At 59.5% G+C, this 57,671-nt stretch carries 45 protein-coding genes and 6 pseudogenes (1 of these 51 running past the window's edge); 33 read left to right on the forward strand and 18 right to left on the reverse strand.

The window, feature by feature from the left end; translation table 11 throughout:
* Window positions 1-736, forward strand: a pseudogene (locus tag PUT78_RS12495) (IS5 family transposase); the annotation flags it as partial.
* Window positions 737-788: 52 nt separating this feature from the next.
* On the opposite strand, the pseudogene PUT78_RS12500 reads toward PUT78_RS12495, so the two are convergent.
* Window positions 789-1,419, reverse strand: a pseudogene (locus PUT78_RS12500) (IS630 family transposase); the annotation flags it as partial.
* A 224-nt stretch (window positions 1,420-1,643) separates the two neighbouring features.
* Between PUT78_RS12500 and PUT78_RS12505 the strand changes: the two are divergent.
* The 8 genes from PUT78_RS12505 (at window position 1,644) to gph (ending at window position 11,699) form a co-directional block, all read left to right on the forward strand.
* The gene (locus PUT78_RS12505) at window positions 1,644-2,822 is read left to right on the forward strand and encodes an ABC transporter substrate-binding protein (RefSeq protein WP_274352607.1); all 1,179 of its coding nucleotides are present in this window, start codon (window positions 1,644-1,646) and stop codon (window positions 2,820-2,822) included.
* Window positions 2,823-3,241: 419 nt separating this feature from the next.
* Window positions 3,242-4,855 (forward strand): sensor histidine kinase, encoded by a 1,614-nt coding sequence (locus PUT78_RS12510; RefSeq protein ID WP_274352608.1) that lies wholly within the window; start codon window positions 3,242-3,244, stop codon window positions 4,853-4,855.
* On the forward strand, window positions 4,818-6,116 hold the full coding sequence (locus tag PUT78_RS12515; protein ID WP_274352609.1) for a sigma-54-dependent transcriptional regulator: 1,299 nt from the start codon (window positions 4,818-4,820) through the stop codon (window positions 6,114-6,116). Before PUT78_RS12510 ends, PUT78_RS12515 begins: the two co-directional genes overlap by 38 nt.
* Before the next feature lie 152 nt (window positions 6,117-6,268).
* On the forward strand, window positions 6,269-7,588 hold the full coding sequence (locus PUT78_RS12520; protein WP_274352610.1) for an ABC transporter substrate-binding protein: 1,320 nt from the start codon (window positions 6,269-6,271) through the stop codon (window positions 7,586-7,588).
* A gap of 55 nt (window positions 7,589-7,643) precedes the next feature.
* Window positions 7,644-9,383, forward strand: a complete 1,740-nt coding sequence (locus tag PUT78_RS12525; RefSeq protein WP_274352611.1) for an ABC transporter permease — start codon at window positions 7,644-7,646, stop codon at window positions 9,381-9,383.
* Window positions 9,384-9,394: 11 nt separating this feature from the next.
* A complete protein-coding gene (locus tag PUT78_RS12530) occupies window positions 9,395-10,432 on the forward strand; it encodes an ABC transporter ATP-binding protein (RefSeq protein ID WP_274352612.1) in 1,038 nt (345 codons plus the stop codon).
* A gap of 2 nt (window positions 10,433-10,434) precedes the next feature.
* Window positions 10,435-10,998, forward strand: coding sequence for a histidine phosphatase family protein (locus tag PUT78_RS12535; RefSeq protein WP_274352613.1), 564 nt, complete (start codon window positions 10,435-10,437; stop codon window positions 10,996-10,998).
* Window positions 10,932-11,699: a phosphoglycolate phosphatase gene (gene gph / locus PUT78_RS12540; RefSeq protein ID WP_274352614.1), complete on the forward strand. Its 768-nt coding sequence runs from the start codon at window positions 10,932-10,934 to the stop codon at window positions 11,697-11,699. Before PUT78_RS12535 ends, gph begins: the two co-directional genes overlap by 67 nt.
* A gap of 250 nt (window positions 11,700-11,949) precedes the next feature.
* Here the strand turns inward: gph and PUT78_RS12545 are convergent, their stop codons facing one another.
* Complete coding sequence (locus tag PUT78_RS12545) at window positions 11,950-12,537, reverse strand: HAD family hydrolase (RefSeq protein ID WP_274352615.1); 588 nt, start codon at window positions 12,535-12,537, stop codon at window positions 11,950-11,952.
* Window positions 12,538-12,623: 86 nt separating this feature from the next.
* On the opposite strand from PUT78_RS12545, the pseudogene PUT78_RS12550 reads away from it, so the two are divergent.
* Both PUT78_RS12550 and PUT78_RS12555 read left to right on the forward strand, forming a co-directional pair.
* Window positions 12,624-13,335, forward strand: a pseudogene (locus PUT78_RS12550) (IS6 family transposase).
* 202 nt (window positions 13,336-13,537) lie between these two features.
* Window positions 13,538-13,948 (forward strand): DUF1036 domain-containing protein, encoded by a 411-nt coding sequence (locus tag PUT78_RS12555; protein WP_274352616.1) that lies wholly within the window; start codon window positions 13,538-13,540, stop codon window positions 13,946-13,948.
* Window positions 13,949-14,018: 70 nt separating this feature from the next.
* Here the strand turns inward: PUT78_RS12555 and PUT78_RS12560 are convergent, their stop codons facing one another.
* Window positions 14,019-14,600, reverse strand: a complete 582-nt coding sequence (locus tag PUT78_RS12560) for an invasion associated locus B family protein (protein WP_274352617.1) — start codon at window positions 14,598-14,600, stop codon at window positions 14,019-14,021.
* A gap of 324 nt (window positions 14,601-14,924) precedes the next feature.
* On the opposite strand from PUT78_RS12560, the gene tssK reads away from it, so the two are divergent.
* The 8 genes from tssK (at window position 14,925) to PUT78_RS12600 (ending at window position 28,421) form a co-directional block, all read left to right on the forward strand.
* Window positions 14,925-16,259 (forward strand): type VI secretion system baseplate subunit TssK, encoded by a 1,335-nt coding sequence (gene tssK, locus PUT78_RS12565; protein WP_274352618.1) that lies wholly within the window; start codon window positions 14,925-14,927, stop codon window positions 16,257-16,259.
* On the forward strand, window positions 16,256-18,028 hold the full coding sequence (tssL, locus tag PUT78_RS12570; protein WP_274352619.1) for a type VI secretion system protein TssL, long form: 1,773 nt from the start codon (window positions 16,256-16,258) through the stop codon (window positions 18,026-18,028). Before tssK ends, tssL begins: the two co-directional genes overlap by 4 nt.
* 15 nt (window positions 18,029-18,043) lie before the next feature.
* Window positions 18,044-21,682 (forward strand): type VI secretion system membrane subunit TssM, encoded by a 3,639-nt coding sequence (gene tssM, locus PUT78_RS12575; protein WP_274352620.1) that lies wholly within the window; start codon window positions 18,044-18,046, stop codon window positions 21,680-21,682.
* Window positions 21,683-22,855: a type VI secretion system-associated protein TagF gene (gene tagF / locus PUT78_RS12580; RefSeq protein ID WP_274352621.1), complete on the forward strand. Its 1,173-nt coding sequence runs from the start codon at window positions 21,683-21,685 to the stop codon at window positions 22,853-22,855.
* Between the two features lie 26 nt (window positions 22,856-22,881).
* The gene (locus PUT78_RS12585) at window positions 22,882-23,664 is read left to right on the forward strand and encodes a PP2C family protein-serine/threonine phosphatase (RefSeq protein WP_274352622.1); all 783 of its coding nucleotides are present in this window, start codon (window positions 22,882-22,884) and stop codon (window positions 23,662-23,664) included.
* A 1-nt stretch (window position 23,665) separates the two neighbouring features.
* Window positions 23,666-26,341: a serine/threonine-protein kinase gene (locus tag PUT78_RS12590; protein WP_274352623.1), complete on the forward strand. Its 2,676-nt coding sequence runs from the start codon at window positions 23,666-23,668 to the stop codon at window positions 26,339-26,341.
* A 377-nt stretch (window positions 26,342-26,718) separates the two neighbouring features.
* Window positions 26,719-27,918: a Tle-like phospholipase domain-containing protein gene (locus PUT78_RS12595; RefSeq protein WP_274352624.1), complete on the forward strand. Its 1,200-nt coding sequence runs from the start codon at window positions 26,719-26,721 to the stop codon at window positions 27,916-27,918.
* A gap of 89 nt (window positions 27,919-28,007) precedes the next feature.
* Window positions 28,008-28,421: an ankyrin repeat domain-containing protein gene (locus PUT78_RS12600; protein WP_274352625.1), complete on the forward strand. Its 414-nt coding sequence runs from the start codon at window positions 28,008-28,010 to the stop codon at window positions 28,419-28,421.
* A 497-nt stretch (window positions 28,422-28,918) separates the two neighbouring features.
* On the opposite strand, the gene PUT78_RS12605 is transcribed toward PUT78_RS12600, so the two are convergent.
* Entirely contained in the window at window positions 28,919-29,506 is a 588-nt protein-coding gene (locus PUT78_RS12605; RefSeq protein WP_274352626.1) for an STM3941 family protein, read from the reverse strand.
* A 457-nt stretch (window positions 29,507-29,963) separates the two neighbouring features.
* On the opposite strand from PUT78_RS12605, the gene PUT78_RS12610 reads away from it, so the two are divergent.
* Complete coding sequence (locus tag PUT78_RS12610) at window positions 29,964-30,548, forward strand: hypothetical protein (protein ID WP_274352627.1); 585 nt, start codon at window positions 29,964-29,966, stop codon at window positions 30,546-30,548.
* A 145-nt stretch (window positions 30,549-30,693) separates the two neighbouring features.
* Here the strand turns inward: PUT78_RS12610 and PUT78_RS12615 are convergent, their stop codons facing one another.
* The 5 genes from PUT78_RS12615 to PUT78_RS12635 all read right to left on the reverse strand — a co-directional run bounded on the left by PUT78_RS12615 (window position 30,694) and on the right by PUT78_RS12635 (window position 34,638).
* Window positions 30,694-32,241 (reverse strand): hypothetical protein, encoded by a 1,548-nt coding sequence (locus PUT78_RS12615; RefSeq protein ID WP_274352628.1) that lies wholly within the window; start codon window positions 32,239-32,241, stop codon window positions 30,694-30,696.
* Window positions 32,238-32,702: a hypothetical protein gene (locus tag PUT78_RS12620; protein WP_274352629.1), complete on the reverse strand. Its 465-nt coding sequence runs from the start codon at window positions 32,700-32,702 to the stop codon at window positions 32,238-32,240. Before PUT78_RS12620 ends, PUT78_RS12615 begins: the two co-directional genes overlap by 4 nt.
* Window positions 32,703-32,706: 4 nt before the next feature.
* Window positions 32,707-33,183, reverse strand: coding sequence for an ExbD/TolR family protein (locus PUT78_RS12625; RefSeq protein ID WP_274352630.1), 477 nt, complete (start codon window positions 33,181-33,183; stop codon window positions 32,707-32,709).
* Window positions 33,180-34,124: a MotA/TolQ/ExbB proton channel family protein gene (locus tag PUT78_RS12630; RefSeq protein WP_274352631.1), complete on the reverse strand. Its 945-nt coding sequence runs from the start codon at window positions 34,122-34,124 to the stop codon at window positions 33,180-33,182. The genes PUT78_RS12625 and PUT78_RS12630 overlap by 4 nt, the downstream gene beginning before the upstream one ends.
* A 76-nt stretch (window positions 34,125-34,200) precedes the next feature.
* The gene (locus PUT78_RS12635) at window positions 34,201-34,638 is read right to left on the reverse strand and encodes a hypothetical protein (RefSeq protein ID WP_274352632.1); all 438 of its coding nucleotides are present in this window, start codon (window positions 34,636-34,638) and stop codon (window positions 34,201-34,203) included.
* Window positions 34,639-35,322: 684 nt separating this feature from the next.
* Here PUT78_RS12635 and PUT78_RS12640 point away from each other — a divergent pair.
* A complete protein-coding gene (locus PUT78_RS12640; protein ID WP_274352633.1) occupies window positions 35,323-36,540 on the forward strand; it encodes a hypothetical protein in 1,218 nt (405 codons plus the stop codon).
* Here the strand turns inward: PUT78_RS12640 and PUT78_RS12645 are convergent.
* Window positions 36,534-37,007: pseudogene (locus PUT78_RS12645) on the reverse strand (IS5/IS1182 family transposase); the annotation flags it as partial. The gene PUT78_RS12640 and the pseudogene PUT78_RS12645 sit on opposite strands and share 7 nt — an antisense overlap.
* Here PUT78_RS12645 and PUT78_RS12650 point away from each other — a divergent pair.
* From PUT78_RS12650 to PUT78_RS23800, 3 genes and pseudogenes are all read left to right on the forward strand, one after another.
* Window positions 37,000-37,179 (forward strand): hypothetical protein, encoded by a 180-nt coding sequence (locus PUT78_RS12650; RefSeq protein ID WP_274352634.1) that lies wholly within the window; start codon window positions 37,000-37,002, stop codon window positions 37,177-37,179. The pseudogene PUT78_RS12645 and the gene PUT78_RS12650 overlap by 8 nt on opposite strands.
* A 44-nt stretch (window positions 37,180-37,223) precedes the next feature.
* Window positions 37,224-37,466, forward strand: a pseudogene (locus tag PUT78_RS12655) (transposase); the annotation flags it as partial.
* A 504-nt stretch (window positions 37,467-37,970) separates the two neighbouring features.
* Window positions 37,971-38,303, forward strand: a complete 333-nt coding sequence (locus PUT78_RS23800; protein WP_420793498.1) for a GSU2403 family nucleotidyltransferase fold protein — start codon at window positions 37,971-37,973, stop codon at window positions 38,301-38,303.
* A gap of 26 nt (window positions 38,304-38,329) precedes the next feature.
* On the opposite strand, the gene PUT78_RS12660 is transcribed toward PUT78_RS23800, so the two are convergent.
* The 3 genes from PUT78_RS12660 to PUT78_RS12670 form a co-directional block, all read right to left on the reverse strand.
* Complete coding sequence (locus PUT78_RS12660; RefSeq protein WP_274352635.1) at window positions 38,330-38,923, reverse strand: outer membrane beta-barrel protein; 594 nt, start codon at window positions 38,921-38,923, stop codon at window positions 38,330-38,332.
* Between the two features lie 779 nt (window positions 38,924-39,702).
* A complete protein-coding gene (locus tag PUT78_RS12665) occupies window positions 39,703-40,347 on the reverse strand; it encodes a response regulator (RefSeq protein ID WP_274352636.1) in 645 nt (214 codons plus the stop codon).
* On the reverse strand, window positions 40,344-42,542 hold the full coding sequence (locus PUT78_RS12670) for a sensor histidine kinase (RefSeq protein ID WP_274352637.1): 2,199 nt from the start codon (window positions 42,540-42,542) through the stop codon (window positions 40,344-40,346). The genes PUT78_RS12665 and PUT78_RS12670 overlap by 4 nt, the downstream gene beginning before the upstream one ends.
* 224 nt (window positions 42,543-42,766) lie before the next feature.
* Here PUT78_RS12670 and PUT78_RS12675 point away from each other — a divergent pair, with 224 nt between their 5' ends.
* Both PUT78_RS12675 and PUT78_RS12680 read left to right on the forward strand, forming a co-directional pair.
* Window positions 42,767-43,432, forward strand: a complete 666-nt coding sequence (locus PUT78_RS12675) for a hypothetical protein (protein WP_274352638.1) — start codon at window positions 42,767-42,769, stop codon at window positions 43,430-43,432.
* Window positions 43,433-43,590: 158 nt separating this feature from the next.
* Window positions 43,591-44,646, forward strand: coding sequence for a surface lipoprotein assembly modifier (locus PUT78_RS12680; RefSeq protein ID WP_274352639.1), 1,056 nt, complete (start codon window positions 43,591-43,593; stop codon window positions 44,644-44,646).
* Window positions 44,647-45,025: 379 nt separating this feature from the next.
* Here PUT78_RS12680 and PUT78_RS12685 read toward each other — a convergent pair whose 3' ends face one another.
* A complete protein-coding gene (locus PUT78_RS12685; protein ID WP_274352640.1) occupies window positions 45,026-46,186 on the reverse strand; it encodes a geranylgeranyl reductase family protein in 1,161 nt (386 codons plus the stop codon).
* Window positions 46,187-47,082: 896 nt separating this feature from the next.
* Here PUT78_RS12685 and PUT78_RS12690 point away from each other — a divergent pair.
* From PUT78_RS12690 to PUT78_RS12705, 4 genes and pseudogenes are all read left to right on the forward strand, one after another.
* Complete coding sequence (locus PUT78_RS12690; protein ID WP_274352641.1) at window positions 47,083-47,220, forward strand: hypothetical protein; 138 nt, start codon at window positions 47,083-47,085, stop codon at window positions 47,218-47,220.
* Between the two features lie 20 nt (window positions 47,221-47,240).
* Window positions 47,241-47,498 (forward strand): type II toxin-antitoxin system CcdA family antitoxin, encoded by a 258-nt coding sequence (locus tag PUT78_RS12695; protein ID WP_274352642.1) that lies wholly within the window; start codon window positions 47,241-47,243, stop codon window positions 47,496-47,498.
* Window positions 47,499-48,265: 767 nt separating this feature from the next.
* Window positions 48,266-48,844: a YqaA family protein gene (locus PUT78_RS12700; protein WP_274352643.1), complete on the forward strand. Its 579-nt coding sequence runs from the start codon at window positions 48,266-48,268 to the stop codon at window positions 48,842-48,844.
* Between the two features lie 1,395 nt (window positions 48,845-50,239).
* Window positions 50,240-51,188, forward strand: a pseudogene (locus PUT78_RS12705) (IS630 family transposase).
* Between the two features lie 4 nt (window positions 51,189-51,192).
* On the opposite strand, the gene PUT78_RS12710 reads toward PUT78_RS12705, so the two are convergent.
* Genes PUT78_RS12710 through PUT78_RS12725 form a run of 4 tightly spaced genes read right to left on the reverse strand, consistent with a single transcriptional unit; the run spans window position 51,193 to window position 54,591 of the window.
* Window positions 51,193-52,083 carry an EamA family transporter gene (locus PUT78_RS12710; protein ID WP_274352644.1) on the reverse strand — a complete coding sequence of 297 codons (891 nt, stop codon included), beginning with the start codon at window positions 52,081-52,083 and terminating at the stop codon, window positions 51,193-51,195.
* The gene (locus tag PUT78_RS12715; protein ID WP_274352645.1) at window positions 52,080-52,835 is read right to left on the reverse strand and encodes an aldo/keto reductase; all 756 of its coding nucleotides are present in this window, start codon (window positions 52,833-52,835) and stop codon (window positions 52,080-52,082) included. The genes PUT78_RS12710 and PUT78_RS12715 overlap by 4 nt, the downstream gene beginning before the upstream one ends.
* Window positions 52,832-53,449, reverse strand: a complete 618-nt coding sequence (locus PUT78_RS12720; RefSeq protein WP_274352646.1) for a hypothetical protein — start codon at window positions 53,447-53,449, stop codon at window positions 52,832-52,834. Before PUT78_RS12720 ends, PUT78_RS12715 begins: the two co-directional genes overlap by 4 nt.
* Window positions 53,446-54,591, reverse strand: coding sequence for an NAD(P)/FAD-dependent oxidoreductase (locus tag PUT78_RS12725; RefSeq protein WP_274352647.1), 1,146 nt, complete (start codon window positions 54,589-54,591; stop codon window positions 53,446-53,448). Before PUT78_RS12725 ends, PUT78_RS12720 begins: the two co-directional genes overlap by 4 nt.
* Before the next feature lie 680 nt (window positions 54,592-55,271).
* On the opposite strand from PUT78_RS12725, the gene rfbC reads away from it, so the two are divergent.
* The 3 genes in view from rfbC to rfbD are tightly spaced (at most 3 nt apart) and all read left to right on the forward strand, a layout consistent with a single transcriptional unit that may run on beyond the window.
* Window positions 55,272-55,826: a dTDP-4-dehydrorhamnose 3,5-epimerase gene (rfbC, locus tag PUT78_RS12730; protein WP_274352648.1), complete on the forward strand. Its 555-nt coding sequence runs from the start codon at window positions 55,272-55,274 to the stop codon at window positions 55,824-55,826.
* A 3-nt stretch (window positions 55,827-55,829) separates the two neighbouring features.
* The gene (gene rfbB / locus PUT78_RS12735; RefSeq protein WP_274352649.1) at window positions 55,830-56,873 is read left to right on the forward strand and encodes a dTDP-glucose 4,6-dehydratase; all 1,044 of its coding nucleotides are present in this window, start codon (window positions 55,830-55,832) and stop codon (window positions 56,871-56,873) included.
* A protein-coding gene (rfbD, locus tag PUT78_RS12740; RefSeq protein ID WP_274352650.1) for a dTDP-4-dehydrorhamnose reductase crosses the window boundary here: on the forward strand, window positions 56,870-57,671 show its 5' portion. Its footprint extends 47 nt past the window's final position; only the first 802 of its 849 coding nucleotides appear in the window; its start codon is at window positions 56,870-56,872; its stop codon lies beyond the right edge, outside the window. Before rfbB ends, rfbD begins: the two co-directional genes overlap by 4 nt.

Consider the following 57,671-nt stretch of genomic DNA (forward strand, 5'->3'; position numbering starts at 1 on the left):
GTGCTGTTCAAGCTTCCCTTGCGCCAGACCGCGGGGATGGTCGCGAGCCTGCTGAAGCTGGCGGGGCTGGACTGGCCGGTGCCGGACTTTTCCACCCTGTGCCGCCGGCAGAAGACCCTGGCCGTGCAGGTCCCGTATCGCCGTGCCGCTGAACCTGCTGGTGGATAGCACAGGCATCAAGTTCCTCGGCGATGGCGAATGGCAGGCGCGCAAGCACGGCGTTCAGGGTCGACGCCAATGGCGCAAGGTGCATCTGGCGATGGACCCGGCCACGTCCGACATCCGGGCCGTGGAATTCACGCCCAGCCGCGACGGCGACAGCCCCGTGCTCCCGGACCTGCTCGGGCAGATCCCGGCCGACGAACAGATCGGCACGGTGACCGCGGACGGCGCCTATGACACGCGCCGCTGCCACAGCGCCATCATCGCACGTGACGCGGTTCCGATCATCCCGATCCGCAGGAACGGGCGGCTATGGAAGGAGGATTGCCCGGTCGCAAAGGTCCGCAACGAAACCCTGCGCGCCACCCGACACTACGGCCGGGCGTTCTGGAAACGCTGGACAGGCTACCATGCCCGCAGCCGGATCGAGGCGAGGATGCGTTGCCTGAAAGCCTTCGGCGAGCGCATCATGGCACGAGACCCCGACCGCCAGACCGCCGAGATCCACATCCGCATCGCCCTCATGAACCGCTTCAACGCCCTCGGCACCGCCGAGATCGTCCGCGTGGCATGACGTCAGTAGGGAAAGGGGCAGTCACGCCTCAAGCGCGAGTTGCGCAACAACGCCCGTTTCGGGTGTAGGTGTGGGTCCTCCGCTCGGCTACGCCGGGGGCCATGGGCAACACCGGCTGTTCTCGATCCAGAGCCTGGATCTGGGATTTTTCGTCTACACACAAAACGATAGCCCGGTTCGGCGATCACATGTAGAGGCCGACCACGTCCTGCACCTTGTCCACGAACAGCGGGTCGGTGGACAGCTTGAAGGTTTCCGCGCGGTGCGGCTGCAGCGTAAGCGGCGTTCCAGATGCGGCGGATCGTAGTGTGTGACAAACCGATTTCTTCGGCCATCGTCCGGATCGACCAATGAGTTGCATCCCTTGGCGTCGTTTCCAGCGTTCGCTTGATCACATCGGCTACTTGTTCATCCGAAATCGTTCGAGGGCGGCCCGCACGATACTCGTCCGAGAGGCCTTCGATACGGTGCTCGGCAAATCGTCGCCGCCACTTACCGATCGTATGCTCGGAATGGTCAAGCTCAGTGGCGATCTCCTTGCTGGTCAGGCCGTCAGCGCATCTCGACACAATCCGGCATCTTTCGGAGAGCGACCGTCCCGCCTTGTGCTTCCGCAGTTGCGCTTCCAGAAAACCCCGCTCCTCATCGCTCAGTGAAATCGCGACCGATGACCGACCACGCATGACACCCCCCCAAAACTTGCCTCACGTCAATGATGGCAAATTTGGTTCCAGATGACCAGGATGCGCGTCCAAGGTTTCGTGCCGGGTGACGCGGTCGATTTCGCGAATTAATGGGTGTTTCGGATAGAGTCGATGGTGTTAGATGGCCAGACCGTACTCCTGCACCTGGTACGTTTGAAGCATGGCAATCGCTTCAACAAGAAGGTTTCAAATGGAACACTGAAATGATCCTCAAGATAGCAAGATTTTTTTCGCTCCTGACATTCGGTATATGCTCGTCGCTGCCGACTGTTCAGGCTGAGGAACTGCATATACTGACCTCCTATGAGGCTGACTTTGTATCCCCGTTTCTTGCGGAATTTTCGAACCGGCATCCGGAAATTTCCGTGTTCCACCTAAATAAGAACACCAATGCCGCCGTTGATGAATTGCTGAGAGGGAACGCGCGGCAGTTTGACATGTTCTGGGCGTCATCATCAGAAGCATTTGAACTTCTGGATGAATATTCGCGACTGGTGGATATCGGGTTTGGGTCACATGCTGATTTTGCTTTTTCTGCTGTCGGCTGGGCTTGGAAGAATGGCATGGATTTGCCACCTCCCCAAGACTGGAACGACCTTCTTGATCCAGCATATTCTGGTCGGATCACCATGTCTCATCCGATGCGTTCGGGCACAACCCACAGCCTGATAGAAACGATTCTGCAGGATCGTGGCTGGGAAGCCGGCTGGGCCTACTTATTGCAACTGGCCGGGCAACTAAAAAGCATATCAGCTAGGTCTTTTGGTGTGTTGGAGGGGTTGGGAAATCGACACGACATTGGCTTGACGATCGATTTTCTAGCTCTGCAACGCGCTGATCAGAACGTTTTGTTCAGATATGGCCGTCCAATCATCATCAGTCCCGCACGTATCGCGGCGTTGCAGGGCGGAAAAAGCCCTGACGCTGCCAGATCGTTTATCGACTTTCTTTTGTCGGTTGATGGGCAACGACTTCTTCTACGCCCGAATATTCGACGCATACCCATCCACAACGAAGTTCGTGCAGAACTTGCCGAAAGTCTGATTCCGGAAATGCGCGCGGCCCTGACCTTCAGCTGGTCGCGCTATGACCCTGAACTGGCTCGAAAACGCTACTGGCAAGTGAACGAAATATACAATATTTTTATTGCCCGCGATTTTTTACGCCGACGTGACCTATGGCGCAGATTGAATGATCTGGACCCTGGGGCAGTACAGGATAGATCCATGATCGCGCAGATTCTGACCCATTTACCCGTCTCCGAAGCAAGCCTGCGGCTGGCTGTCCCGGGCCGCAACACTCTTTTGTCCTGGCAGGCGGAGTCGAAACGCCTGCTGGATGCAGCAGAGGCGCGTTTGCACAACGCTGAATTAAGACGATGAGGCGCTCCATTTCTATCTGGACACGGCTGTTGTTGGGGATAGGTGCGATAATGATTATCGCAGCAGTCATCCTTGGGGCTGGGATGGTGCTGGTACTGCGCGCGGAACGCGATTTCGCCAGCTTGGCAGAAGATCGGATACCACGCGTTGCGGTTGCAGGCGAACTGGCGGAGTTTACCGGCGAGTTGGCCGCGCTGTCGACCGCGATCATGGCAGAGGGGCAGAAACCTGATGGGCAGTTGCAGCCCTTCGTTCATCGTATAGAGAGTACTGCCGCCGGATTGGCCAGCCTTCTGCGCAGTCCAGTGCTGAATGACACCCCAGAGGCTGATACCATGGCCACTGCAGAAGCGGAGTTGCGCGACAGCTTGTCGAGGGTCATCCTGGCATCGATTGAAAGCGCGCATCTGTCATCTGTCTTGCAAGAGGCTGATGAACAGTTGCGTTGGAATCAGGTTGATGTGCAGGATCAGGCCAGCGCGTTGTTGGACGACATGTCATTCAATATGGATGCCAGCTTGCGCATTTTGATGACTGCTACTGAAGATGTGCGATTGGGTACGGTCGAACGCGAACTTGGTATCGAACGGCGCCAGCGCGACAGGCTCCAACGCCTTGCGACAGAGGCCGCGACTCTGGCAGCACTTCTCTTACAGGCCCGTGCTTCCAGCAGTATTGTTGCCCTCGAACAGGTTGAAACATTGGGGCAGGACACGCTTGATATGATCGCTCTTGCGCGGAGCGATTTGCCCGATCGCATTGAAATAATGTTCCTGCTTCAATCGCTTGACGAACTGGTAGAGCTTGCCCAAGGCCCGAACGGAATCTTTGTGTTGATGCGTGAACAAATAATGCTGCGCGAACAGATACTTGACGCGCTTGCACTTGCGCAAGACAGCCTTGGAACATTGCAAACGCAATTGACGCAGTTTGGCCAGACGGAACGACTGGCAGCCCAGACGCGCGCAGATGACGCAGCACAGGGCATGTTGCGCGGTGCTATGGGGCTGGGCGTGCTTATATTTGCCGGTGCGGTTTCTGGTGCTGCTATCCTTTTTTTCTTCGTACGGCGCCGCATTGTCCAGCGCGTCCGGGAGTTGACGGATGATCTGATGCACATTGCATCGGTCGAATTGTCGTCGCTTCCGAACGCAGGGCAGGGTGCAGATGAATTTGTCCGGATGTCACACGCAGTTGACGTCTTTCGCATGGCTGTTCAAGATTTGAAAACCACGCATCTCGAGCTGTCGAATGAGGTGCGAGAGAGACGCTTGGCGGTCAAGCAACTTGAGCAGACACAGCGAGAGCTCGTCCAGGCGGGCAAGATGGCCGCCCTTGGGCAGATGTCTGCCGCGATCAGCCATGAGATAAACCAGCCTCTTGCTGCCATGCAGCATCGGTTGCATGCCCTGCGGCAGGCCCATGCCGAAACTGGACCTGCACTGGATCGGATCGAGGCGTTGATGCGTCGTATCACGCGCACGATAAATCATTTGCGGCGCATTGCGCGCCGGGCAGAGTATCGCCGCGAAATTGTCTGCATTCGCGACCCGCTGAACGCGGTTCTGGAACTACTTGCACACAGGCTGAAAGAAACTGGCGCCAGCATGCATATCACCGAGAACGTCAAGGAAATGGCTGTCGAGGGAGACGAGATACTCATTGAGCAAGTCTTGTTGAATATCCTGTCCAATGCGATTGATTCTATTGAGGAAGCAGACGGAACGGACGGACATATTGTCGTGGCGCGTGATGGTAAAACGAGTGCGGCCCTGTCGATCATGGATAATGGGGTTGGCCTTCGTGGGCTAAGTGGCGCTACATTGATAGACCCATTTTTTACCACAAAGGAAGTTGGCAAAGGCCTTGGCCTGGGATTATCCATCGTGTTCAACGTGATGCAGGACATGGGGGGGGATATTAGTATCGTATCAGGCGAGGAGGGCGGGGCAAAAGTACTTTTGCGCTTTCGTGATGGTGGGGGAGAGTGTGGCAATGGCACGCAAAATGGCAGTGATGTTGATCGAGGATGATCAGGACCTACGCGAGGCAACATGTGAAACGCTTGAGGCCGCCGCATTTTCAGTGCACACCTTTGGAAATGCCAAGGCGGCGCTGGAAAACCTGGACTCAATCTCTCCTGATGTAATCTTGTCCGACATGCGTCTTCCAGGGATGTCAGGGTTAGATTTCTTGGACGTCATCCGTCAACAGGCGCCCGATATTCCCTTCGTTCTGATTACAGGGCATGGTGATGTGAGCAGTGCCCTTCGCGCTATGCGGGCCGGGGCGCATGACTTTCTTGAAAAGCCCTGCCAGCCGGAACTGGTCATTGATATCCTGCGTCGCGCAGTCGCTATGCGCCGACTTTCTCAAGAAAACGAGGCGCTGCGCAATCGTCTTGCAACCACTATTGCGCCTGAAGACCGGCTGCTTGGCAAGGCCCCTGTCATGGTAGAACTGCGCCGACGGGTCGCTGCTTTGGGTGGCCTGCAAGTTGATTTGCTGATCGCCGGAGAAACGGGGACGGGCAAGGAACTGGTCGCACGCGTGCTGCATGCCATTTCGGCGCGGCGCAATGGGCCTTTCGTGGCTGTGAATTGCGGTGCGCTGAATCAAGCAGAAATTGACCGCGAACTTTTTGGGGATACATCTGTTCCGGGCCGTTTGGTGCGCGCCGAAGGTGGTACGCTGTACCTCGATGAACTTGAAGCCATGCCAGAGGCCTTGCAGGTGCGTCTGCTTCGCGTTGTGGATGCCCGCGAGATATCACCACTTGGAATGCCGCCACGACAGCTTGATCTGCGTATACTTGGTAGCGTCAAAGGTGATCCGACACAGCTTGTTGCCCAAGGAAAACTGCGTGCGGATCTGTTTCACCGTTTCAATGCAGGCGCACTGCGTTTGCCGCCGTTGCGAGAGCGCCCCGGTGATGCTGAAATGCTGCTGGAGCACTTCGTCGCAGAGGCTACAGAACGTCATGACCTGCCGGTTCCCAACATTTCCACGGCGTTGCTGCGGCAAGCGGCTTGGTATGCATGGCCCGGAAATGTCCGAGAGGTTCGAACTGTGGCGGAGCGTCTGGTAATTGGACTGGATGTTTCACTGGATGAGGGCTTGCAAGAACGCGCAGTTGTGTCCGAAGGCTTCGATGCAGCCATGGAAGGTTTCGAATCACGGCTGCTTCAGGCGGCGCTGTTGCAGGCGGGCGGGCGAAAAAATGACGCGGCATCGCTGTTGGGGATTCCCAGAAAGCGCCTTTATTTGCGCATGCGTCATCATGGTTTGGAGTGAGCGGGTCACAATTGACCCATTTCACGGGTCAGAAATGACCCAAAAATATTAATAAAAACAAATATTTGCAAGTTAATTTGGCGATACGCATACTGTGTGTGCATTGCGAGGAGGCAGTGCGCACCCTGACTTTTAGGCCAAGGGAGGGCCCCGTGAAAAAACTTATGCTTACAACCGCGCTTGCGCTGGTTTCCAGTGCTGCCGCGCAGGCGGACACTGTTGTTGTCGTGACATCTTTCCCCCAAGATCTGACCAATCCGTTCAAGGTCGCGTTCGAGGAAGCGCACCCGGAACACACGCTTGAAGTGGTGAGCCGCAATACCAACGCATCTGTGGCTTATCTTCAGGAAACGCGCGGTTCCAACACGACGGATCTATTCTGGGCTTCGGCGCCAGATGCGTTCGAAGTGCTGAAATCTGAAGGGTTGCTGGCCAATGTAGATATCAGTGTTGATGGCATTCCGGATGACGTGGGCGGGTATCCGATCAACGACCCAGACGGATATTACTATGGTTTTGCGGCCTCCGGATACGGAATTATGTATAATACCCGTTACGTTGCTGCAAATAATCTGCCGGTCGCACGGGAATGGGATGACCTGATTCGCGCCGAGTATAACGGGCATGTTGCAATGTCATCGCCCTCGCGTTCCGGCACGACGCACCTGACCGTAGAAACCTTGCTGCAAGGCGATGGCTGGGAAGAAGGCTGGGCGAAATGGAAATGGATCGCGGGCAACATGAACACTGTGACCGAGCGCAGCTTCGGTGTTCCTGATGCCGTCAATTCCGGTTCTACCGGCTTTGGGATTGTGATCGATTTCTTTGGGCTTGCGTCCAACGCATCGGGCTTTCCTGTTGAACTGGTTTATCCCAGTCTTACGGCGATTGTTCCGGCGAATATCGGCATCGTGGAAAACGCACCCAACGCGCAAGGAGCCAAGGATTTTGTGGAATTCGTGTTGTCACCAGAGGGCCAGCGCGTACTGCTGAATCCTGCGATCATGCGCTTGCCTGTGAATCCAGAGGTTTATGCCGAAGTGCCAGAGGGGTTCCCGAACCCGTTCTCAGAAGATTTTGCACCAGGAGCGATTGCATTCGATGTTGATACTTCGGGCGCACGCTACAATCTTGTAAACTCGCTGTTTGATGTCATGATCACCTATCGGCTGAACGATCTGCGCGCCGCTGTTGCGGCTATTCAGGCGGCTGAAGCCGTGCATGCAGACAGCGAAAATGCAGAGGCGCTTGCGCTTATTGCAGAGGCGCGCGAACTGGTCGAAGCCCTGCCAATCACTGAAGAGGAATCCCTCGACCCTGCCTTTGCCGGGGTATTCCAGATCTCACGCGTAAGTGCGGACATCGCAGTCGTCGGTCGACAAGCCGAGGTTGAGCAGGCCTGGGACGGTTTTACAGTTGCCAACTATGCAAAAGCCAAGGAATTGGCTGATCGCGCCGTGGCCATGCGCTGAATCTTCTGCCTGCCCTGCAATCAGGGCGGGCATCACTAGTCTCAGGGAAAAAACCATGTCTGACATGCCACAACCGGCCAGTGGTGCCGGACGTTTCACGCTGTTCCCCCGTCTGTCCGGTGTCGCAATTACTGGTATCCTGATTGCGATTTTTCTTATGGCATTCTTGGTTCTGCCGGTTGTACAGGTGATCTATGTCGCGTTTCTGGACGCGCGAACCGGGGCAATGACCCTGCAGAACTTCAGGGATTTTTTCAACACATCGCTGTTTCGCGAAAGTTTTGTGAATTCCTTTTATGTTTCCGCGATGTCGGTGGTTTTCGCAACTATCATAGCGCTGCCGCTGGCCTATATCACGACACGCTTCAACTTTGCAGGCACTGCAATCATCCAGTCGCTGGGCTTTATCCCGCTGATCATGCCCCCCTTCGTCGGTGCTGTCGCGATGAGCTTGCTTTTTGGTCGCAACGGGTCGGTAAACTTGCTGCTTGATCAGTATTTCGGCTTCAAAGTTCCGTTTATGGAAGGCTTGAATGGCGTCATATTCGTGCAGTCGATCCACTATTTCCCATTCATCCTGATTAATCTGTCCGCGTCGTTGCGAAATATCGACCGCTCGATGGAAGAAGCCGCGCAGAATCTTGGGTCATCGGGTATGCGGATGTTCCGGCGCATAGTTTTTCCACTGGCCATGCCGGGCTATCTGGCTGGTGCGGCGCTGGTGTTCATCAAGGTCTTTGATGATTTGGGCACGCCGCTGTTGTTGAATGTCAACACGATGTTGGCGCCACAGGCCTATCTGCGCATCACTGGAGTCGGCATCAATGACCCGATGGGCTACGTGATATCATTCATTCTGGTCGCTTTCTCAATATTCGCACTTTGGGCTTCCTTCCTGTTCATGCGGGGCAAGGATTATGCAACGGTACAAAAAGGGGGTGGCGGGCTGTCAAAGCGTGACCTCGCCCCGCGCGAAAAGCTGATAGCATGGGCGGTGATCCTGTTCATTCTGGCGCTCGTTTTGGCCCCACATTTCGGTCTGATGTTGCTGGCTTTTGGCACGATATGGTCGTTCTCACCGCTTCCTGACGCGTTTACGTTGCAGCATTTCGGAACAGTCTTCACGCAGTCTTCACAATATATCTGGAACACGGTTCTCTATGCAGGTTCAGCGGCAATTATCGATGTCATCCTTGGGGTCGCGATTGCCTACATAGTGCTGCGTACCGGATTGATCGGGCGAAAGTGGCTTGACTATATGGCCACAGCAGCATTGGCGGTGCCCGGTGTGGTTCTTGGTATTGGGTATTTGCGCATGTTTCATGGGGTCCAGCTGCCCTTTGGGCTGGGTCAGATGTCCAGTTTCTGGGGGCTGATCATCGTGGCGCTGGCCGTACGCCGCCTCCCTTATGCGCTGCGGGCTTGCATGGCCGCCCTGCAGCAGGTCGCGCTGTCGCTGGAGGAGGCTGCTGAAAGCCTTGGTGCAAACAAGTCCAGCACAGTACGGCGCATTGTCGTACCGTTGATGACTGGAGGAATTCTGGCCGGTTTTGTGACCAGCTTTGCCACTGCCGCCGTCGAATTGTCTGCAACGATTATGCTTGTGGGCAGGGCGTCTGACGCGCCGTTGGCCTACGGGATTTACCTGTACATGCAATCACCGGCAGGCCGTGGAGCAGGCGCGGCACTTGGCATTCTGGCCGTCGTTATTGTGGCACTTGGTACCTACCTGTCGCAACGTATCATCGAAAAAGACCGCAACCGCCGGGCCGCTGCCCCAGGCGCAGAACAATAGGGAACAACGCCATGAAAAAAGCTGGCATCCGCATTGAAGACCTTCACTTGTCCTTCGGTGACACAACCGTTCTGGCCGGGATTGACATGGAAATCTATCCCGGTGAATTCTTTGCCTTCCTTGGACCTTCGGGTTCGGGAAAGTCTACACTCTTGCGTGCCATCGCTGGATTTGGACCCCGACCCAAGGGCCGTATCCTGATCGATGGGAAGGATATCGCAGACCTGCCGCCATGGAAGCGCAATGTTGGTATGGTGTTTCAATCCTATGCGCTGTGGCCGCATATGACAGTGCGCCAGAATGTGGCTTTTGGGTTGGAAGAACGCCGGATGCCGCGCGCGCAAATAGGCCCCAAGGTTGAAGCTGCTCTGGATTTGGTAGGTTTGTTGCACTTGGCGGAGCGCATGCCCTCACAACTGTCTGGTGGTCAACAGCAGCGCGTTGCACTGGCTAGGACGGTGGCGATTGAACCGCAGGTTCTGCTACTGGATGAGCCGTTGTCGAACCTTGATGCGGCCCTGCGCGTTCAAATGCGCCGTGAACTTCTTTCACTTCAGCGCAAATTGGGACTGACGACGATTTTCGTGACGCATGACCAAGAAGAGGCAAATACCACATCTGACCGTATGGCCGTATTGGATGGTGGCGTCATTCAGCAGATTGGCACTCCACAGGAACTTTACGATACGCCGGTCAACGGATTTGTCGCGGGGTTCCTGGGAACTGCGAATATTCTCGCGGGGCATATGAATGAAGGATGTTTTGTAACCAAAGGCGGAAACCGGCTGGCAGTTGATAACTATAGGGGCACTGCAAGCCGCATCGTGCTGCGCCCACAAAGTGTTTCGCTTGCTGATGAGGAGCGTGGTTCGATCGCTGGAAAAGTCACCCACCGGGAATTTCTGGGCAGTCAGATCCGCTACTTGGTGGGAACGGAAGATGGTGAAATCATCGTTGATACATTGCACCATGCGGGCCAATCAGGACATGCTGTCGGTGCCGACGTCATGTTGATGATCGACAGCCGAAGTGCATCGTTGCTGGACTGAGCATGGCAGAATTTTGGTTCATTAGACATTTTCGGACTCCGTGGAATGCCGAGGGCCGATTGCAGGGGCGGCGTGACATCGCGCTTGACGACCCGTTGTGCAGTAATGATCACACCGCCCTTGTTAATAACCTTTCTGCACTTGAAGGAATGGTTTTTGCAGAAATCTGGACTTCGCCCCTGCAACGAACGCGGCAAACTGCAGCGCTGCACGGCTATCCGACGACTGTCGCAAAGGACGCGTTGCTGGAACTCGATTTCGGCCCTTGGGAAGGGCGTACATGGACCGAGCTTCACGCAGCCCATCCGGGCTTGTGGAGTGCCGCGCCTGATGATTTGCCGCTGGGCGAGAGCTTCGTTGATTTCGAACGACGCGTGACGGCCACATTGCACAATGTCTGGAACAGGTCTGGCGCTCCAGTCCTTGTCTTTGGTCACGGAGCTTGGGCAAATTGCGCACAGGCCGTTGCGGCTGGTACGTCTGCTGCAAGAATGAATGAATGGAAAACGCCAAATGGCGCGCTTATTCGCATACGTGCGAAAATACCCAGAAAGGTCCACGGATGACGGCAATTATATTTGACCTTGATGGCACACTGATCGACAGCGTGCCTGATATCCATAAAGCAGCATCCGAGATGCTTACGCAGGCAGGGCAGGCGCCGTTAAGTGTTGCCAAAATTCGCAGTTTTATCGGCAATGGAGTGCCCGCGCTGATCACGAAAATAATGTGTGAGATCGACGAAAACCCCCAGGATAGCGCGCGTCACTCCATTCTGGAACAGTGCTTCATGCGTCATTACACAGCTGCTCCCGCAGTCCTCAGCACGCCATTCGATAATGTACGAGCGGCATTGGAGGCTTTGTCTGCGGACGGATTCAAGCTTGCAGTATGCACAAACAAACCGGAGGGTATTGCTAGGCAAATACTCCAGGACCTAAATTTAGCGCCATATTTTGCTGTTGTAGTCGGGGGGGATAGCTTGCCTGTGCGCAAGCCTGATCCAGCCCCATTGTACGCAGCAATTGAGCGAGTCGGCACCAGTGCCGCGATTTATGTTGGCGATAGCGAGGTTGACAGTGAAACTGCGCTGAATGCAGACGTACCGTTCATACTGTTTTCCAAAGGGTATCGCCGTGGTTTGGTAAGCGAAATCCAGCATCATGCTACATTTTCGGACTTTGCCGAACTGCCAGATTTGGTTCGGACGATATGCGGCCATGTATCTGGCAACTGGATTGACAGCACCGCCCTCCACAGATTCTGAGTCACCATCCGCCAAGGCTAGAAGACGATATGCGGGGCGTAGAGTGGCTTACTCAGCTCGTACGGCCTGATCAGAGTATTGCAAATGTGTTGTACACGTCGTAATTCCTTGATGCTCCAAGATAATTGGTGTCGGCCGGATGTAATAGCTGCTACTCTACGCCAGATTCAAAGGACAACTGCGACCTCAAGGAAATCAACTCGGAAGGTGCCATCCCACTTGGTGATGAGTTGAGCAAACTCGTGGCGTTTCAGTCAGAGTTTCGAAATATATCAGTGTTATTGACATCGATACTCTTCATTCCCGCTGAATCCGCGGCGGCAAGACCTTCCGGACTGTCTTCGAACACTAGGCAGTGTTGCGGGTCGATTCCGAGTTGTCTTGCGGCCAGCAGAAAGATTGCCGGATGCGGTTTCGGTTGGCTGACATCTTCTCTGGTCACAACGACATCGAAACACTCACTCAGGCGTGTAGCGTGTAGAAACGCAGTGACGATCGGGAGTTCACTATTGGTGGCCAGAGCCTTCGGCATGCTATTGGACCTGTCGCGCGCCAGTGCAACAACCGGCGGATTGGGCCGGGCGCAATGTGCCAGGGCGACGGTCGCGCCAATGCTCTCGCGACAGAAGCGCGCGACGTCTAGGACGGCACCGGTTTCGAGGGCAACCTTCTTGACGAGGTCCAACCGGCTCAACCCGGATTGTCGAAGGTACCAGTCCTTCTCAATCGTCACCCCCTGATTGTCCAGAGCTGTCGAAATCGCGGTGAAGTGAATATCTGCGGTTAACAGCAACGTGCCGTCGCAATCGAAGATCAACGCTCTTGGCAGATCGTTCATATGTGTTCTGTTCCTTGTCAGAGTGAAAGCGCTGCCGCGGGCATTGCCAAGTTGATCACCGCATCTGATTTGGTTAGGGGTGAGGCATGAAGATGTTGACGTCAATGCCACGCTTGAAAGGCTTTCGCTACCCTCGTGAGAACATCGCGTATGCGGTCTGGGCTAGTCATCGGTTTGCGCGCAGCACTGCGGAAGTTGAGGATCTTCTGGTCCAGCGCGGCGTGACAGTGAGTCGCGAAACGGGCCGGCTCTGGATCAACCGCTTCGGCGCGCATATCGCGGCCTACATCCGACCTGACTGGCCCCGTCCGAACGACAACTGGCATCTGGACGAGATCGTAATCCCGATCAACGGCCTGAAGCATTGGCTCTGGCGCGCAGTGGATGCCAACGGTGACACGATCGACATCCTCGTGCAGACCCGCCGAAACGCCAAAGCCGCCAAGCGCCTTCTGGCAAGGTTAATCGCGCAATCCGCCCAACCGCGCATTGCTATGTCGGACAAACTGCGCAGCTACACCAAGCCGCTTGCACTCCAGGCGCCCGATGCTGATCACAGAGCCTACATGGGGTTGCATAATCCTATCGAAGGCAGTCACAGGCCGACATGAAGGTGCGAAAAGATCGTGGGGCGCTTTTCGCCCCCAAGGTAGCCCCAGCGGTTCTCTCGCCGCCCATGACCCTATTAACACAATACTCCGTCCCCGTCGTAATTGTCTCTGCGCCAAGTCAGATAGCCATGCCTGCGCAGATGCCTTTCGTCTGTGGAAGGACCAAGCCGCCGAGAGGCGCGCATGAAAACTATCTCCGCAAGCCAGGCTCGGTCTCCCGAAAACAACTTGGCAATGCCGATAACACGCCACAACAAGAGGCTTGTCCTTCCGCCTGCTTGCAGGACATATGAGATATGCGCCTTGCCATGCCCAAATCACTGCCCGGATCAAGAACCCGCACCCGATTCAGTGCGGCACCTTATCCGTGCGGGATGCGGGCCCGCGCTGTGCTACTGGGACTGTGTCTGTTGGCCAGTGCCGGTGCAGCGCAGGCCGACTTCATTGTCTGCAATGACAGTTTTGACGTGCTCAATCTGGCGCTGGCGCGCGATCCGGGGACTGGCTTTGTCAGCGAAGGCTGGTGGAGCGTGGCGCCGGGGCGCTGCGCTGCGCTGCTGCGCGGTGATATCGACAGCCGCTATCTGTATCTGCACGCTATCGATGTGTTCAGCCAGCCTGTGCTGGAAGGCCAGGTCACGTTCTGCGTCGGCGAGCAGGGCTTTCGCATTCCTGGCGCGCAGGATTGCTGGCAGCGCGGCCATATAGCAGCGCGGTTTGCCGAGATCGACACCGGCCAGTCACGGCAATGGATCACCTTCCTGAACGCTGAGGGCCAGATTGACAGCACACCAGAGTAAGCAGATCAGCGTAAAACTACCCGCCGGACACCCTGCCGCGTGCATCTGAATGAACGCGACTCCTCTCGCTTTACTCCCCGGAAAGGGCGCGCAGCCGTTCCAGCCCTGCTGCGAACCCCATCAGTGAGATCGGCACGCCCAAGGCATCACCCTGACGACTGACCAGCACTACTGCGCCCTCGCGGGCCTGCCGCATTGCCGTGATCATTGCCGGGTCCATCGGGGCCACGACCAGACAGCCTTCAGGCAGGCAGGTCTCGAAACCCAGATGTGCGATCTGCTCATCCCCGATCTGCACCCGCACCCCCTCTGCCAGGCGCAGCCCGAACGGGGTAATCAGCACGCTTATCGGCTGGTCCTCATCATTGATACGAACAGAGAAGGTCAGTACCCGTTGACCCGATTCCTGATGGTCGATCTGCTGAAACATCTCGCAGACGCGTGCCCCGGCGTTGGCGGGGGCATCCGCCGCGATAGTGACGCAGTTCACGATCCAGTCACGGAAATCCTCTCTCAGGCTGTCGGGCGCGGATTCTGCGATTTCTGTCTGCGCTGATACTGGAACTGCCATCAGCCCGGCTGTGGCCAGCAGCGCCAGCCCTGTGCTTGCGGCCACCATGATGCACTGCAGGTTGCGCTTCGTTGTCATCATCTCATCCCTTACTTGTTTGTCAGAGCGGGACGCTGAAATCCGGTTCCCGCTTTTGTGCAACCTGCTTCGGAGCCGGACCGGGACTGGCCCTGGAGCAGACCCCGTCTGCCGGGAATGGAGCGCGCGGGATTATTGCATCGCATCTCTGCGCATCCCCTTTGGAAAGTGACGATTTTCTCTTGGAAAGATCGTCAGCGAATGCCATTGTATATGCCATATCGCACAGGCGAGGGACAGTCCCGATTTGGCGGGGCTGTTCCTGATTTACAGCCAGATGCGCGACCGATGCATTTGGCACGGAACAGACCGGAAAGGTGGCAGAGCATGTCATGGTACAGCAAACTGGCCTGGAAAGAAGGCCTGCTCCTGCAACCACATCACTTGCAGCAGCATGACCGGTATGTCGAGAAGCTGATTGAAGCGCGTAGCCATCATATGACCCCCTATCCTTGGGGGGTAGCCGCGCTGGAGATAGATACCGACCTGAGCGAACAGAACCTGATCGGGCTGCGCCGCGCCGCGGGCATCATGCCCGATGGGTTGCCCTTTGACTGCCCCGGCACTTCGCCGTTGCCAACTCCGGTAAGCGTGCCCGAAGGGGCGGAAGGCAAATATGTCTGGCTGACCCTGCCGTTGGCCGAATCCAACAGCCGCGAGATCGGCATGGATGACGAAGGCAGCCGCGCCACCCGCTACATGCTTGCCCGCGAGCGCGTTGCCGACAGTGCAGCTGCGATGCGGCTGGAACAGGATCTGGATATTGCCCATCCGCGTCTGGCTCTGGAAGTGCGTGCAACGCCCAAGCCGGGATTTGGCTGTCTGGCGCTGGCGCGCATTATCGAAGTGCGTGATAAGACAATTTTGCTGGATCAGTCCTTTGCGCCCCCGGTCCTGCTGATAGGCGCGCATCCGGTTGTTGCAGGCTGGCTTGACCGGGTGGTGGGCTGGGTCGAGACCCGGCTGGCGGCGCTGTCGCGCTATGCTGCCGATCCTGGCACTGGTGGCGGGCTGCAGGCGCAGGATTACTCGATGTTGCTGTTGCTAAACCGTGAAATCGGCCTGTTGCGGCATCTGCGCGCCTCGCGCTATGTCCATCCTGAACGGCTTTATGTCACGCTGCTGCAACTGGTGGGTGAATTGTGGACATTCGATCCGGTGCGGTTATGCCCAGAATACCCGCCTTATGATCATGACGCGCTGGAAGATACGTTCGCGCCGCTGCTACGTGACATCCAGCGCCTGCTGAGCCGCGATATCAGTCGGGCCATTCGGTTGGACCTGCAGCAGCCCGTGCCAAATTCCTATATCGCCATGGTCAAGGACCGCAACCTGTTCCGCGATGCAGCTTTCGTGGTCGAGGTTGCGGCGGACAAGCCGCTGGGCCAGATCCAGAATCAGTTTCCCGCGCTGTGCAAGATCGGCCCCAATACCCGCATGAGCCAGATCGTGGACAGCAACCTGCCGGGGCTGGAACTGATCCACATGCCCACCCCGCCGCGCCAGATCCGTGCGGTCACCAGCCATGTCTATTTCACCATCGACAAACGCTCGGATCTGTGGCGCGAATTCTCGACCGCTTCAGCGATCGGTCTGCATTTCGCGGGTGATTGGCCTGAACTGGATCTGGAAATCTGGGCCATCATGGAGAATGGATCATGAGCAGCGGTGGCGGCAGCGGCGGTTCTGGCGGGCCGGGGGGCAAGAAACCCCATGCGCCGCCTCAGCGCACGATCATCGCGCCCCTACCGGGCCGGGGGCCTGCGCCCGGTGGTCCGGGGCAGGCGCCGGTTCCGGGGGGCGCGGACAGCCCGTTCAGCGCATCCGGTCAGGGCAGTGCTTGGGGGACAGGACAGCCTGCGCAACCGCCCGGCCCGCAATCGCACCCGCATCAGCCGCCCGCAGGTCAGGGCGGCGCCCGTCCCTTGCCGCCCATGGGCAGCCCCCCGGCGGCGCCCCCTGGCCACGGCAGTGGCGGCTACCACCCCGGCGCCGCCCCTGCATCCGGTCCCACCGACATGTGGGGCAATCCGCAGCAACCCGGCCCCGCCAGCCCGGGACTTGGGCAGGGCGCGGGCCAGCATGCCTGGATGGGCAGCACCGGGGGGAACCAGTTCTTTCCCGAACTGGCCCGTCCGGGCGCGCCCCTGCGACCTGTGGAAACCCCGCGCATTTCGCTGGATGACGCCCTGCGTGGGGCTGCGACCGGCCATTCATCGGGCAATAACCCGTTGACCGCTGCTGCGGCCAGCCTGCTGATCCTGTTCGGGCGGCTGCGCAGCCAGGTGGTCGAGATGCAGGCCGTGCCGCTAATGACCCATGTCGCCCACGAACTGGACAGCTATGAACGCCGCGCCATCGCGGGCGGTGCCGACCCGCAGGACGCGCTGGTCGCCAAGTATGTGCTTTCCGGTACCGCGGATGATATTGTTCAGAACCTGCCCGGCACTGACCGCGAGATATGGGTGCAATATTCGATGGAGGCGCGCTTTTTCAACCGGCGCACCTCGGGGGTGGGCATATTCGAGGAAATCGACAAGGCGCTGGCCGACGCCCATCGCCGCTATCCACTGCTGGAGTTGATGCTGACCTGCCTTTATCTGGGCTTTGAAGGCAAGTTCCGCGGTGCACCCGGCGGGGATGTTGATCTGCAGCAGAAACGCCGCCAGATCTATGAAACGCTGCGCCATGTGCGGGCCCGCGAAGATGACGACATCTCGCCGCGCTGGCAGGGGATTGCCGCAGTCCCGCTTTATCTGCGCAGGCAGGTGCCGGTCTGGGTTGTGGCCGCGCTGGTGCTGGCGCTGCTCAGCGGGGCCTATATGGGCATGCGCATGTATCTGGCCGATGTATCCAACCGGCTCAGCAGTGACATGCGCAACCTGCATCCGCGTGACACGCTGGCGCTGATGCGTGTCACGGCCATCCCTGATCTGCCGGTGGAAGAAGACCCTGAACCCTATGAACCGCCGGAATTTGACACGCCGGGCCAGCTGGAGCGCATCCGCGAGGCGCTGGCCGAGGAAATTGCCGCAGGCCAGCTCAGCGCCGATACGCGCGGCAATTTCATTGCCGTCACGGCCAATAACATCGTGCTCTTTGCGTCCGGCAGCGCCGATGCCCGCGAGGAATTCCGCCCTATCGCCACCAGCATCGCGGAGATGCTGGACGCCGAATCCGGCGATGTGCAGATCGTGGGCCATACTGACAGCGTCCCGCTGAGCGGGCGGGGGCGGTTTGGCAACAATCAGGAACTTTCGGTGGCGCGCGCGCAATCTGTGGCGGCTATGATTGTACCGCTTCTGTCCGACCCTGAGCGCGTCGAGGTTGTGGGCCGGGGCGAGGATGACCCCATCGCAGACAATGCCACCGCCGAAGGACGCGCGGAAAACCGCCGCGTCGAGGTGCTGATCCGGCGCGAAGACGCTTGACAGGGAAGGACTGGAATGAAGCGTATCCTGCGCATATTGCTGATTGTTCTGGCGCTTGCGGCTTTCGCGGCCGCAGTCTGGTTTGCCGGGCCGCTGCTGGGTTTTGCCGAACGCTACCCGCTAAGCACGGTATGGGCGCGGCTGCTGACCATTGGGCTGGTCTGGGGTGCGGTGGGGCTTTACTACGGTATCAGGTTCTGGCGTGCTCGCCGCGCCGAAAAGGCACTGGAAGAGGCCATCATCCCCGCAGGGCCGGTTGGCGACGGCGAAGTGCTGGGCGAAAAAATGCAGGAAGCGTTGGCCGTCCTGCGCCGCTCTGCGGGGTCGTCGTCATATCTGTATGAACTGCCCTGGTATGTCATTATAGGCCCGCCCGGCGCGGGCAAGACCACGGCGCTTCTGAATTCAGGCGTGCATTTCCCGCTGGCCGACAAGACCGGCGGTGCCATGCCCGGCGCAGGTGGCACGCGCTATTGCGACTGGTGGTTTGCCGAGGAGGCGGTGCTGATCGACACGGCCGGGCGCTACACCACCCAGGACAGCGACGAAGAAGCCGACCGTGAAAGCTGGGTCGCCTTTCTGGACCTGCTTAAGCGTCAGCGGCCGCGCCAGCCAGTTAATGGCGTGATCGTGGCCCTGAGTCTTGAAGACCTGCTGACCGGCACGCCCGAAACCCTGGAAGCCCATGCCCGCGCCATCCGCGACCGGCTGATGGAACTCTATGAAGTGTTCCGCATCGAGGTGCCGGTCTATTTCCTGTTCACCAAGGCCGATCTGATCGCGGGTTTTGACGAATTTTTTGGCTCTTTCAGCGCGTCGCGACGGCAAAAGGTCTGGGGCACCACCTTCCGGCCCGCCAAGCGCAATGACCCGGTGCTGCCGCTGGTCAGCGCGGAATTCGATGCACTGGTGGCCCGGCTTTCGGCCGAAGTGACCGACCGCATGCAGGAAGAACCCAATGGCGTGCTGCGCATTGCCATTTTCGGCTTTCCGGCCCAGGTGGCGATGCTGAAAGACAAGCTGGAGCAGGTGCTGGAGGGGGTGTTCGGGACCACGCGTTACAAGGTCAATGCCACACTGCGCGGTTTCTATTTCACCTCCGGCACGCAGGAAGGTACCCCGATCGACCAGATCCTCGGTGCTATGGAACGCAGCTTCGGCGGGGCTGTCGGGGCAGGGGCATCGGGTAAGGGCAAAAGCTATTTCCTGCATGATCTGCTGCGCAAAGTGATCTTTCAGGAAGCCGGCTGGGTAAGCCAGGACAGGCGCGCGGTCCGGCGCGAGGGTGTGCTGCGCTATGGCACGATGGCGCTGATACTGGGCGGGGCGATCTGGCTGGCCGCAATATGGGGCAACAGCTTTTACCAGAATTACCGCCTGATCGGCATGGCCCAGGCTGAGATCAGCCGCTACGAGGCGCTGGCCCGCCCCGAACTGGACCGCAACGAGATTGATTCAACTGATCTGAGCGAGATTGCGCCCCTGCTGCAGGCCTTGCGCGAACTGCCGCTGGGATATGTCGACCCTGAAGCGGATACTGTGGGCATTCTGGAACGTTTCGGACTGAGTCAGCGCGCCGCGCTGGCCGCATCGGCGCGCGCCGCTTATCGCGACGGGCTGGAACGGATGCTGCGGCCGCGGCTGATCCTGCAACTTGAGGAACGCATCGCGCAGGATATCTCGCAGAACAATCTGCTGTCGCTTTATGAAGCGTTGAAACTCTACAAGCTTCTGGGCCATGCCGCGCCGCGCCCCGATGATGGTTTCGTTGTGGCCTGGATCACCTCTGACTGGGCCGAGGATCCGGCTCTGCGCGGGTCCGGCCCATTCCGGGCATTGCGCGACGAACTGGAGGCGCATCTGTGGGCGATGCTTGATCTGTCGGCCACGCAAAGCCGTGCGCGGGTGGAACTCAATGGTGCGCTGGTTGCGCGCGCCGAGCAAATCCTGTCTCTGATGAATCTGGAAGATCAGGCCTGGCTGCTGGTCATGGGCGCGGGTGGGCCACAAGACCTGGAGCCGTTCAATCTGGGCCTGCGCGCGGGCCCAGATGCCGATCTGGTCTTTGAAACCCTAGACGGCCAGCGGCTGGATGAACTGATCGTGCCTGCCATCTATACCCATCCCGGGTTTCACCAGTATTTCCTGCCGCGTCTGGCCGAAGTGGCGACCAAGCTGGAATCTGAACAATGGGTGCTGGGTGCGCGCGCCGAAGCGGCCGATGTGTCGGGGGAGTTGCGCCGTCTGGGCGCGCCGATCATGAACCGCTATGCACTGGAATTCACCCGCGCCTGGAATGCCGTGCTCGACAATGTGCAGCTGCGCCCGCTATCGGCGGACAGCCCGCAATTCCTGGCACTGAATGCCGCGTCTGACCTGCGGCAATCCCCGATCCTGAAACTGACAGAGGAACTCAGCCGGACCACGCAACTGACCCGCGGTTTTGATGAAGAAGGCGGTTTCGGGGCAGGGCTGGGCCAGCTTGCTGAGGGTGTGGGCGGGGAACGTGCACAGGCCGCCGCCGGGGTGGTGGGCAGCGAATTGCTGCGCCGGGCGCAGGAACGCGCAACCGGGCTGGGCCAGATTGGTTTTGACGTACTGCGGTCTCAGCGCAGTGAATCGCGTGCAGGCGCGGGGGCGACTGCAGGAACCCGGCCCGAAGAAGCCCTGCCCGGCGCCAATGTCGAAGCTCAGTTCGGTCGCTGGCATGATCTGGTTGAGGATACGGGTGACACTCGCCCGATAGAGGTGCTGCTGCGCGATCTGCAGGAAATCTACCGTCTGCTGCTGACATCGACCGCCGGTGCCGGGCAGGTACCCCCGTCGCTCGGGCAGGATCTGGCTACGCAATCGGCCTTGCTGACGCGCCATGCCTCACGCATGCCGCCACAATTGTCGCGCATGATCCTGCAGGCCTCCGAGGAATTCGCAGGTGGCGCGGCAGATACCACGCTGGCCGCTCTCAATGACCGGCTCAACCGCGAGGTCACGCAGGTCTGTGAATCGCTGGTGCCTGACAGCTACCCGTTTTCGGGCCAGTCCAACCGCGACCTGCCGCCGTCGGAATTTGCCCGCCTGTTCGCGTCGGGGGGCGTGTTTGACCGCTTCTTCAACGAAGCGCTTGCGCCCCATGCCGATCTCAGCGGTGATGACTGGGTCTGGCGCAGCGACAGCCGTCTGGGCGCGCAGATGTCGCCTGCCACCCTGATGCAGTTCCAGCGCGCCGATGCCATCCGCGAGGCGTTCTTTCCAGGGGGGTCGGCAATTCCGGGGTTTGACGTGACCATCCGCCAGACCGCGCTGCACCCTGAAGCCGATATTGCGCTTCTGGAGGTGAATGGCCAGCAGATCGTGACCCAGCAGCAGGGCTCGCTGCCGCAGACGCTGTTCTGGCCTGCGGCGGGGGGCGGGTCGGCTGCAGTGCAGCTGGGTCCGGAACTGATCGGGCGTGAGTCGGTCCTGCGGGTGCAGAACGGACCATGGGCGCTGATGCGCCTGATCAATCAGGGCCGCCCGCGCGCGGCGGGATCATCGGTCAATATCCGGCTGGATGTGGGCGGGCGCTATGTCGCCTATACGGTCACATCCGCCACCACGCGCAACCCGTTCTTCCTGCGCGAACTATGGGATTTCCGCTGTCCGAGGGGGCTTTGAATGAACGAGGACAAGAAAGACCCCGGTGGGCGGACCGCAGCGGACGGAACACCTGACAGGGTAGTGGACGGGACGCCCATGGCCCGCAAGCCACAGGATGGCTCGACAGCACACACCCCCGATATGGTGTCTGATATGGCAGCTGTGACGCCCCCCCGGACCCTGCAGCCGCAGGATGCCCCGGCCCCTGAACCGGCGGCAGCGGATCTGGTGACCGACACGCCTGATCCCGATGACGGCACCCCCGCAGATCACGGACCGGCGGATCATGACGCGGATGCATCAGAAGATGATCAGGCGGATACGCCGCCACAGGATACGCAATCAGAAGACACAGCCCCCGGTAACGTCGGCCTCGATGATGACATGCAGGCCAGCGCCGCGCCGCCGGCCCCCCATCCCGCGCCGCGCCCGGCCTGCACGGCGGCCCTGTTTGGCAAATTGCCCGCGCGCGGCGATTTCATCGCGCGCAATATGCCCCGCCCCCTGCAGCGCCCGTTTGAGGACTGGCTGATCCCGCTGATACAGGAAACCCGCGCGGAACTGGGAATGAACTGGGATGCTACATGGCGCAGCGCTGGACCATGGCGCTTCTGGATCGGTCCGGATGTGCTGGGCGGAAGCTGGCAACGCGATCTACGCAAACCCGTTCATGATCAGGCGGGCACGGGCGGGGCCATGACCGGGGTGCTGCTGCCTTCGGCTGACCGGCACGGGCGTGATTTTCCGCTGGTGCTGCTTCTGGCTGATCGGCTGGCGCGGCTGATCCCGCCACCTGTCACTACCCCGCCCGACCGAGGCTGGTATGATCTGTGCGAAGCGTTTCTTTATGCGGCACGCGGGCGTGCCGATATCTCCGCGACGGAGGCGGAACTGGACCGCTTGCCCGGCCCGATTCTGCCCGAAGGGGCAGATACTATGGATGCGCTTCTGGCGCGGCAGGCGCTTTGGGCACAAAGCCATGAAACCACTGCGGACGGCACCAGCATGATCTGGCTGGATATAGCGCAGGCCGACCACCACCTGGCCGCAGGCAGCCGCAGCTACTGGTGGCAGGCCCCTTCCGGGCGGGCGGCAACACGGGCGCTGTCACTTGCGGGCTTGCCAGATGCCGGAACTTTTGCCTTCATGTTGTCACAGGGACAGCCGGATACGGTCGCCCCATCATCATGAGGCCTTCAAGCAGGACAGGTTCCGACATGCCCAATCCCAGCTATCGTTTCGAGACCGGCGCGGCCACGCATGGTGGCCGCGTGCGTGACCACAATGAAGACCGGTATCTGGCAGCCCCTGATCAGGGCATTTGGCTGGTCGCGGACGGGATGGGCGGGCATTTCGGCGGTGATGTGGCCGCCCAGATCATGGTTGACCAGGCAGCGTCAGTGCATCGCGCAGCGACAGCGCCCGATCTGCATGCACGCTTTCATGACCGTATCGCACGCGCCAATGAAGATATCCGCGCCCATTCGCTGCGTAATGAAGGGGCCACTATCGGCACCACGCTGGCTGCCCTTCTGATCCATGATAACAGTTTCGTTGCCAGCTGGTGCGGCGACAGCCGCATCTATCTGCTGCGCGAAGGCACGCTGCATCAGGTCAGCCGCGACCATACGGAAGTGCAGGAGTTGCTGGATACCGGCGCGATCACTGCCGAACAGGCCCGGCACTGGCCGCGCAAGAATGTCATCACCCGCGCCATCGGTGTGCATGAAGATGCCCATGTCGAGGACCGCTATGGCGACCTGCAGGACCGCGACATTTTCCTGCTCTGCTCGGACGGGCTGACCGGCCATGTCGATGATGATGAAATCGCCGCCAGTCTGCGCGGACAATCGGCGCAGCGCGCCTGCGAGACGCTTCTGAACATGACGCTGGATCGCGGCGCCAGTGACAATGTGACGATTATCGTCATCCGGTGCGCCTTCAAGACCCTTGTGACCCGTGCAGAAAGCAATTCCGGCGAGACGGGCAAGGTGGGCTGAGATGGTATCACGCCCTCCCTCTGGTGACGGGTCACCCGACGATGTGCCGGCACGCCGGCACAGTGGCGGGGCCGCGCGGCGCAATCCGCTGGAAGTGCCGGCCGGGACGCTGCTGATCGGCACCTATGAGATCCTGGAGCATATCAATACCGGCGGCATGGGCGAGGTTTACCGCGGCGTCAACATTCATAATGACGAAGTGGTGGCCATCAAGATCGTGCTGCCTGCACTGGCGCATGATGAAAAGATCCTGTCGCTGTTCCAGAAGGAATCCACTGTGCTGCGCCGCATCGCGCATGATGCGATCGTGCGCTACGAGGTGTTCACCCGCGACCCCGCCATCGACCGGCCCTGCCTGATCATGGAATATGCCGAAGGCCCCTCGCTCGGGGACCGGCTGGAATTGTCCCCGCTGCCGCTGCGCGATGTGCTGGTGCTGCTGCTGCGCATGACGGCCGGGCTGGAAGTGGCGCATCGCGGCGGTGTCGTACACCGTGACCTTTCGCCCGATAATGTGATCCTGTGCGGCAATGATGTGGCCCGCGCCAAGATCATCGATTTCGGCATTGCGAAAGCCAGCACACCGGGCGGGCGCACATTGATTGGCGGGCAGTTTGCCGGCAAGCCGGGCTATGTCGCGCCCGAACAGCTCGGGCTTTATGACGGCCATGTCACTGGGCAGGCCGATATCTATTCGCTGGGGCTGATGGCGGCGGCGGCGGCCCTGGGCTATCCGATCGACATGGGCGACAGCCCGGCAGCGGCGGTGATGGCGCGGGTCAAGGTGCCCGATCTGGGGGGGATTGACCCTGAACTCGTGCCGCTGCTGGACTGGATGCTGCAACCCGATCCCGCCGACCGCCCCGCCAGCATGAGCGATATCAACGCCTGGATCACCGGGCATTTCAGCGATATCATTGCCATTGATACCCCGCTGGACGGGTCATTTCCGCCCCAGACACAGCCCCCCCGCAGCCCCGGCCCCCAGCCAGTACCAAGGACATCACCAAGGCTGACATCACAAAGAGTGGTGTCGCAGGGCCAGATATCACCGGGCCAGATATCGCAGGATCAGACATCACAGGGTCAGCCCCCCCCTTCTGCGCGCCCCGCGCAGCCTGCAGCCTATCAGCCCACGGTTCTGGCCGAACGCCCCCCCACCCCGATGCCGCCGGTATCGGCCCCGCCTGCGTCCACGCCGCCTGCATCTGTGCATCCAGCCACGCCGCCAGAGCCGGAGCCAGTACCGGAATCTGCATCGGTGCCGCCATCCCCCGTACCGCCTGCGTCCACGCCACCTGCGTCTATACCGCCCGCCAGCCAGCCACCGGCATCGCCCTTTACCAGCCCTGCGACCCCGCAGGATGACGCAATGGTGTCTGCACATCCCGCAGCACCAACCAGCCCTCCCGCCCCGGCTCCCCCTGTGTCAGTACCGCCGCCCGCCATCGCGCCATCTTCCGTATCGCCTGTCTCCACTCCGCTTGCGTCCGTACCGCCCGCCAGCCAGCCACCGGCATCGCCCTTTGCCAGTCCCGCAGCCCCGCCAGATGACGCAATGGTGCCAGAGCAGGCCGGGCCATCCGTATCCGCCCCGCCCCGGTCAGCGGCAGGGCAGGCCACCCTGCCGCCCACAACGCCGCCGCTCACAGTGGCGCAGCCCGCCAGCCCTTTCGGCCCGGTCACAGCCCCACCCGTCCCTGCATCGCAACCCGACCCTGAACCGGCCGGGCGCGTCAGGCTGCCGGTTGTCGCGGCGCTGGTGATTACAGGGGTTATACTGGGGGGGGCAGGGCTGTGGATTTCGGGGGTATTCAGCCCCGCCCCGGACCCACAGGTCGCGGCCGCCCCCCCTGTCCTGTCAGATCCCGCACCAGAAGTGGACCCTACGCCAGAGCTGGAACCTACGCCAGAACCGGAACCGGTGCCCGAACCCACGCCAGTGCCCGAACCAGAACCAGAACCAGAGCCTGAGCTCGAACCAGAGCCGGAACCCGCACCCGCCCCGGCACAGGACCCGCAAACCCTGCAGGCCTGGCTCGACGAGCGCATCGCCCAGGGCCCGCCCGACAATTGCAGCTGGCTGCCGCGCGGCAGCGATGTGAACGCCCCGGTCGGTTTTGCCGGTGCGCCCGGCGCGTTTTCATCCCTGCAGGCGGCTTTCACTGCGGAATTCGACCTGCCGCTGACCCTGACCCTGCACCCGCTGGCCGCAGCGCAATGCCACGCTGTCGCGCAGATCGCTGCCCTGGAGCAGGCGCGCGCCCCATCGGGTCGGCTGGGGGTCAGCCTGCCCGCCACGCTGTCGCGCGCGCAGACCGAACTGGAAGGGCATATTACAGGGGCAGCGCAGGGCCATCTGAGCGTGCTGATGATCGACCCGGCCGGGCAGGTGCAGAATATCACCGGGCTGATCGAGGGGGGCGCTTTCGCGCTTTCGGGGCTGCGCATCACTCCGCCTCAGGACGCGGTCGTGCAGGATGCACCATTCCCGCCGGTCTTTCTGGTGGTGGTGCTTGATACTGCCGTGCCGCTGGCCACTGCCGGTGCGATTCCCAGCAATGCCATTCTGCCCGCCGGGCAGGCCGGGGAATTCTGGCGCTTCGTGCAGCGCGATCTGAACACCCTGTCCACCCCGCCCGATATCGACATTGCCGTTGTGGCCTGGATCGACTGACCCCCCGCTGATTGTCACCGGGGGCGGATCCGGCGCAGGGCCCCGCGCAAGGTTTTGGGGCAGATGTTTCGCGCGCGAAACACGCAAATGCGCCCATGCGCAAGCGGTCCATCGGGGTTTCAGCGCGCATCGCAGGCATTTTCCATCACGCAAGGCACCATATAACCATATGATAATGTATGATAAATATGCGCATAAGCGGCCCCCGCCCCATCCCGCACCATGCACGGCCCCCGCCTGCGCCACGACCTGCCGGAATTTCCGGCCGAAGGCACATGACAAGACCGATGACAGCGCGGCTCCGGCCTGCTAGATTTGCGCCATTGTCATCCTGCGTCCCGTTTTCCATACCCGCTTTTTTGTGATGGAGTCTGCCCTTGCCCCCCGCTGCGCGCATTTCCGATCTGCATGTCTGCCCGCTGATGCCGCCGCCGGGCGCGCCGATAATCTCCGGTGCGCCGACAGTGATCACAGCGTTCATGCCGCAGGCGCGGATGAGCGATATGTGTACCTGCACCGGCTCGCCGGATGCCATTGCGTTTGGCAGTCCCACAGTGCTGGTCTGCGGCATGCCCGCCGCGCGGATGGGCGATCCGACCACCTTTGGCGGTGCCATCACAACCGGTGCGCCGAATGTGCTGATCGGGATGGTGGGAACGGGTGCCACCCCGCCGCTGCCCCCGGCCCTGGTGCCGCCCATCTGTCTGGACCTGGCGCAGGCGCTGGCGGAAAACCAGACCGCCCGCGAGATGGCGCAGCTTGCCGATGCGTCCTATGGGGATCGTGAGAGCAACGAGGGGCTGCCCGAAGGATACCGGCGTGCCCGACCGGATGAAATCGAGGCATTGGGCCTGAGCGACGGAACCATCGACATGACGCAGCGCCCGGACAGCGATTTCCGGGCGGATGTATTCGTGCGGCAGGGCAATGACGGGCAGGAGGAATATGTGATTGCCTTCAAGGGCTCGACCACGGCCGAAGACTGGCAGAACAACCTGATACAGGGCACCGGGCTGCGCGGCGGGCGTGTTGACCGTTTCGCGCGTGAGCGCACGCAGGACCAGACTGATTACTATAACGAGGCCGCCCTGATCGGCAGGACTGCCTCTGCCATGGCGCCCGGCCGGGTCAGTTTCACCGGCCATTCGCTGGGCGGGGGGCTTGCCTCTAACGCCGCTGCGGCATCAGGGGGGAATGCGCATACATTCAACGCAGCCGGGCTGCATGAAAGCACCCTGAATGAATTTGGTGCCGAAGGGGCCGACCCTGAGAATGTGCAGGCCTATTATCTTGCTGATGATCCGCTGAACAGACTTCAGGATGGTGTCGGCATGGCACCAGAGGCTTATGGTCAGCGTCATCGCATGGAAACAGTCAATGAATGGACGGAATCCGACCGGCAGGCAGGCGCTGATGCGGTCAATCCCGATAACTGGATCCCCGATCGGCTGGAACGCGCCGCAGGGGAACGGGCAGCCCAACAAATGCGGTTTCATGGAATGGAAGAAATGATGGAGTCACTGGACCAGCAACACGCAGATATCGAAGCGGCGCGGGCGGCGAACGGGTGCCCATAAGCCTGCGACGGGTCTGGCCGTGGCTGATCGCCGGCGGCATGGTCGCGCTGCTTGCACTGTTCGGACTGACAAGGGGAATGCACAGGACCATGACACAGACAGATATCGATGCACTGGATGCCCGCGGGCAGTCGATCATGTTCCAGCGCGTGATGGAAGAGGATTTCACGCAGATGACCGCCCTGCTTGATGCGGGTCTGCCCATCGATATCCGCGGGTTCCAGAATTCCACCCCGGCCCTGCATGCTGCGATGGCGGATATCTGGCCAGTGGTGTTGTTCCTGCTGGAACGCGGCGCTGATCCGATGGCGGCGAACCGCCTTGGCATGACCCTGCCATGGCTGGCCACCACATCGCGTATCAGCGGCGATGGACCGCGCGCCACCGCGTTGCAGCAGGTACGTGTGCTTCTGGCCGGGCAGGGCCTGCTGTCGCGGGTCTACACCCTTGAGGAGGTCCGCGCCATGCTCGCCGAAGGAAGCTGGCCGCCTGCGCCGCAATGACGCGCGCAGGCGCTACGGAGACAGCCATACTGATGGCGCTGGTGTCTTTTCTGCCCGCCATGGCCCGGCCAGAGCCGCGAACAGATATCACTGCCAAAGGCCCTGACGGGCTGCCGGGCATCTTCTGACAGATCAAGCAGCGCGATCAGGCCGCTGTCGGGGCGTGGCTGGATGCAGGCGGCGATATCGAGGTTCCGGGCTTCCAGGGCGCGCCCCCCGTTCTTGCGGCCGCGATGGCGGATAACTGGCCGATGGTGCTGTATCTGATTGAGAGTGGCGCGCGGATGGATGTGGCTGATCGTCAGGGCTTTACGCGCCCTACCGGACCAGTTCGACCCGTGTGGATTCCAATGGTATCTTTGGTTCGCGACTGAACGCCGTGCGCGCGCATCTGGCGCAGGCAGGTTTGCTGAGCCAAGTATATGCGCCTGCGCAGGTCCGTGGGATGCGGGCAGAAGGACGCAGGCCTCCTATGCTGCAATGAAGGGGGGCGGCACTCAGCCGGGGTGATCCTGCCCTACGGCAGGGGGCTTTGGGGGCGGCTGTGCGTGATGGCTTTGCCAATAGGCATGGACGATATCATGAAGTTCCCCGAAGCTGACATCAAGCCCCACCGCCGAGACCGTGACGCCCGGCCGCAATCCGGGCATTATTTTCCTTTCAAGCCATGCAAAACTGCGCGACACGCCCAGCTGCGAGATATGCGCAGGGTCCATTTCCAGCCGCAAAAGGGGCTGTCCTGCCCGTCCGACCCTGATCACAGCAACATTCAGGATGTTCTGCCAGGAAATTTCCACCGGGCTGATGTGATGATCGGTCAGCCCGGTGGGTGTCAGCACTAATGTATCGCGCCCCAGTGCTGTGCGGAATTTCCACATGATCACCACAGTGCAAAACCCGAAAAACACCAGGGTAGTCCAGCCGACAAAGGCCACTGGCAGGCCCTGTCTCGTTTCACCGGGGGCCGTGTGGAACGCCAGCCAATAGCCGATCCCGACAAAACCCATGCCGGCCAGAAGAAGAAGCGCCAGCTTGTGGCGGTCATACTGAAAGCGGCGTATCTGTCCGGACCCGATCACGGTCATGCCATGACACCTTTTGCGGGGCGCTGCGGCGTTGGCGGGTATCCACTGCAGCGGGTTGTCAATCCTGTGCGCGTCAGAGCGCATCCGCGTTATAAGGCTGAATACACTGCCTTTGCTTATTCTGAAACTACCGCAGCATATCATGGTTTTGCGCAGCTGTGAACGGCCCCGCTACGCAGTACGGGAGCATGCCGGCGACGCGCGCGGGGTCCGGGGATGGGGACGGGAGATCAGGTGCGGCGGGCATAATTTTACCACATATATGCATGCCGAGATTGTGCGGCTATCCAAAGACGACATTATCTGCTATAATATGTCACAGGAAAAAGGTGCCCCGCCTGCGCGGGGGCCATGCGTGCACAGACCCGCCGTAGGTCATGACTGTGGCAAGGCGGGCGCGGCGTGGTAAACCACAGGATTGGCCCGCCTAGCGTGGCCTTACAGACAGGATGACAGGATGACAGCAATCTCACGCTTGACCGCCTCTGCTCATCTGCGCCTGCCGCTGGCGCTGGGTGTTGCCGGGCTGATGACCATGGGGTCGGCCGCAATGGCCTGGCCCGTGCTGAAAGGTGCCTTTACGCCGGTCCCCTCCGGCGGGATGGCGACAAGCCCTGCTGACCCGGCCGCCATATCGGGCTTTGTTGACATGACCCGCGCGCAGATGACCGCGCAACCCGCCGTGGCCGATCCCGCCGGGATACCGGATATTGTGCTGGTGCAAGCCACCGATCTGCCGCGCTTCACTGCGGATATCTATACCGGGTCCGATACGGAAACGGCCAATACCCCGTTTCAGGACAGGGACGAGCAAAGCACAGGCGGGGATGATCAGCAGGCCCAGCCCACCCGGCCGGAGCCGCGCCCCTTTGAGAACGTACAAAGCGATTCTGACAGCGACTACACCCCCTTTGTGGCTCCTGTACGCCGCGTCCCGCTGCGCGTGACCCCAGTGGCGCAAACCGAAAGTCTGCAGAACCGGGCACCGGGAGAGGGTTCCCAGCGTCTGCTGAATGTATGGGTATCAGGCGCTTTTCGCTGAAGGCGCTGCACAGATTTTATCGTCATACCGGCAGCAATGTCTGATCCGGTGCGTACAGGGGCTGGCGTAACCGTCGGCCCCGTGCATATTTATGCCCCCCTGCACCTTGATCGCATGCCACTCCTTCGGGTGCCGCTGACAGGCGTCAGTTCAGAGAAAACGCGATCAGAGCAAGATCGGTGGCATGCCCGCGCGTGGCGATTTCTGCGCGCAGCCGGGCGAAGAACGGCGCGGCTTCCTGCGGACCGGAAAATGTTTCAATCGTGGCCAGCGGCGCATCACTGGAAATCGCCAGCAGTAATTGCCAGGTCTCGACCGGGGGGCCTTGCAGAGTCATGGGCACGGCAAAATCTGTGGTGATCCCGTCCCCGGCCGGGCGCAGGAAGCGCGCAAGTGTCTGGACACGCCCGGCATTGTCGATCAGCAGCAGATGCGGCAGCCGCGCGCTGCTGTCATGGACCTGCCCTTCCAGCTGGCTGCCACTGGCGATACTGCGCGCGTCTAGTGTGATATATAGCCCATAGGCCGGATAGTCGCGGCTGCGGCGGATGAAATCCAGCGTTTCGCACTGGCCCTGGGTGACCGCGCGCAGCACCATGCCCGGCACCAGCCCGGTTTCCGCCTCCAGCCCGGTGCGGAACACCGCGAGCCCGGTCTGTGCCGGGCCGAACACCTCCAGGCGTAAGGCACCTGCCTCGTCAAGTGCAGGCAGTGCGGCAAAACAGGGAATATCGGGCAGGCTGCGCAGATAGGCGAGCACTGCAGCATAAAGCGGCTGATCAGGGGCCGTGCTGTCTTCGGGGGCCGGGGCGGCCAGCCCGCCACCTGCGGCCGTCGGGCGCGGTGCCGCGCTGCGGTCACTGAGAAAGGTCCGGGGCCGGTCCTGCAGCGCGCGCGCCAGCGTATCCTCGGCCGGGGGTTGCATGGCCATGCGCAGCCTGTCGCCCGCAAGCGCGGACGACGGCGGCGGAGTGTCCGCATGCAGGGGGGAACCGGGGGCCGGTTGCGGGACGGGGCTGTCAGGGCGCAGACGCACAGGCGCGCCGGATGCGGGGTTTGCAGGGATTGCGGCGCGGGGGGCTTCATCCTGGGCCAGAACCGGGGGGCGGGCCGCATCGGATGCGGTCACGCGCGGCGGCGCTGTTATGGTGCCAGCCTGCTGCATTTCGGGTCGTACTGTCTCTGGCCGCAGCGTGCCGGTCCGCAGCGTGTCGGGCCGGACAGACCTTGCCGGGGTGGTGGTTTCGGGCAAAGCGGGTGCAGGATCACCGGGGGTCAGCGCAGACAGACGCGCCACCGGGGCTGCGGGTGGGGGTGGCAGCGGGGATGCCGCAGAAGGGGTCGGCTGTCCGGGCCCGATGGCCTGCAGCGCAGGCAATGTGGCCAGCGCATCCACATGCTCTGGCACGGCAGCATCTCCCTGCGGGTTGCGGTCCTCTTGTGGGGCAAGCCGGGTTTCGGGGGTCGCTGCGCGCAGGCGCGGGGCCTGCTCCTGCCCGCCGCCCGCCACCAGCGGCACGCTGCGCAGCATGATTTCGGTTCCGGGGCCGGGGGCTGCGCCGGGTGTGGCGGTCAGTCCCATCACCACCAGTCCCGCCAGCCCGATATGCAGCGACAGCGACAGCCCGGCCGCCAGTGTCCAGCCTGCGGTATCCGGCGGGGCCGTTGCCTGTGTGTTCCGGGGGGCGCTCATGGCGCGGCCTCTGGTGCGATGCGCAGCGTGACCAGAACCACCTCGGCGCCAGCCGCACTCAGCCCGGCAGTCAGATCCAGCACAGCCTGCGCCGGGTGATCGCGCGCCACCAGAAGATGCAGCCTGTCCAGCCCGCCCTGCGCGACAGCCTGTTCCAGCGCCCCACGGCTAAGCACGATCCCGTCCAGCACCAGACTGCCCGTGCCGCTTTCAACCAGCAATAGCGGGCGGGGCAGGGCGTCCAGCGGCAATTCGCGGGTAATGGGCAGATCGACCTGCCGCTCGGCCTGATCGGCAGGCGCGCCCACAATCAGGAAGAACAGCACCAGCAACAGCACAATATTCACAGTGGATAACGAAAAATCGGGCGCGCGGCGTGATGGCGGAACCAGACGGGGGCGCAGGGACAGGGCCGGACCAGGATTGGGGCCAGAATCGGGGGGGAAATCGGGTCCGGACATGGCGCTATTCCCCGACCAGTTGCAACCGCGCAAGGCCCGCGTGCTGCACGGCTTCAACCAGGGTTGCCAGATCGCTGGTTCGCGCATCGGATGTGACAAAGACGACCAGTTCGCTGATCTCTTCGGCCTGCAACCCCTCCAGAACGCGCGGCAGCAGATCCAGCGCGATGCGCGCCTGCCCGCTGCGGATTTCGCCATGGCCCAGATGCCAGATGGCCTGCGCTTGGGCGGGGATGGTGCCGGAGGGGGGCGGTGTTTCGCGGGCCTGTGCATCCGTTGAAGCGCCGGCAGGCGCCCCCAGCGGCAGAAGTGCATAGGGGGCCAGCGCGCTGGTCAGCATGAAAAACAGCAAAAGCTGGAACATCACATCAGCCAGAGGGGTCAGCGTGAAGCCCCGCGCCCTGCGGCGCGCAAGCAGCAGGCGGGGTGGGGGCAGGGCCGCATCAGCGGCCCCGGTGCGCGGCGGGGCAAGGGCGGTCATCGCCGGTTCCGGAACCCTTCGGGGGCGGGACCGGTACCGGGGTCGGCATAGGCTGAATGCGCGTTTTCCTCCGATATGCCGGGCAGCGGGGCATAGCCTCCCGGATCCGTGCGCTGGGTCGCACCGCCTGGCATGGGCTGAACAATAGTGTGGCGCGCAGGCGGCAGCGTGCCAGCTGACGCGGATGGTGGCGCAGGCGGTGCGGGCGGCAAGTCAGCCGCGCCAGTGGCGGAGAAGAGGCTGGACGCAGGCTGAGGCGTGGCCGAGCCGGGATGGGACATGGCCCCGGCAGGGGGCTGGGCGGGTGTAAGTTGCAGCACGGCTCCGATCATCCGTTCAAGCGCACGCCCTTCAGCAGCGATGCGCCCTTCCAGCCAGAGCGAAACCAGATAGAACACGATGGCAATAGCCAGCCCCAGCGCCGTGGTGACCAGCGCGGTCCAGATGCCGCCCGCCAGTTGCGCCGGGTCCGCCGCACCAGAGGTTGCAGCCAACGTGCCGAACGCTTCTATCATGCCGACCACTGTGCCCAGCAGTCCCAGCATGGGTGCTGCCTGTACCACGCCTTCCAGCCCACGCATGTTGCGCGACAGTGTTTCCAGCCCGTCACTGGCCTGTTGCAATGCGCGCGCCTGCGCCTGTAACGGGCTGGCCCCTGGATGCGACAGCGTGTCAAACAATCCGCCCAGCACCTGCATCCGCAAGCTTCGAGCGCTACGGCCGCCCTCGGTCTGCGCGCGCGCCGCGCGCTGCTCTCCTGCCTGCCAGTATGCCAGCGCCTGCGTGACCGCGCCGGTAATACGCGCCTGCCCGACACCCGCCTGGGCGAATTGCACAAGCTTGACCAGCACCACGCTCAGCGCAAAGACCGACATTAGCGTTAGCAGCCCCAGAATACCCCAGGCCAGCGCGCTGAAATCCTGAAAGGTGATCGTTTGCATCCGCTTCCCCCTTTGACTGAAAGGCCCTGGGCCGCCATCTGCGGATGCGGCACGAAGCGCCCGCGCGCGGCCCGGTTCAGGATCCGAAGATCACATCCGCGCGGCTGCTGGCGCTCAGCGCCTCCATGCAGATGCGCGAAGACTGGCCCGCTGCATCAAGGCATTCCTCGGCCTCGTTCAGCAGCAACCGCGAGATCTGGTCGCAGCCGCGGTTCAACAGGAACTGCACTACGCGGGTCTTGTCTTCGGGCAGATGACCGAATTCCAGGATCAGCCGCTCCGACACGGCGCCTGTGTCATCGAATACAGCCACGTCATAAGATGTCTGCGCCAGTTCGATGCCCGTGGCATTGAAGGCCACGAAGGTCAGCCGACAGCCATTATCGACCGGTTCGAGATTGTTCAGTTCCAGCCGGAATTCACCCGCCTCTTGTGCGGCGGCAGGGGTAACAGCCGGAGATATGGCCAGCAGGGCCGCACTCAGCGTGACAAGACAACGTGACCAGAGGGGCATCAGGAAATTCCTTCGGCAAGGTTTGAACGCGCGCAGGTGGCAATGATGTCCTAGGCTAGCATGACCGCACGATTTAGCAACCTTGAAGGATGCGCGCATTGTCCGGCGATACACACTGCCTGCGCCTGATATTCCCGCAGAACTATTGCCATATGCAGAGCAATTCCGAAGAAATTTATTTGAATGAAGATTGCTGATATCACTGGCACTTTAGTCAAGGCGGTTGCAGAGATACCGCTTGATCTTCGTTGGGTACCTAGCGCTCTTTTGGAGATTTCGACCTGATGGACCGTGAGACCGGAAAGGCACTTCAGGAAGAATGTGCCCGTGTCGCTGATCTTACCCGCGATTCGCTTCAGAACCGGCAATCATTGGGCCACCCGAACTTCTTGTTCAACCAGTTCGGCATGCTGGCCGACACGCGCTTGACCGCAACCCAGATCCAAACTGAACGAAGGAGGCTCGCCAGATCTGTCCACTGCGCTGAAAAACTTCGCTGTCGGGCCGGGATGACGCGGGTTAGTGGCTTGATCTGCCCAACTCCAGGCGCTCTCGCGACGACAGACGCACTTCGGAATGCAGAACACTTGATCCGTAGGCCTTTTCAGGCGAACCTGATGCCAAACATCAGGCCACTTGGGAAATGCGGATACAGACGATACGAGAATTGCAGAGGATGGCGTCATGACAACGAAGCAGAAAGGCTTGGTGGCGGGTATTGCACTGATTCTGGACCTAAGCTTCGGATCGTACGCGCAGGCTCAGGATCTCGAACTGCCTGGCCTGCTCAAGGGGGGCACGGCCCTCGAGGTCTGCGAGCGGAACGGCAATCTCGCCGAGGTTCAGCCGGTGATGGTCAGGACGGGGCTCTTTCCGCCCGCAGCCGCGCTCCAGAATGGTACGACGATCTATGTGCGGTCGGACGATTACTACCACAGGGGCAGGCCGAACCAGATGATTCAGATCATCGGCTACGTGAACCTTTCCGGACGCGAGGAGTACCAGATTTCGGGCTACATGCGGGCCGGAGATCTCGCCGTCCTCTGCCCGGTCCAGCACAGCCCGCAGCGATCCGGTCGCACGGCCTCAATCGTAAACGGACAGCTCATGGCGCTCGGCCCGGGCGCCGGAATCGCATTCCAGTCCCGCGCATCGGCGCGCGCGGGCGCGGCACCTGAGACCAACAACGACTCCACCCCGGAGGCTGCAGGCTCGACCACCGCGGCGGCTGCCGAGGTCGCGCCTGAGGTCGCCGGAGATACCTCCGGTTCCGGGTCGTCGGAAGAGCGTCTGTTCGGCGCCAATCTGGCCGAGGAATTCGAGCGCAGGATCGCCGATCACTGGGCCAACATGCCAAGCACGGAAGAGGTAAATCAAGGCATTCGCGATCGCATCCTCGGCCACGGACGCCCGGACGCTCGGACGAACACGCCGCCTGACGACGAGGCAGGCGCTGCGGCGCGCGCCGAGCAGGCAAGGATACTGGACGAGAACACGGAGGCTCTGATCCAGTTCCGGCCGCCAAGTCACTCATTGGAGCCCTGTGCCCCGATGCCGATGTTCCGTCCGAGCGGGAGTTACCTATCGCAGCTAGATCAACAGGGCAACGCCATTCGCCTTTGTCTCATCGAGCGGATCGAGGCGGACATGGCTGCCCTCAAAGTGATCGTCATACGCATAGGCGGCACGATCCAGGGCGAGGAAGAGGTGATGTTCGGTTTCAGAGTAGACCCAAATCCACGCTGCGACGAAACCTGCATGCAATATTTCGACCAGGCCTATCAGGATCTGGATAACGCTGTAGAATTTGGGCTTTCGCGCATTCAGGGCATAAACAACCAAGTCGAAATCTGGAATGCTTGGGTCCAGCAGGGCGCGAAGGAAGGTGTCTGGCCGGAATAGCTAAAGAAAGCAGGCCCCTTGCGAGCGGCAGTCCATTGACTGGGCGGATCTGAGTGGTACGTGAATTTGGGCGGCACCTCGCTTGCTGCGCCAAGGGCGGCCACATCAAGCGTGTCGAGATACTCACGGACGGCGCCGGGTGCATCCGCCGGGTTGATCCGGGCGGCGTCCCAGTCTTCCTTCGACGTCGAGTTCTGTTTGTTGTCATCCACTTCGATCAGGCTGGCATCCATGGCCATACGTTGACCGCTGACCACTCCTTCCGCGATACAGCGCGCAACAGTTGTCTCAAACAGGTGCCGCAGAAGCTCACCGTCTCGAAACCGACCGTGACGGTTCTTGGAAAACATCGAATGATCCGGGATCGGATCAGTCAGGTCGAGGCCACAGAGATGGGGTAGGTTGGCGGCCCTAGATGGCCGTTCATAGCTCCATCTAAATGCCGATTGGAGGAACAACATGGCACATTATGTCGAGATCGATGTGTCCCTTGAAACTGTCAACATTTGCATTGTCGATGATGAAGGAACTGTCTGCCTCGAACGCAAAACCGAAGCAGAACCAGAGGCGATTATCGACCTATTGAAGAACTTCGGGCTGTCTGACGTCAGCACCCTTGGGACAGACTTGAGGATTTAAATAAGGGAGGATTTCTGGTTCATCTTATCGATTGGGAGATCGAGATGACAAAGAAACCGCAGACATCGAAAGACGCCGCCGAGAAGGTGGTCAAAAACATCTGCCGTAAGGCTCGGCAGACATATTCAGCTTAAGAGAAGATTTGTATTGTATTAGCAGGCCTGCGCGGCGAGGAAAGCATCTCGGTGCTATGCCGCCAGGAGGGTATTGCTGAGAGCCTGTATTACAGCTGGTCGAAGGAATTTCTCGAAGCTGGCAAGCGGCGGTTATCTGGGGGAGAACTGCGCCAGATAATTGTGCTCTGTTTTTCATTTGCCAGACGTCCCTTGTAGAGGGATTCCGTGTTCAATTCGGGGACGTCTTTCGCTTCGAAAAGAACCGCGCAATCATCCCTCACCTTGAATGTCCCCTGCCCAAGACGGCCCTGCAACTCTGCATCGGCAGGGCGCTAACTTACCATCTGCATAAGGGTTTGAGCAGCACGCCTACTTTGCTGTAAACTAGCTGCCGGGTGAGTGTGCGTTCTTTGTCCGCATTGCTGACGGTTGGTATATCTGAAGCCCCCTTTCAACCTTGACAGCACAGAGCCGCTGAATGGTATAGTAACTATACCATTTTCAGCTTATTTGCCGCTTATGAAGTTCGAGTATGACCCGGACAAGAGCACCGCGAACCGTGAAAAACACGGGATCTATTCAAAGCTGTCGGAGGTATTTGCAGAATGTTTGCCCAAAAAGTATGCTGGAACTATTTTCACACCACCGGATATGTCTTAAGTTAGACCCGAAAAGTTGGTTCCCGCGATTGCGCGCGCTCTGCCAAGCGTCATAGTACAGACCCCGCGACCTGATTGGTTTGCGTTTCACAAGTTGATCGTGGTCGAACGCCACCGCCAAGGACACAAGCAGGCGAACGCCTGGAAGGACCGTGCACCTTCTGTGGACCTGATCGATCTTCTGGCGCAGGACAGTTCCGATGACTTGCGTGGAGCAAATCAGGACGTGTGCTGGCGGGAATGGATGCATTCCAGTCTGTCGATGTTGCAGGACACGGCCGCAGTACTTCACGGTCGCGCTCAAGCACCTAACAAGAAACGAAACAGGGCGGCTTTCGCCGCCCTGTAGAACCTTTACTGCAATAAACGTGCCAGTCAGAAACGGAGAGATGCGCCCAAGGCTAAGCCAGTGGCGTTAACATTGGCACCGCCACGGCTGCGGCTATGCAGAACTTCGCCAGTTAGGATCATGTTGCTCTGCATCAGATGCGAAACGCCAACCCCTGCCACCAGACCATTGGTGCTGCGGGTATCGCCACCGCCAACAGCATCATGATTCACATGGGCGACGCCGAGTGTACCGAAGCCCCAGAAACGACCTTCGTCCCCGAATTTTGGGCCTGCCCGCCCACGTACCGCAGCCGCCCAGTTGATTTCGCGCCCACCGATGGTCTGATCAAACCCCGGCGCGACCGACAACTCGACACCAGTGACCCAAGTGCCCATATCCATGTTGTAGCCGCCATGCAGTGCGCCTCCGGCAGCGGTCTTACTGTTACCACCTGTCCAGGTAGCGCGACCGAAACCAAGGGTCGCACCTGCGTAGGCACCGGTCCAGTTCACATAGGTGGGTGCTGGAGCTGGTGCAGGTGTCATCACCTGAGGCTCAACTGTCGGTTGCTTCACGTTGCCTGCAAAAGCAGGCGCGGCAAAACCTGCGATTAGTGCTATGGCAATCAGTTTTTTCATTGGTTTTCTCCTTCCGGGTCGACCTCACTTTGTGGTCACCCTATCACTTGCACATAATGCATGCTCTCCTGAAAAGGTTCCACCGCTCGCCGAGGTTTATTGTTCCCCACCCCAAAATGTTGCGCGACAGCAACAGCATTGAGCGGCATGTTGCCGAAACCATGTAATTGTTCTCGCATCGGTCAGCGACGCAGGCGATGATAATCGGTTGACAACGCGGAACAAAATCTCGTCGGAATGCGGAGATGTGTATCACCTTCGGCGTGAGGCAATAATCCGATGGAACGCGAGTGCTTCGAGAGACGTTGGCGAACGCATTCTTTACCTATTCCGACGATTACCTCATCAATTCCGATCACTGAGGAACCGTGGAGATCGAAGGCATCGGATCAATCCGGCAAGCAGAAGAAGAGGCCACGGAGGACGCTCAATTGGCAACACGAAACCTCTGGAATGCTGCTCCACTAGATGATTTCAGACAAGGTCTGTGGGTAGAGGCGGTCTGGAACAGATCATAGCGTGGATTCCGCCGTTCCGCTACATTGTTTGAGGAAAAGCTATTTTTTTTCGTGCACGGCGTCGTCGTTGATTTTGTTGAGATCCTTGATCACGCCTTGAATTGCTCCGCCGCACAAAGGCCGACTTGTTTCTAAAGCAACGCGACAGCTAGCTCCCTACAACTTGGTGCCCATCGAGGCGCTGCGAGCCACCATCCAGTACCTTGGTACGGCTTCTGGCCCGACTGGAACACAACGTGGAATGAAGGGGTTCCGGATCCGTCAGGGGGCTTCGGATGTGCCAAGGCCCAATCTGGCTGCATGCCATGAAGCTTCGGCACGAGAGGAGATCCCGAGTTTGCGATAGATGTCCTTGATATACCCGGCGATCGTGTTCTCTGAAAGCGTTAGCACTTGAGCCACCTCGGCATTGCGCAGGCCGCGGCCAATCATACCCAGTACCTCGCGCTCGCGCAGGGTCAGGTTTACTTCGGGGGCAGCCGGGCCAGTTCGCTGGAAATGCTGCATGATCCGGCGCGCGACCGAGGGTGACAGCGCAGGGATGCCCCCGGCCACCTGTTTGAGTTGCGCCGTCAGCATATCCTGGGGCTGTTCCTTGAGCAGGTAGCCGTGCGCGCCCGCAGACAATGCCCCCACGATCGAGGCATCATCCCCCATGACGGTGGTGACGATGCAGATCGTGTCAGGCTTCAACATGCGCAGCTTGCGCACTACCGCCAGTCCCGACCCATCTGGCAAGCCAAGATCTATCAGAGCCATATCATAGTGCCGCCGAGTTGATTGCGCGAGGCCGCTGCTCTGGCTTGTCGCCTCGTGCAGGGTGCAGCCCGGAAACGCTGCCATCACGATCTCGCCTAGCCAGTGACGTGTTTCGCTCAGGTCCTCTACAATCAGCATCTGCCTCATGTGTCTTCTTTCATACTTTTGCTCAACGGAATTTCTGCAGTGATGCGCGTGCCTTTGGGACTGCTTTCAATTCTGACCACGCCGCGCACGGCGTCGATCCGGTCCCTGAGGTTTGCCAGGCCGTTTCCATGCTGGACACGTGCTGGTTCAAACCCATTGCCATCGTCAGATACGCTGACCAGAATGCGTCCTCTCGTGAAGCGGACAGAGATATCCATACGGCCTGGCGAGGCGTGTTTCAAAGCGTTCTGCACGGCCTCTCGGATAATCGAGCGCAGCATGTGCGCCGATTGCAGCGGCAGCGCGAGGGCCTGCGCGTTTTCGGCCCACCACTTCATTGTCACTCCGGCAATGAAAAGCTGTTCGGCGATCTGGGCGCGTAGGTCTGCGAGCATCTCGTCGAAGGACATGTCCGGATTGGACGCATTGTTGATGATGTCGCGCAGGTCGGTCAGGGTTTCGCGGATCATGATATCCTTGCGCGTTCGTTCCGGGCTGTGCAGCGCTGCCATGAGTTGCACGCCGATATTGTCGTGAATATCGCGTGCGATGCGCGTCCGCTCCTCGGACACGCCTTTTTCATAGGCGGCACGACTTTCGAGTGCCTGAGCCAGCATCGCAGTCATCTCTGTGGCAAGTTCCAGATCGCGTGCTGAGAACAGTCGACGTCCGCCGTCAGCGAATCGGAGTTCAAGAGGAGGCAGTGTGTGGACTCGGGGCAGTGCAAGAATCAGACCATCCTCGCGCAGGTGAGGGGCGCCTGCATCAACTCCGTGTACAAGACTGAGCGGGTTGAACATGTCGGCCAGTAATACTTGCCAACGGTTTTGTTGATCGCGTTCCGGCGGGGTCAGGGCCACATCCATGATCTTGCGAAACCGGTCAGCACGTGCTGGCTCGCGGCGGCGCAGGATCAGTCGCGCGAGTGTGTCGCGCAGGGGCAACCATACAAGCGCAACGATAAGCAGCGACAGCGCGAAAGCTGGTACGCGCTCGTCCACAATGGTCAAAATCAGCAGCGCATCAATACTCAGGAGTAGCACCACGCCCACCACATAGAACAAAATACGAAAGGCCCAGTTTTCTAACTGGAACAATTGAAAACGCGCCACACCCAGTGCAACACCGACATAAACCAATAGAAAGAAAACGAACGCCACACCTTGCGATAGGAAGGCGTCGATCCCCAGAAGGTGCGGGGCGATGACGGTTATCACAAACGCGCCCGACCCAACCAGCACAGCCAGCCCCAGCCAACTGAGTGCCGCACGGTCGCGTGGGTCGCCGCGTGTAGCCCGGAACTGAAGGCCCACAAGGATCACAATGGCCAGCAGGGCCAGAATGACCCCCATATGAATGCCGATGACTGGACTCTCCATCATTCCCAGATGTGCGAGCACGAACCATGTGCCAAGCACGAGTGCGGGGAACACCAGCCAACGCGGCTGGAACAAGCGGCGCGGATATACCATGAACAGCCCGATCATGCCCACGCCAAAGGCGAAAGCTCCCAGATGGTTCAGGGAAGAAAGCGCTCGAAAGAGGTCGGCGGGAAGGGCTAGTTCACGGGTCGAGTAGATGGCAGCCGGAAAGGCCGAAACCATCAGTCCTGCCCCGCTGAACGCGAGGCAGCGCGTTGCCCAGTCACCGCGCCGCAAGGCCCATATCCAGACCCCGATCCAGACGCCGCCCAGCCCCACTGTGATCTGCAGCCAGAAGGCGAAGGGCAGACTGCGGATTGGGCGCTGGCGCGCAGGTTGGATCGTGAAGAAGCGGCTCTCGTCCAGGAATTGGACCTCCAGCGTCACCGCGTCATTGCGCAACATCTTCGAAATCTCATCCTGGCGGGCGAAAAAAGCGTCCATGGTCGCATAGCTGTCCATCGCATCGGGTTCTTCGATCAGATCTTCGGGGGTGATGGACAATACCTTGCCATCGCTATCAGCAAGGGCCGCGAGCGAGGAGAGCAACGTCGGGATACCTGTGCCGGGCAGACCGGCCACAGGGCTGCCAGGGAAAACTGCGTCGATCCTCATACCGTCAATGCGCGCCGGGGCCGTACTGCGGGCCTCGGGCGTCAGTCGCAGGCCAAGATAGGCCTGATCCAGCGCAATGCCCAGTGAAAGCACTGCCAGAAGCAGGCTGATCGTCCCCAGGATGTAGATTTGGATGACCGGCGGAATGCGGATTTTCACTTGGATGACACCCAGTTCGGACAGGGCAGGTTAGACAAGCGTGGGGCAGTGATACGACGGCCATCTTATCGCGCCCGCCCATTTTATCAATCCGGTATCCCTGCATCCGCCCCCCCTGTTCGGGGGGGTGACGGACAATGACGCGCCGCTAATCTGTGTGCCACAAGGTTCGGAGCATCACCGGTGCGCGTTGCCTTTGCATATTTAAGACAATTGGAGGCAATATGATCAAACGGTATACATTGCGACGCACAGGAGTAATGATCACAGCAAGCGTTGCGCTGGCTGGCTGCCTTGGCGGCGGCGGGGGCGCAGGAGGAGGAGGTGGCGGGGGCGGCGGAGCTGGGACAGTTACGCAGCATGATGCCCGCTTTGATCAGATCTCGGGCATGATACCGACAACTGACATGCCGACAACCGGGAGTGCCGATTACGCAGGTTCGGTCAAGACCGTCCTTAATGAGGGCAGCACCCCGATCGGCACGTTGTTGGGGGATATTGAAATGCAGCTCAATTTCGGGCAGGCCTTTGCTGATCCGGCGTCACAAAGCGTGTCAGGGCGTATCCACAATATCCGGGGCACGGTCGGAACTGAGGATGTGACCTATGAGGGGGAACTGACGACGGCAGCTGCCGCTGCGCCTAGCACCATGTCGATCAACCAGATGGCTATTGCCGGAACGACAGTGACAACGGGCGTAATCGCGTCAAACTTTGGTGGTGAACTGACACTTGACGGTACTACTGGCAATGCGAACCTGATGCTGGGCGGTGCGTTCGTCGGGGCAGGTGGGCAGGCAGCTTCTGGCCCTGCGGTTGGTGGATGGTGGCGTCCCGGCGGGCTGTCGGATTACACGGTAGGCGGCACCTGGTACATTGAGCGGCAGTGACCTGCGTGGGGCTGCCAAGGAGGATGAGCTATACCCGGAACGACCTTCGTGTGATACGGCGCGCTGCCGCTGCCGCGTGTCTGGCGGTGTTCTACTGTTTATGTCCGTCTGTTTTGACAGCGCAGTCCTCATCCGAGTCAGCGCAGCACAGCCTTGCCATGCTGAGCGGTCAGGTATCCGCCGACCCAGCCGACCCAGAGGCTCGCATCCGACTGGCAATGGCGCTGCTGCTATCAGGTGCGCCGGACCGGGCGCGCTATCATTTGTTGCAGGCGCGCGGTACCCCTCTCGCTGTGGCAGAGCGCATCCAACTGGACGCGCTTCTCGCACGGATCGAGCCCCGGCGCGATCGCGAGGGCTGGCTAAGCTTTGCGATTGTCCCGGAGACAAATCCGGCCCAACGCACCGACACTGATACGATCTGGATCGGCGATGTGCCATTTCGTCTGAACCCTAATGCACGTGCGCAGCGCGCGACTGGGCTGCATATCAGCGCAGGTGGAGCGCTGATGCCACAAATTTCTGCCGGTCTGCGGGTGCGGCTTGGGGCAAGTGTCGCTGCACGGCTTTACGGAAACCGCGCGCTGCGGGACATCACACTGCGCGGCGATCTGGGCCTGCAAGGTCAGACAACGGGGGGGCATGATTGGCAGATTACCGGGTCGCTGGCGCGGCGCTCTCTTGGTGGTCGTAGTTTCGGGCAGGGTATGGGTCTGCATATGAGTTGGTCACAACGGCTGGGGCGCGCCTCGGTCCTGCGGCTGCGCATGGATGGGGTGAACTGGCGTTTTGCCAATCATCCGGCGCTGGATGGCCCTCAATTGTCGGCATCTGCCGATCTACGCCATGTACTTCGCCCTGATCTGGTGCTTACCGCCACCGTATCCGTGTCACGTATCAAGGCGCGGGCTGCCCATGAGGCCGGGCGCAGCCTGCGGGTCGGTCTGGGGGCACAGCAGAGCTTTGCGGGTGGACCGATTCTGGGAATCGATGCCTATACACAGACCCATCGTCGCGATGGCGGCGACCCTGTGTTGGGCATTATACGTAGCGACAACCAAGTCGGGCTTAGGTTGCGTGCCATGCACCGGGATCTGACACTTGGCACCTACAGCCCCGCCATCGAGATTTCAACTACCCGGCAACGATCAAACAGTCCGCTGCATACCTGGCGCAACACTCGGGCGTCGCTGTCACTGAGCCGGGCATTCTAGAGTAGACTGCGCACGAGTTGACTTTTGAGAATTTCCGTCTGGCTTGATTTCTGATTCAGACTGACTGCCGTGAAGGAAGTTGGTATGTATCGGCAAACCGTTTTCTTCAGATTTGCGTCCGCGATTTATCGCTGCTCTGGATGAAGGTATGTCCTCCAGTGCTGCGAGGCCAGGATGCAGATCTGCGCGGTTCAAGGCAGATCGCAGGCGGCGACGTGTCAGTGCTAAGGTCGGGCCGAGGCGTTGTCGATGGGCTGATACCGCACGTCTGGCTGGCCGGAGAACATGCTTGAACTGTTCCTGAGCTGAAACGTTGCGCGATCGACCGATAACCGCATCAAGAGTTCTGTGAGTAGCGTTGCGTGGCGGTTCACGCACCCTATCGACCCAGCGCGGCGACACCGAGTTGCCGCGCAATACGCCACAATACCTTGTGCCCTAGATCATGATAATCAACTTCTCCCGACAGTAGCCGCAAATAGCTGCGCGTCATGGAAGGGTTGCGTTCTACGGTACGCGGGAAATAACGGCGCACTGGCGTTGCATATATCAGCATACGAATGCGCCGGGCGACGGCAATTTCGCGGTGAATGTAGCGCAGCCGCTCCATATAAGCATCCATAGGGCGCGTGTTGGTTTGCAACGTCCTGACCGCGACTTCTCCCGCGAATTGTCCTGATCTCATCGCCCACGCTATTCCTTCGCCAGTGATGGGATCGACAAGCCCAGCGGCATCGCCTACTAGCAGCACAGGACCGCGGCCTGGTACCTTGCGATAAGCGCCGAAGGGCAGGAAGGCGCCCTTGCAGCGGATCCGGCTTTTATCCCTCAGATGCGGCGCATGCAGCGCAAGATACTTGCGAAAGTAGGCCTGCATGTCCGGGTTCTTCGCGTGCAAACCGCCAACACCTAGGGTGATCGAGTCATTCTTGGGAAACTTCCAACCATAACCCCACGGCGCTGCACCCAAATCAATCTCGACCGTATTATCATCGGTCAGGGAGCGGTCGAGTTCGACCTCCAATCCGAAGCCGATCTCGGCTGGATCGAAGGCGCGTCCGTAGAGTGAACGTGCCACAGCACTGTTGGCACCATCCGCACCGATCAGAATCCGCGACGACAGGATGCGGCCATCGGCTAGCGTTAGGCTGGGCGTCTCAGTGTTAATTGTGCTGACCTTCACAGGCGCAAAAACCTGTGCGCCTGCGGCCACTGCGCGGCGATGCAGTTCTGCGTCAAATTCGCGCCGCATAGTCATTTGAAGCACAGGCGCGTCGGCCATTTCGCCAATGGTGCTCCCTTCAAAAGCCAAACGAAACCTGGTTGATCCCAAGAAAAGGTTCCGATCGGGACAAAGTTCAAAGATTTCCGCCATGTAACGCGCGGAGCGCCCAGTGATACCGCCACCGCACAGCTTCTCGCGTGGAAAAGCTGACTTGTCTATAAGGGCAACCGAAAGCCCTGACCGTGCCGCCGTGATCGCCGCTGCACTACCTGCAGGGCCAGAGCCCAGTACAAGAACATCAAAGCTGTGTTTCACGAAGCAACCCTCTTGTTTGGGAGAACGCCGATCAGTTATTGTTGAAACTAGCAGGTTTGAGACACATAAGGCGTTTGGTCGCCTTGAGGTGGTGGTTGCATTGTGGGCGAGCAGACGCTTCTGTCCTTTCATTCTCCATACGACCGACCATTTGACGATAAGATTGCCTGATCCTGCCTACTGATCAAGTGTTTAGCATTGTGCATGGAATTGGTGTTCACTTGAAGCAAGTATATTCGGGCCGTTTGCACTGACAACCAAGGGCTGTTGACGATCAGGATTGAACTTACCCGCTGACGCGGGAGGCTGTTGATATCTGCCGCGACAACTACACGATGCACAGGTCTGGTTGCTAGACCAATCCTCAATCAGGAGATAATCCCATGACTGATATCACGGCAGCAGTGGAACCGCTGCGTCGTCGTATGATCGAAGACCATGAACCTGCGCAACCTGTGGCCTGCAACACTGCCTGCCGATCCGCAGCCAAGGCATCATGCCTGTCCATACGGTCACAGCGTCGATACACCGTGTCACAGCTTCACAACCCAGTTGCTTGAGAGCGGCACGGATTCCGGACCATTCCGGTTTTGTTGGAACATGCCAAGCTTCTGCCGGTTCCCGAGTTCCATGTCGGCTTTACGGTGCCCACCGCGATTGCCGAGGTCACCTTCATAACAAGGCCATTGTCTATGCGATCCTCTCTGAACGCGTGTGGCCTCTGACCCAAGAAACATGCGTTGAGCTGCGCGTGAGTTATACTGGTCTTGCCCCGCGTGGACATCTGCGACGGATCGATGCTGCCCGGGCGGCTATTGAAGCAGCAGTCAAAGGACAAGAATAAGATATACCCCTACATGAGTCTGACCTTGATAGCACTTTGTAGAAGGTAGAAGATGGCTCGCGTGCGCGATGATCCTGACGCCAAGATCAGCCTGGCTGCGACCATCAAAGAAAGCTTTGTCGTTGACGCCCACTCCATACCACACAACCGCTATGCGCAACTACGGGCGATGCTGTTTTTCCTGTCTTGATCGACAGAAGAATGCCATACATGCTCTTGTTCCACACATTTTTTGGGGGGGCTTCGATGGGCCGCGGCAAAGTGAATCTGACGCTGGACGCAGATGTAGCAGAAACCGCACGTGCACTTGGACTGAACATGTCACGCCTTGCGGAAGCTGCTTTTATCAGAGCTGCTAAACTTGAGCACAATCGTCTATGGCGCGAGGAAAACAACCACGCCATTGCCGCCTATACTCAAGAGGTGGCTAGGAATGGCTTGCCCCTGTCGCGCTTCAGAAGCTTCTAAAACGCTGTTGGCATGACATAATTTAGTCTGAGATGCTGCCTCCTGCGATGCGGTCAGCTTGTCGTTGATCTCTAAACCGATCCTATGGTTGTCGATGTATTGCAGATCGTTACCCTGCACGTGAAGTAGGGTAAGTTGCTGCCGTTCGGAGCCTGACTCTGGTATGCAAGTTGACGGCGCCACTTGGGTTGTCCGGATGCAGGGGTCAGCTGCGGTGCCGGGCGCGGAATTCTATGAGTCGATTGGTTTGTTGATCGAATATTGCGACGCCCTTAAGCGCACATTGGATATTCTGAACGATAAGGTGCGAATTTTTCGCGGATTGGACAAAACGAAGTCGACAGGAGCACCACGTGCCACATCTCTCCTGATGCGTGCGATTCACGGAGCAAACTAAGTTGGGCATTCTACTTAATTGTGAATAGAGGTACTTGTGCTTGATACACAAGTCTTTTGTCGCGAAACGCCGATGGTTCATGCGCGGTTCCGGACGGCGTGTGGTCAGGGAGGCGTTAGTCGTGACATTGAGACGCGAGAACGCTGAGTTAGTATTCGGCAATATTGTGCTGGGAGCCGTGTGCCGGATATGGGGTCGTTCTAACCGGTGGCCGTCGTAGAGCCAGTAAGGTGTCGCTGATGGTCTTGTCCAGCATGGGTGCAACGTACCAATTCAGTACGGAAAGGAATTTCGTTTTCGTGGTGTGGTTGCTACACAAGGCCGGAATAAGGCCGGATACTTTTCCCAAAATGAAAGAGCGAGCAGGCAAGTGCTGAAATCTCTGTATGACTGGACCTTGTCACTTGCGCGCCATCCGCATGCGCTATGGGCTTTGGCGATCGTGGCGTTCATTGAAAGCTCGATCTTTCCGATTCCGCCGGATGTGCTGATGATTGCAATGATCGTGGCGCGTCCGTCGCGGGCGTTTGTGATTGCGGGCGTGGCCACAGTCGCGTCTGTGGCTGGCGGGATGGCGGGATATTTCATCGGCTATGGTGCATTCGAGACATTGGGGCGACCGGTGTTGGAATTTTATGGCAAGGATGCCTATTTCGAGCAGTTTCAGGCGCGGTATAACGAATGGGGGGCCTGGGCGGTGCTGATCGCGGGGGTGACGCCTTTTCCCTATAAGGTCATTACCATTCTGTCGGGGGCGACCGGGTTGTCGCTGCCGGTGTTCATTGTTGCATCGGTGATTGCGCGGGCATTGCGCTTCTTCATTGTCGCCGCCCTGCTGTGGAGATTTGGCGCACCGATCCGTGATTTCATAGAGCGTCGTCTGGGGCTTATGTTCACCTTGTTTATGGCGCTTCTTCTGGGCGGATTTCTGGCTGTGAGGTATCTATGATGCGAAGGCGGGTTCAAATTCTGGCATTGGCAGGGCCTTTGGGGTTCTGCTTGACGCACTGATGGTGGCATTGCGCACTGTATATCTGGCAGCGCTGGTCGCATGTCATAACCCTGTTGTGCGGCAGCGGCACCGGTCTTGCCCGAGCCGGTCGTTGCGATGACCGCACGGCGAGGGTCAAGACATCTGGAACAGCCTTTTGCACATGCCGAAGAATTTCTGGCAGAGTGTGACTGTTTTTCGGCATTTCGACCCGCAGCCTTCGCGTTATGTCAGAATGTATCGAGCCAAGCGAGCTAGTGCTGCATCCCTCTTCCACGATGGCCAATCACGTGGTCAAGCCAGCTGCGGCCAACCGTCCCGCAAGGTCGGGTTGGTTTTCAGCAGGCGGCAGAAATGGGCGCTTGGTGCCAGCATCAGTTAGCGGGTGATTTCCCAAGCCAAAAAACATGCGCGATGTCTTCTATCCCTGTGCATCCAGCCCAAGTGTTGTCAGCGCCATGCGGATCATCACTGAATCGTGTCGCGATGCGACAAAATCCTCAATCGTTGTCCCAACCCAGATAGGTCAACACGCGCTCCGGCGCGATGTTGAATGGGTGGGGGCGGACTTACACGAGTGATGGGCCTTTTCATGTGCGCATATTCCGTCCGTGTGCGTACATTTTGCGCACATGGATACGTTCTCATGCCGAGCCATATTTTCTTTTAAATTTCAAAGCCGTACGTTCTTCCTGACTCAGGTTCTGCTTTTCTCGCTAAGTTTTGTGTCGCGCATGCCAGGTTATACTTGGCTATAAAAGAGTAACTACAACCTGCCGATGCCCTTCCAAGCCATTATTTTTAAAAAGATAAATATAATCAGTTGAGGCTATGGTGATTCCGAAACCACGATCATGCAGGGCCGAAACACCGCATCTGAAATTTCGACACCCAAAATCCGACGGGTTCGTCTGACTGACCCAGTGGATAAGTTTACGCTGGTGTTAATGAAACCACGAACGCCACTGGGGCGCGGAGCTTTACGATTGCGGGGCAAGTCGGAGCTGGAAATTGACGTATTACATGGCCGCAAGTATTGTGATCGACCCTCGCCGACAAGCGATTTTTCGTCTGGGTCATTTTCAGGGTGAATACGATGGAGCATCCGCATTTTTGCTCTCCACCCGATCGATTTCCTAGGTCAGAATGATACCTATTGCGGCGTGTAGGGCAGAGTGACGTAGTCAAGCGCGGGGGTAGGGGGGCAGGTCGCCCCGGCGTGTGCGTGATCTGCTGGCGTCCACCAATTGCAATCCTTCTAGAGCGGCTCTGTCTTTGTCATAATCGAAAGGGGATTCCGATTTTGGTCGCGGTATGCTTCAGAACCTCTACCGGTGAAGGGGGCCAGCATGGATGACGAAACCATGCTCAGACGATCTTCGGGAGCGCGTTGTCGAGGCGATGCAATCCGGGGCGAGCTGCCGTAGCGTTGCGGCACGGTTCGGAATTGCGCCGTCGAGCGCAGTGAAGTGGGCTCAGCGCGCGACGCAGACCGGCTCGGTGAGCCGGGCACAGATGGGCGGCTATCGGCGGCCCATTCTTGAACCGCACCGGGACTGGCTGCTGGATCAGGTGCGCGCCTGTCCGCATATCACCCTGGCGATGCTGCAAGAGCTGCTGGCCCAGCGTGGGGTCGACGTGACCCATGACACCGTCTGGTGGTTCCTGCGCGGCTGCGGGTTCAGTTTCAAAAAAGACGTTGGTCGCCGATGAGCGCGAACGCCCGGATGTTAAGCGTCGCCGCGACAGGTGGAAGCACCATCAGGGGCGTATTGATCCGACACGACTGGTCTTCATCGACGAGACCTGGGTGAAGACAAACATGGCACCGCTGCGGGGCTGGGCGCCCAAAGGCGAATGCCTGCCCGGCGCCGCGCCTTTTGGGCACTGGAAACCTCCACCTTCATTGCCGCCCTCCGCCATGACTGCATCGATGCGCCTTGGGTGTTCGATGGCCCCGTGAATGGGGACATCTTCCGGACCTATGTCGAACGGGTTCTGGTTCCGGCTCTGCGCCCTGACGATGTGGTCGTGATGGACAATCTGGGAAGTCACAAGAGCTAGGCTGTGCGGCAGGCCATCCGATCTGATGGTGGGCACCTCCTGTTCTTGCCCCCATACAGCCCCGATCTGAACTCCATCGAACAGGCATTCGCCAAGCTCAAACACTGGATACGCAACGCGGCACCTCGGTCGAGAGATATGCTTTGGCGCACCGACGGAACGATCCTAAACCGCTTCACCCCCGACGAATGCGCCAACTACCTCAAAAAACGCAGGCTATGCTTCCGTGCAAACCTGATGAGCTAAGCTTGAAAAGCCAAGATTGCGGTCGAGAGAAAGAGAATGCCAACAACGACAGATTTCGGCCGTACGTTTCGTTCTCCGATCAGCATGACGGACAACATGAAACCTACGATTAGGCTCGCCCGGCGAAAGACAGACAGATAGGTAACGCTCGCCGAAGGATCGTTGATTGCTAGGAAATACACCCATTCGGCGGCGACCCAAGATAGACCAACCAGCGGGATCCAAATTGACCAGGTTGGTTTCCATGCCGTCGGGTTTTTTCTGCACACCCAGGCGAGAAGTAGCCCCGCGAGGAGGAAGCGGTGAATGGCTGACCATGCCTGCACAGTCGTTGCTGATATGCCGATATCGTGGACGATGAACTTGTCATAGACAGTTGTCATGGCCGATAGGATCGTTGCCAATAGCATCATCAGCACCGGCACCGAGCGCATCAGTCGGATTCCCTCAGTTTTCCCGATCTGCGACAGCAGAAAGTAAGCCAGCACAGCGACGATGACGACAAAGAACTGAACGGGGCTCAAAAATTCCTGAAAAACGATGATGCCGCCGAGCATCGTCCAAAGTGGGCCTGAGGCGCGCATCGCCCCCGAAAACGACATCGGCAATTCACGGACCGCGTAATAGGCAAAGACCCAGCTGCCCGTCATCATGACCCCCTTGATGAGAATCAGCAGTTGTTCTTTCGCGTTGGTTTCCGAAACCCGAACATGAAACCCGGTCCCTGTCGCAATCGGCAAGAAGGCGACTAGCCAGGCCAATGCCCCAAACAGCGCCGACCAGAAAACGACGGTCATTACCATGTTTCGAGACATGGCCTTCTTGGTCCAATAGTCATAGAGGCCAAGGATGACCCCGGCCAGCAACCCGAAACCGACCCAGCTCATCGTCTTGCGCCCGCAAAGGCCTTGAAATTTTCACGCAAATGCAACGGTGATCCGGTCCCCGTCAAAATTACGCTACCAGCTGGTAGGTTAGAGGAAAGGATGAAGGAAAAAGCTGCCGTGATCTGGGAACCGGCGGCCAGTTGTCCCATGGCAAGCGGGCGATTGATCAATGCCCGGATACTCGCATCTGCAAGTTCCTCAAAAATTTCAGAGAATTGGGAATTTGTAGCACTGAAGGGAAACTGAAGCCAGTCGAACAGGCCAATCTCCATAGCAAGACGAGCTGAAGGGATATCGGAAACAGACGCTCCAAAGGACGTGATGCCGTTATTGCGCGCATGAGTGATCGCTGTGACGATGCCAGGCGATCTTAGGGTTTCGGCGCTTGCCTTGTGTATCTGAAGGATGTCTATCCTCCCGAGGAGCCTCAAGCTTTGATCAATACTGCGACAAAGCTCATCGGCATCGTGGCAAACGCGTGTCGAATTTCCCTCACCAGCCCAAAATTCACCCATCTTGGTGCTGATGACGAGTTGGGCACGTTCCTCAATCGTCAGATTCGCCAAAAACTGCCCAAGGAGCCGTTCACTGTCCCCATAGGCCGGGGCGGTATCAAAGCATCGTATGCCTAGTGTATGGGCGTCCTGCAGCAATTGCATTGCTACGTGCTGCAGGGGAGGCTGTGAGTTGTGCACACCCCAATTGCGCCCGATTGAGAGCAGCCCGAGCCCTAATTCCACGTTCGGCCTCATTTTGCGGTAGGGTGATAGAAGGTCTGCGATTTCATAGCCGCTGCATCGAAGCTTCCCTGAGCAGAGATGACATATCCCTGCGGTACGATCAGGTCCCGCGCTGTGCCTTGCCCCTTGAGGACACCGCCGCGCAAATCCGGATCTGCGGTATTGAACGCTGCGCCACCCTCAAGATGGCTACTGTCGACCAAGATCGCCCCGAGGATCTGTGAGCCGTCTTCGAGTTTGCTCGTCCCGTAAACTGCAGCTCCGCCGAGATATCGACCGTGGGAACCGATTGTGATACGGGCACCACTCCGATTGGCTTTGGCGGTGAAGCCCCCCTCTCCGAACTGGTTTTTATCAGCGACTAGGATGTCGCCGCTAGTCGCTGCGATCACTGTGCCGGGATGAAAGACGTTGCCATCGCCGATCTCCAACCTTGCCGCCCCCTCACGAAGGAGGGAGACAACCGGGTAAATGACGTTGCCCACTCCAATCTCGATACCATGGGCAATCAGCACAGAGAACGGATCGAAGATCGTGTTGCGAGACGACAGCGCAATGACATCTTCTATCGATAGCAATCCAGCCGCTTCCCGGACCTTGTTTAGCGTAGTAATATCCATGGTCATGCGATCTCTCTCATGGCCGAAGCAGCCGCATATCTGTCGCATGGCCGAGCTGAGATCAAATCATCATCGATGGCATCGTGGATCTTGGCGACTATGGCATCGGTCAAATACGGGGTTTCAGTCAGCTTTCCTGGCAGGGCAACAATATGGCCCGGGATCGGCTCACGGATCGCGACATTAAGCGAGCGGGCAGCGTCTTCCTGATCGACGAGATCAACTTTGACGCAGGCAATATCCATCGCGTCAGGATCGTGCCAACTTGGGAAAATTTTGCGGATTCCCTGCCGCAGGTTCTTCGCCCTATCGGGGATGACGTTGTAGCCCCGAACATCACAGAGGACGGCGTCTTCGTTGAATCCGATAACCGATACCTCTCCATGGTGCATCATCGCCGCTTCGTGCGCATCGAGGTAGAAAACTCCCATGGGTGCGAGCCGTTTGGTTACGACCAGATGGCTTTTCCAATAGCGCACTGGGATTTCGACCTTATGCAGAGCGGTAAAGAGATATCCGGTTTCCGCTCCTGTCGTATAAACGATGCGCTGGCCGCTGACACGCAGATGTCCACCATTGGGGTCCTCTAGTTCGAGAGTCAGTCCTTCACACCTGATGATGCGGTGGGCCACGAGGAAAGTGCAGCCGCTGACCCGTGCCGTCCCGAGGAGCTTTCGGTAAAGCAGACGGGTATTGATCGAGACGTCGTTGACCTCGAACAGGGCAGCAGCACGGGAAAAATCAGCCGCTGGGACACGCGACGCAGCGGCCAGCGGCGAGATTTGTCTGAAACTTACGTTGGCGTCTTCCCAACGGCTGATAACATCTTCGAGACGATCACCATCCCTGAGTATGGCGATGGATCTCTTGTCCGTATCCTCAATCGCCTCTGGGACGAACGCCTTCAGTTGTTTGTGTCCATAAATGCAGCGCCGGGCGACTTGCAGAGCGTTGGCGCGATCCCGGATCGAAACAGCATGATACGTGCCGCGATGCAGCCACCCTTCATTTCGTGTGGAGGGCCCCGATGCCAGACGCGGCTTTTGTTCGATCACTACAACCGAAAGCCCGATCTGGCTCAGCCTTTGTGCGGTCATAAGGCCAGCTGCACCTGCACCAACAACGATCACATCATAATTCACTGTCATTACTTATTACTCCTAAATCGTACCACAGAAAGAAAGAAAGAAAGAAAGAAACGCGAATAGGTTGTCAACAATAGGTTGTCAACCATGCAGAAAGATCATCCCAAGGATGCATCGCACCGGCAGCCCAGGCACGGCCCGTTCCTGGGCGACGTGGGCCACAAAAACCACCTGCCCGATTAACTACTGACACTCGCTGATGACGACATTCTGTTTGGCCTCCGCGCCCGATTCTGCTTGTGCCCACTCCGGCCCTCTGCGCGCTGGCCTGCCACCCCTTTCAACCGCAGATCCAAAAGCAGATGAGTGCCCTTGTGGTAGGATTCTTATGCGCTCACCGTCGAAGCCCGGTGTGGTGTTTACTGGATGGATCAGGGATAATCCGTGCGCGAGCATGACAGCATTAACGATGTAAATTTCCTGCGTATTCAGAGTGCGTCTGCACAAGAATGGGAGCCGTATTAATTGCGGGGGCATGTCTGACATGTTCGTTAAGAACTGGCATCCGCATTCCAACGCCCCGAACATAGGAAGCTGGGTTGCGGTCGTATTGTAAACCACCATCTTGGCTAAACCCGTGCTACATCCTTCACAAGGATGCGCCTTCAAAAAACCGCATGGGCAAAAAGCTGTTTCCCCTTGCTCGAAAATTGGTCTAGCAAATGCAAAACAAAGGTATTTCCATGGAGATCAGTTCCTTCGATATTCCCGGCCCTGTGCTAGTCACCCCGCGCCGATTTGGCGATGCGCGCGGCTGGTTCTGCGAAACATGGAACCGGACGAGGCTGCGGGCATCCGGACTGGACTGGCCGGAATTCGTGCAAGACAATCACAGCTTTTCCGCCCCGCGCCACACCTTGCGCGGCCTGCATTTCCAGCGCCCGCCGCATGCACAGGACAAGTTGGTGCGTTGCTCGCGCGGGGCCGTGCTGGATGTCGCAGTGGATGCGCGTAAGGGGTCCGCCACATACGGGCAATGGGTCAGTGTGGAATTATCGGCAGCGACTGGCACGCAGCTTTACGTTCCCAAAGGATTTCTGCATGGTTTTTTGACCCTGACGGATGACTGCGAGGTGCAGTATAAATGCACTGATATTTATGCGCCCGACTGTGACGGGGCGGTACGCTGGAACAGTCTTGGCATTGACTGGGGAACGGAAGCGCCGGTGCTGTCAGAGAAGGACGCGCAGGCCATGCCATTCGCGCAGTTTGAAACACCTTTTCATGCTGAAGGTTAGATCATGAAACTGCTTGTTACAGGGGGGGCAGGGTTCATCGGTTCTGCCGTGGTGCGTCTGGCAGTGGCGCGCGGGCACGCGGTCGTCAATCTGGATGCGCTGAGCTATGCGGCCTGTCTGCAGAATGTGGCATCAGTGGCGGACAACCCGCTTTATGCGTTTGAACATGCCGATATCCGCGACCGTGCGGCACTGGAGCGCATCTTTGCCACCCACCGCCCCGATGCGGTCATGCATCTGGCCGCTGAAACCCATGTCGACCGGTCTATCGACGGGCCGGGGGATTTCATTTCGACCAATGTGACCGGCACATATGAGATGCTGGACGCTGCGCGCCGCTTCTGGGATGGTGAAGGGCGACCCAAACGCTTCCGCTTTCACCATATCAGCACGGATGAGGTCTTCGGCAGCCTTAGCCCGGCAGGGCTGTTCACTGAAACCACCCCCTATGATCCGCGCAGCCCCTATGCGGCCAGCAAGGCGGCCAGCGACCATCTGGTGCGGGCCTGGCACCATACTTACGGCCTGCCGGTAGTCATGACCAATTGTTCCAATAATTACGGCCCCTTCCATTTCCCTGAAAAGCTGATTCCGGTCATCATCCTGAATGCGCTGGCGGGCAAGCCACTGCCCATCTATGGCGACGGGTCCAACATCCGCGACTGGCTGTATGTGGACGATCATGCCGATGCGCTGCTGCTGGTGCTGGAAAAGGGCCAGACCGGGCGCAACTACAATATCGGCGGCGAGAATGAGCGCTCCAATCTGGAACTGGTGCGCGCGCTATGTGCCCTGCTGGATGAAAAACGCCCCCTGGCGCAGGGCAGCTATGCAGAGCAGATCACATTCGTCACTGACCGCCCCGGCCATGATGTGCGCTATGCGATTGACCCCACCCGCATCCGCACCGAACTGGGCTGGCGCCCGTCGGTAACTGTCGAGGAAGGGCTGGCGCGCACAGTGGACTGGTATCTGGCTAATGAAGGCTGGTGGCGGCCCCTGCAGAACCGCGCCGGTGTCGGCCAACGCCTGGGGGTGAAGGCATGATCCTTGTCTTCGGGAAAACCGGACAGGTGGCGTGCGAGCTGGCGCGGCTGGCCCCTGATGCGGTGTTTCTGGACCGCGGTCAGGCCGATCTCTCGGATCCTGAAGCCTGCGCGGCGATCATCCATGCCCATGCGCCCCGCGCGGTCATCAATGCCGCCGCCTATACGGCCGTGGACCGGGCCGAGGAACAGGAAGCGCTTGCCGCCTATATCAATGGCGCGTCCCCTGCGGCCATGGCGCGCGCCTGCGCGGGCCTGGGGTCGGCGTTCGTGCATATCTCGACGGATTATGTATTCGATGGCGCGGGCAATACTCCTTTCGCGCCTGACCACCCGCCTGCGCCGCTCAATGCCTATGGGCGCACGAAACTGATCGGTGAGACGGGCGTACGCGCAGCAGGCGGGGTCTATGCCATCCTGCGTACATCCTGGGTGTTTTCCGCCCATGGGAGCAATTTCGTGCGGACCATGCGCAGGCTGGGGGCGCAGCACGATGTGCTGCGCGTGGTGGCGGACCAGATTGGCGGACCGACACCGGCGCGCGCGATAGCGTCAGCCTGCCTGCACATCGCGCAAGCATTGCAGGACGCCCCCGGAAAATCAGGCATTTATCATTTCAGCGGCGCCCCGGATACAAGCTGGGCGGAATTTGCCCGTGCGATCATGGCGCAGGCGGAACTCGATTGCCGGATTGAAGATATCGCAAGCAGCGACTATCCCGGCCCCGCCATGCGCCCGCTGAATTCCCAGCTGGATTGCAGCGCCCTGTCCACTTTCGGGCTGGCACGGCCTGACTGGC

It is taken from the genome of Roseinatronobacter alkalisoli, from assembly GCF_028745735.1.
Lineage (GTDB): Bacteria > Pseudomonadota > Alphaproteobacteria > Rhodobacterales > Rhodobacteraceae > Roseinatronobacter > Roseinatronobacter alkalisoli.

What these genes read in the sequence shown, in the direction of transcription:
- PUT78_RS12605 (WP_274352626.1), bottom strand. Translation starts at nt 29,506, where the DNA reads ATGACCGTGATCGGGTCCGGACAGATACGCCGCTTTCAGTATGACCGC.
- PUT78_RS12715 (WP_274352645.1), bottom strand. Translation starts at nt 52,835, where the DNA reads ATGAGGCCGAACGTGGAATTAGGGCTCGGGCTGCTCTCAATCGGGCGC.
- PUT78_RS12690 (WP_274352641.1), top strand. Translation starts at nt 47,083, where the DNA reads ATGGCTCGCGTGCGCGATGATCCTGACGCCAAGATCAGCCTGGCTGCG.
- PUT78_RS12720 (WP_274352646.1), bottom strand. Translation starts at nt 53,449, where the DNA reads ATGACCATGGATATTACTACGCTAAACAAGGTCCGGGAAGCGGCTGGA.
- PUT78_RS12560 (WP_274352617.1), bottom strand. Translation starts at nt 14,600, where the DNA reads ATGATGACAACGAAGCGCAACCTGCAGTGCATCATGGTGGCCGCAAGC.
- tssL (WP_274352619.1), top strand. Translation starts at nt 16,256, where the DNA reads ATGAGCAGCGGTGGCGGCAGCGGCGGTTCTGGCGGGCCGGGGGGCAAG.
- PUT78_RS12590 (WP_274352623.1), top strand. Translation starts at nt 23,666, where the DNA reads ATGGTATCACGCCCTCCCTCTGGTGACGGGTCACCCGACGATGTGCCG.
- PUT78_RS12675 (WP_274352638.1), top strand. Translation starts at nt 42,767, where the DNA reads ATGATCAAACGGTATACATTGCGACGCACAGGAGTAATGATCACAGCA.
- PUT78_RS12665 (WP_274352636.1), bottom strand. Translation starts at nt 40,347, where the DNA reads ATGAGGCAGATGCTGATTGTAGAGGACCTGAGCGAAACACGTCACTGG.
- PUT78_RS12725 (WP_274352647.1), bottom strand. Translation starts at nt 54,591, where the DNA reads ATGACAGTGAATTATGATGTGATCGTTGTTGGTGCAGGTGCAGCTGGC.
- PUT78_RS12680 (WP_274352639.1), top strand. Translation starts at nt 43,591, where the DNA reads ATGCTGAGCGGTCAGGTATCCGCCGACCCAGCCGACCCAGAGGCTCGC.
- rfbC (WP_274352648.1), top strand. Translation starts at nt 55,272, where the DNA reads ATGGAGATCAGTTCCTTCGATATTCCCGGCCCTGTGCTAGTCACCCCG.
- PUT78_RS12610 (WP_274352627.1), top strand. Translation starts at nt 29,964, where the DNA reads ATGACAGCAATCTCACGCTTGACCGCCTCTGCTCATCTGCGCCTGCCG.
- PUT78_RS12585 (WP_274352622.1), top strand. Translation starts at nt 22,882, where the DNA reads ATGCCCAATCCCAGCTATCGTTTCGAGACCGGCGCGGCCACGCATGGT.
- PUT78_RS12525 (WP_274352611.1), top strand. Translation starts at nt 7,644, where the DNA reads ATGTCTGACATGCCACAACCGGCCAGTGGTGCCGGACGTTTCACGCTG.
- PUT78_RS12620 (WP_274352629.1), bottom strand. Translation starts at nt 32,702, where the DNA reads ATGTCCGGACCCGATTTCCCCCCCGATTCTGGCCCCAATCCTGGTCCG.
- PUT78_RS12535 (WP_274352613.1), top strand. Translation starts at nt 10,435, where the DNA reads ATGGCAGAATTTTGGTTCATTAGACATTTTCGGACTCCGTGGAATGCC.
- PUT78_RS12695 (WP_274352642.1), top strand. Translation starts at nt 47,241, where the DNA reads ATGCTCTTGTTCCACACATTTTTTGGGGGGGCTTCGATGGGCCGCGGC.
- tagF (WP_274352621.1), top strand. Translation starts at nt 21,683, where the DNA reads ATGAACGAGGACAAGAAAGACCCCGGTGGGCGGACCGCAGCGGACGGA.
- PUT78_RS12650 (WP_274352634.1), top strand. Translation starts at nt 37,000, where the DNA reads ATGGCACATTATGTCGAGATCGATGTGTCCCTTGAAACTGTCAACATT.
- PUT78_RS12640 (WP_274352633.1), top strand. Translation starts at nt 35,323, where the DNA reads ATGACAACGAAGCAGAAAGGCTTGGTGGCGGGTATTGCACTGATTCTG.
- PUT78_RS12660 (WP_274352635.1), bottom strand. Translation starts at nt 38,923, where the DNA reads ATGAAAAAACTGATTGCCATAGCACTAATCGCAGGTTTTGCCGCGCCT.
- PUT78_RS12505 (WP_274352607.1), top strand. Translation starts at nt 1,644, where the DNA reads ATGATCCTCAAGATAGCAAGATTTTTTTCGCTCCTGACATTCGGTATA.
- PUT78_RS12615 (WP_274352628.1), bottom strand. Translation starts at nt 32,241, where the DNA reads ATGAGCGCCCCCCGGAACACACAGGCAACGGCCCCGCCGGATACCGCA.
- PUT78_RS12515 (WP_274352609.1), top strand. Translation starts at nt 4,818, where the DNA reads ATGGCACGCAAAATGGCAGTGATGTTGATCGAGGATGATCAGGACCTA.
- PUT78_RS12710 (WP_274352644.1), bottom strand. Translation starts at nt 52,083, where the DNA reads ATGAGCTGGGTCGGTTTCGGGTTGCTGGCCGGGGTCATCCTTGGCCTC.
- PUT78_RS12600 (WP_274352625.1), top strand. Translation starts at nt 28,008, where the DNA reads ATGACACAGACAGATATCGATGCACTGGATGCCCGCGGGCAGTCGATC.
- PUT78_RS12630 (WP_274352631.1), bottom strand. Translation starts at nt 34,124, where the DNA reads ATGCAAACGATCACCTTTCAGGATTTCAGCGCGCTGGCCTGGGGTATT.
- tssK (WP_274352618.1), top strand. Translation starts at nt 14,925, where the DNA reads ATGTCATGGTACAGCAAACTGGCCTGGAAAGAAGGCCTGCTCCTGCAA.
- tssM (WP_274352620.1), top strand. Translation starts at nt 18,044, where the DNA reads ATGAAGCGTATCCTGCGCATATTGCTGATTGTTCTGGCGCTTGCGGCT.
- PUT78_RS12635 (WP_274352632.1), bottom strand. Translation starts at nt 34,638, where the DNA reads ATGCCCCTCTGGTCACGTTGTCTTGTCACGCTGAGTGCGGCCCTGCTG.
- gph (WP_274352614.1), top strand. Translation starts at nt 10,932, where the DNA reads ATGGAAAACGCCAAATGGCGCGCTTATTCGCATACGTGCGAAAATACC.
- PUT78_RS12545 (WP_274352615.1), bottom strand. Translation starts at nt 12,537, where the DNA reads ATGAACGATCTGCCAAGAGCGTTGATCTTCGATTGCGACGGCACGTTG.
- PUT78_RS12625 (WP_274352630.1), bottom strand. Translation starts at nt 33,183, where the DNA reads ATGACCGCCCTTGCCCCGCCGCGCACCGGGGCCGCTGATGCGGCCCTG.
- PUT78_RS12530 (WP_274352612.1), top strand. Translation starts at nt 9,395, where the DNA reads ATGAAAAAAGCTGGCATCCGCATTGAAGACCTTCACTTGTCCTTCGGT.
- rfbB (WP_274352649.1), top strand. Translation starts at nt 55,830, where the DNA reads ATGAAACTGCTTGTTACAGGGGGGGCAGGGTTCATCGGTTCTGCCGTG.